The sequence below is a fragment of the Campylobacter concisus genome, from assembly GCF_003048445.1.
GTDB lineage: Bacteria > Campylobacterota > Campylobacteria > Campylobacterales > Campylobacteraceae > Campylobacter_A > Campylobacter_A concisus_BF.
Map to the genome: position 1 here is coordinate 1 of NZ_PIQW01000012.1, position 57,199 is coordinate 57,199.

The 57,199-nt window shown below is 40.1% G+C and carries 59 protein-coding genes and 1 tRNA gene (1 of these 60 cut by a window edge); 21 read left to right on the top strand and 39 right to left on the bottom strand.

The genetic code is table 11. The features are described from left to right. Nucleotides 1–192: 192 nt before the first annotated feature. Genes CVT14_RS08030 through CVT14_RS08060 form a run of 7 tightly spaced genes read right to left on the bottom strand, consistent with a single transcriptional unit; the run spans nucleotide 193 to nucleotide 6,701 of the window. On the bottom strand, nucleotides 193–1,470 hold the full coding sequence (locus CVT14_RS08030) for a dihydroorotase (protein WP_107850085.1): 1,278 nt from the start codon (nucleotides 1,468–1,470) through the stop codon (nucleotides 193–195). Nucleotides 1,471–1,472: 2 nt separating this feature from the next. Continuing rightward, entirely contained in the window at nucleotides 1,473–2,402 is a 930-nt protein-coding gene (locus CVT14_RS08035) for an aspartate carbamoyltransferase catalytic subunit (protein ID WP_002942659.1), read from the bottom strand. A gap of 17 nt (nucleotides 2,403–2,419) precedes the next feature. Beyond that, on the bottom strand, nucleotides 2,420–2,830 hold the full coding sequence (locus CVT14_RS08040; protein WP_002942627.1) for a tetratricopeptide repeat protein: 411 nt from the start codon (nucleotides 2,828–2,830) through the stop codon (nucleotides 2,420–2,422). Nucleotides 2,831–2,839: 9 nt separating this feature from the next. Next, complete coding sequence (locus CVT14_RS08045) at nucleotides 2,840–3,067, bottom strand: hypothetical protein (RefSeq protein WP_021089755.1); 228 nt, start codon at nucleotides 3,065–3,067, stop codon at nucleotides 2,840–2,842. Continuing rightward, on the bottom strand, nucleotides 3,064–4,089 hold the full coding sequence (locus CVT14_RS08050) for a DHH family phosphoesterase (RefSeq protein ID WP_107850086.1): 1,026 nt from the start codon (nucleotides 4,087–4,089) through the stop codon (nucleotides 3,064–3,066). The genes CVT14_RS08045 and CVT14_RS08050 overlap by 4 nt, the downstream gene beginning before the upstream one ends. A gap of 9 nt (nucleotides 4,090–4,098) precedes the next feature. Beyond that, entirely contained in the window at nucleotides 4,099–6,294 is a 2,196-nt protein-coding gene (flhA, locus tag CVT14_RS08055) for a flagellar biosynthesis protein FlhA (protein WP_107850087.1), read from the bottom strand. Nucleotides 6,295–6,296: 2 nt separating this feature from the next. Next, on the bottom strand, nucleotides 6,297–6,701 hold the full coding sequence (locus CVT14_RS08060; protein WP_004317794.1) for an Rrf2 family transcriptional regulator: 405 nt from the start codon (nucleotides 6,699–6,701) through the stop codon (nucleotides 6,297–6,299). Nucleotides 6,702–6,847: 146 nt separating this feature from the next. Here CVT14_RS08060 and rpsO point away from each other — a divergent pair, with 146 nt between their 5' ends. Both rpsO and fdhF read left to right on the top strand, forming a co-directional pair. Continuing rightward, nucleotides 6,848–7,120 (top strand): 30S ribosomal protein S15, encoded by a 273-nt coding sequence (gene rpsO / locus CVT14_RS08065; protein ID WP_004317763.1) that lies wholly within the window; start codon nucleotides 6,848–6,850, stop codon nucleotides 7,118–7,120. 356 nt (nucleotides 7,121–7,476) lie between these two features. Beyond that, complete coding sequence (gene fdhF / locus CVT14_RS11080) at nucleotides 7,477–9,753, top strand: formate dehydrogenase subunit alpha (protein WP_080658382.1); 2,277 nt, start codon at nucleotides 7,477–7,479, stop codon at nucleotides 9,751–9,753. A 147-nt stretch (nucleotides 9,754–9,900) separates the two neighbouring features. Here the strand turns inward: fdhF and cmoA are convergent, their stop codons facing one another. The 12 genes from cmoA to CVT14_RS08135 all read right to left on the bottom strand — a co-directional run bounded on the left by cmoA (nucleotide 9,901) and on the right by CVT14_RS08135 (nucleotide 22,109). Beyond that, nucleotides 9,901–10,605, bottom strand: coding sequence for a carboxy-S-adenosyl-L-methionine synthase CmoA (gene cmoA / locus CVT14_RS08080; protein WP_103612046.1), 705 nt, complete (start codon nucleotides 10,603–10,605; stop codon nucleotides 9,901–9,903). After that, nucleotides 10,602–11,495: a bifunctional riboflavin kinase/FAD synthetase gene (locus CVT14_RS08085; RefSeq protein WP_002939474.1), complete on the bottom strand. Its 894-nt coding sequence runs from the start codon at nucleotides 11,493–11,495 to the stop codon at nucleotides 10,602–10,604. Before CVT14_RS08085 ends, cmoA begins: the two co-directional genes overlap by 4 nt. Then, complete coding sequence (locus tag CVT14_RS08090; protein ID WP_107850088.1) at nucleotides 11,461–12,174, bottom strand: TlyA family RNA methyltransferase; 714 nt, start codon at nucleotides 12,172–12,174, stop codon at nucleotides 11,461–11,463. Before CVT14_RS08090 ends, CVT14_RS08085 begins: the two co-directional genes overlap by 35 nt. Then, nucleotides 12,164–14,107, bottom strand: a complete 1,944-nt coding sequence (gene ligA, locus CVT14_RS08095; RefSeq protein ID WP_107850089.1) for an NAD-dependent DNA ligase LigA — start codon at nucleotides 14,105–14,107, stop codon at nucleotides 12,164–12,166. The genes CVT14_RS08090 and ligA overlap by 11 nt, the downstream gene beginning before the upstream one ends. 41 nt (nucleotides 14,108–14,148) lie before the next feature. Then, nucleotides 14,149–15,009, bottom strand: a complete 861-nt coding sequence (locus CVT14_RS08100) for an NADAR family protein (protein WP_107850090.1) — start codon at nucleotides 15,007–15,009, stop codon at nucleotides 14,149–14,151. Nucleotides 15,010–15,033: 24 nt separating this feature from the next. Then, on the bottom strand, nucleotides 15,034–16,173 hold the full coding sequence (folP, locus tag CVT14_RS08105; RefSeq protein WP_107850091.1) for a dihydropteroate synthase: 1,140 nt from the start codon (nucleotides 16,171–16,173) through the stop codon (nucleotides 15,034–15,036). After that, nucleotides 16,170–16,790, bottom strand: a complete 621-nt coding sequence (locus CVT14_RS08110; RefSeq protein ID WP_107850092.1) for a DNA polymerase III subunit delta' — start codon at nucleotides 16,788–16,790, stop codon at nucleotides 16,170–16,172. The genes folP and CVT14_RS08110 overlap by 4 nt, the downstream gene beginning before the upstream one ends. Then, nucleotides 16,791–17,330, bottom strand: a complete 540-nt coding sequence (locus CVT14_RS08115) for a HobA family DNA replication regulator (protein ID WP_009294158.1) — start codon at nucleotides 17,328–17,330, stop codon at nucleotides 16,791–16,793. Then, entirely contained in the window at nucleotides 17,330–18,529 is a 1,200-nt protein-coding gene (locus tag CVT14_RS08120; protein ID WP_103646560.1) for an aspartate kinase, read from the bottom strand. The genes CVT14_RS08115 and CVT14_RS08120 overlap by 1 nt, the downstream gene beginning before the upstream one ends. Next, the gene (locus CVT14_RS08125; protein WP_012140061.1) at nucleotides 18,529–18,993 is read right to left on the bottom strand and encodes an RNA pyrophosphohydrolase; all 465 of its coding nucleotides are present in this window, start codon (nucleotides 18,991–18,993) and stop codon (nucleotides 18,529–18,531) included. The genes CVT14_RS08120 and CVT14_RS08125 overlap by 1 nt, the downstream gene beginning before the upstream one ends. A gap of 64 nt (nucleotides 18,994–19,057) precedes the next feature. Next, on the bottom strand, nucleotides 19,058–20,149 hold the full coding sequence (locus CVT14_RS08130; protein ID WP_021089746.1) for a PepSY-associated TM helix domain-containing protein: 1,092 nt from the start codon (nucleotides 20,147–20,149) through the stop codon (nucleotides 19,058–19,060). A 1-nt stretch (nucleotide 20,150) separates the two neighbouring features. Next, the gene (locus CVT14_RS08135) at nucleotides 20,151–22,109 is read right to left on the bottom strand and encodes a TonB-dependent receptor domain-containing protein (protein WP_021089739.1); all 1,959 of its coding nucleotides are present in this window, start codon (nucleotides 22,107–22,109) and stop codon (nucleotides 20,151–20,153) included. Nucleotides 22,110–22,216: 107 nt separating this feature from the next. Here CVT14_RS08135 and CVT14_RS08140 point away from each other — a divergent pair, with 107 nt between their 5' ends. The 6 genes from CVT14_RS08140 to CVT14_RS08170 all read left to right on the top strand — a co-directional run bounded on the left by CVT14_RS08140 (nucleotide 22,217) and on the right by CVT14_RS08170 (nucleotide 27,248). Beyond that, complete coding sequence (locus tag CVT14_RS08140; RefSeq protein ID WP_107850093.1) at nucleotides 22,217–23,101, top strand: helix-turn-helix domain-containing protein; 885 nt, start codon at nucleotides 22,217–22,219, stop codon at nucleotides 23,099–23,101. A 55-nt stretch (nucleotides 23,102–23,156) separates the two neighbouring features. After that, nucleotides 23,157–24,203, top strand: coding sequence for a radical SAM family heme chaperone HemW (gene hemW, locus CVT14_RS08145; RefSeq protein ID WP_021089751.1), 1,047 nt, complete (start codon nucleotides 23,157–23,159; stop codon nucleotides 24,201–24,203). Between the two features lie 67 nt (nucleotides 24,204–24,270). After that, the gene (gene tatB, locus CVT14_RS08155; protein WP_035170139.1) at nucleotides 24,271–24,669 is read left to right on the top strand and encodes a Sec-independent protein translocase protein TatB; all 399 of its coding nucleotides are present in this window, start codon (nucleotides 24,271–24,273) and stop codon (nucleotides 24,667–24,669) included. Next, the gene (gene tatC, locus CVT14_RS08160; protein ID WP_021089728.1) at nucleotides 24,669–25,442 is read left to right on the top strand and encodes a twin-arginine translocase subunit TatC; all 774 of its coding nucleotides are present in this window, start codon (nucleotides 24,669–24,671) and stop codon (nucleotides 25,440–25,442) included. Before tatB ends, tatC begins: the two co-directional genes overlap by 1 nt. Beyond that, nucleotides 25,435–26,457, top strand: coding sequence for a tRNA preQ1(34) S-adenosylmethionine ribosyltransferase-isomerase QueA (gene queA / locus CVT14_RS08165; RefSeq protein WP_199907333.1), 1,023 nt, complete (start codon nucleotides 25,435–25,437; stop codon nucleotides 26,455–26,457). Before tatC ends, queA begins: the two co-directional genes overlap by 8 nt. Further along, nucleotides 26,454–27,248 (top strand): hypothetical protein, encoded by a 795-nt coding sequence (locus CVT14_RS08170; protein ID WP_021089729.1) that lies wholly within the window; start codon nucleotides 26,454–26,456, stop codon nucleotides 27,246–27,248. The genes queA and CVT14_RS08170 overlap by 4 nt, the downstream gene beginning before the upstream one ends. Here CVT14_RS08170 and ruvX read toward each other — a convergent pair. The 4 genes from ruvX to ilvC are packed head-to-tail and all read right to left on the bottom strand — an operon-like array spanning nucleotide 27,243 to nucleotide 30,864. Further along, complete coding sequence (gene ruvX, locus CVT14_RS08175) at nucleotides 27,243–27,626, bottom strand: Holliday junction resolvase RuvX (RefSeq protein ID WP_004317765.1); 384 nt, start codon at nucleotides 27,624–27,626, stop codon at nucleotides 27,243–27,245. The two genes, CVT14_RS08170 and ruvX, sit on opposite strands and share 6 nt — an antisense overlap. Then, entirely contained in the window at nucleotides 27,623–28,393 is a 771-nt protein-coding gene (locus tag CVT14_RS08180; RefSeq protein ID WP_107850094.1) for a DNA-processing protein DprA, read from the bottom strand. Before CVT14_RS08180 ends, ruvX begins: the two co-directional genes overlap by 4 nt. Then, the gene (locus CVT14_RS08185; protein WP_107850095.1) at nucleotides 28,390–29,838 is read right to left on the bottom strand and encodes a divergent polysaccharide deacetylase family protein; all 1,449 of its coding nucleotides are present in this window, start codon (nucleotides 29,836–29,838) and stop codon (nucleotides 28,390–28,392) included. Before CVT14_RS08185 ends, CVT14_RS08180 begins: the two co-directional genes overlap by 4 nt. 3 nt (nucleotides 29,839–29,841) lie before the next feature. Next, the gene (gene ilvC / locus CVT14_RS08190) at nucleotides 29,842–30,864 is read right to left on the bottom strand and encodes a ketol-acid reductoisomerase (protein WP_107850096.1); all 1,023 of its coding nucleotides are present in this window, start codon (nucleotides 30,862–30,864) and stop codon (nucleotides 29,842–29,844) included. Nucleotides 30,865–31,011: 147 nt separating this feature from the next. On the opposite strand from ilvC, the gene CVT14_RS08195 reads away from it, so the two are divergent. From CVT14_RS08195 to rpsR, 6 genes are all read left to right on the top strand, one after another. Further along, complete coding sequence (locus CVT14_RS08195) at nucleotides 31,012–31,830, top strand: HDOD domain-containing protein (protein WP_012140069.1); 819 nt, start codon at nucleotides 31,012–31,014, stop codon at nucleotides 31,828–31,830. Next, a complete protein-coding gene (locus CVT14_RS08200) occupies nucleotides 31,827–33,746 on the top strand; it encodes an RNB domain-containing ribonuclease (RefSeq protein WP_021089720.1) in 1,920 nt (639 codons plus the stop codon). The genes CVT14_RS08195 and CVT14_RS08200 overlap by 4 nt, the downstream gene beginning before the upstream one ends. After that, entirely contained in the window at nucleotides 33,739–34,737 is a 999-nt protein-coding gene (gene holA, locus CVT14_RS08205) for a DNA polymerase III subunit delta (RefSeq protein WP_021089760.1), read from the top strand. The genes CVT14_RS08200 and holA overlap by 8 nt, the downstream gene beginning before the upstream one ends. 77 nt (nucleotides 34,738–34,814) lie before the next feature. Further along, nucleotides 34,815–35,234 carry a 30S ribosomal protein S6 gene (gene rpsF / locus CVT14_RS08210; RefSeq protein ID WP_004317779.1) on the top strand — a complete coding sequence of 140 codons (420 nt, stop codon included), beginning with the start codon at nucleotides 34,815–34,817 and terminating at the stop codon, nucleotides 35,232–35,234. A 13-nt stretch (nucleotides 35,235–35,247) separates the two neighbouring features. Then, a complete protein-coding gene (locus CVT14_RS08215) occupies nucleotides 35,248–35,775 on the top strand; it encodes a single-stranded DNA-binding protein (RefSeq protein WP_021087759.1) in 528 nt (175 codons plus the stop codon). A gap of 16 nt (nucleotides 35,776–35,791) precedes the next feature. After that, nucleotides 35,792–36,052: a 30S ribosomal protein S18 gene (gene rpsR / locus CVT14_RS08220; protein WP_021089765.1), complete on the top strand. Its 261-nt coding sequence runs from the start codon at nucleotides 35,792–35,794 to the stop codon at nucleotides 36,050–36,052. Nucleotides 36,053–36,276: 224 nt separating this feature from the next. On the opposite strand, the gene mrdA is transcribed toward rpsR, so the two are convergent. The 13 genes from mrdA to CVT14_RS08285 form a co-directional block, all read right to left on the bottom strand. Then, the gene (gene mrdA / locus CVT14_RS08225) at nucleotides 36,277–38,100 is read right to left on the bottom strand and encodes a penicillin-binding protein 2 (protein WP_021089770.1); all 1,824 of its coding nucleotides are present in this window, start codon (nucleotides 38,098–38,100) and stop codon (nucleotides 36,277–36,279) included. Further along, entirely contained in the window at nucleotides 38,097–38,588 is a 492-nt protein-coding gene (locus CVT14_RS08230) for a hypothetical protein (RefSeq protein ID WP_021089735.1), read from the bottom strand. Before CVT14_RS08230 ends, mrdA begins: the two co-directional genes overlap by 4 nt. 1 nt (nucleotide 38,589) lies before the next feature. After that, the gene (gene yihA, locus CVT14_RS08235) at nucleotides 38,590–39,201 is read right to left on the bottom strand and encodes a ribosome biogenesis GTP-binding protein YihA/YsxC (protein ID WP_021089754.1); all 612 of its coding nucleotides are present in this window, start codon (nucleotides 39,199–39,201) and stop codon (nucleotides 38,590–38,592) included. Continuing rightward, complete coding sequence (lptA, locus tag CVT14_RS08240) at nucleotides 39,198–39,674, bottom strand: lipopolysaccharide transport periplasmic protein LptA (protein WP_107850097.1); 477 nt, start codon at nucleotides 39,672–39,674, stop codon at nucleotides 39,198–39,200. Before lptA ends, yihA begins: the two co-directional genes overlap by 4 nt. Then, nucleotides 39,647–40,174: an LPS export ABC transporter periplasmic protein LptC gene (gene lptC, locus CVT14_RS08245; protein ID WP_021086384.1), complete on the bottom strand. Its 528-nt coding sequence runs from the start codon at nucleotides 40,172–40,174 to the stop codon at nucleotides 39,647–39,649. The genes lptA and lptC overlap by 28 nt, the downstream gene beginning before the upstream one ends. Then, nucleotides 40,165–40,653, bottom strand: a complete 489-nt coding sequence (locus CVT14_RS08250; protein WP_103594641.1) for a KdsC family phosphatase — start codon at nucleotides 40,651–40,653, stop codon at nucleotides 40,165–40,167. Before CVT14_RS08250 ends, lptC begins: the two co-directional genes overlap by 10 nt. Next, nucleotides 40,650–41,225: an imidazoleglycerol-phosphate dehydratase HisB gene (gene hisB, locus CVT14_RS08255; protein ID WP_035170145.1), complete on the bottom strand. Its 576-nt coding sequence runs from the start codon at nucleotides 41,223–41,225 to the stop codon at nucleotides 40,650–40,652. The genes CVT14_RS08250 and hisB overlap by 4 nt, the downstream gene beginning before the upstream one ends. Before the next feature lie 15 nt (nucleotides 41,226–41,240). After that, nucleotides 41,241–42,101, bottom strand: coding sequence for a septal ring lytic transglycosylase RlpA family protein (locus tag CVT14_RS08260; RefSeq protein WP_021089716.1), 861 nt, complete (start codon nucleotides 42,099–42,101; stop codon nucleotides 41,241–41,243). Next, on the bottom strand, nucleotides 42,088–43,299 hold the full coding sequence (locus tag CVT14_RS08265; protein WP_107850098.1) for a lytic transglycosylase domain-containing protein: 1,212 nt from the start codon (nucleotides 43,297–43,299) through the stop codon (nucleotides 42,088–42,090). Before CVT14_RS08265 ends, CVT14_RS08260 begins: the two co-directional genes overlap by 14 nt. A gap of 65 nt (nucleotides 43,300–43,364) precedes the next feature. Then, nucleotides 43,365–44,150, bottom strand: a complete 786-nt coding sequence (locus tag CVT14_RS08270) for a TatD family hydrolase (protein WP_035170137.1) — start codon at nucleotides 44,148–44,150, stop codon at nucleotides 43,365–43,367. After that, the gene (locus CVT14_RS08275) at nucleotides 44,147–45,403 is read right to left on the bottom strand and encodes a diguanylate cyclase (protein WP_107850099.1); all 1,257 of its coding nucleotides are present in this window, start codon (nucleotides 45,401–45,403) and stop codon (nucleotides 44,147–44,149) included. The genes CVT14_RS08270 and CVT14_RS08275 overlap by 4 nt, the downstream gene beginning before the upstream one ends. Before the next feature lie 88 nt (nucleotides 45,404–45,491). Next, a complete protein-coding gene (locus tag CVT14_RS08280; protein WP_199907331.1) occupies nucleotides 45,492–47,012 on the bottom strand; it encodes an AAA family ATPase in 1,521 nt (506 codons plus the stop codon). Then, the gene (locus CVT14_RS08285; protein WP_107850100.1) at nucleotides 47,005–47,880 is read right to left on the bottom strand and encodes an NAD(+) kinase; all 876 of its coding nucleotides are present in this window, start codon (nucleotides 47,878–47,880) and stop codon (nucleotides 47,005–47,007) included. Before CVT14_RS08285 ends, CVT14_RS08280 begins: the two co-directional genes overlap by 8 nt. 92 nt (nucleotides 47,881–47,972) lie before the next feature. Here CVT14_RS08285 and aspS point away from each other — a divergent pair, with 92 nt between their 5' ends. From aspS to CVT14_RS08315, 7 genes are all read left to right on the top strand, one after another. After that, the gene (gene aspS / locus CVT14_RS08290; RefSeq protein ID WP_087582554.1) at nucleotides 47,973–49,730 is read left to right on the top strand and encodes an aspartate--tRNA ligase; all 1,758 of its coding nucleotides are present in this window, start codon (nucleotides 47,973–47,975) and stop codon (nucleotides 49,728–49,730) included. A 184-nt stretch (nucleotides 49,731–49,914) separates the two neighbouring features. Then, nucleotides 49,915–50,484, top strand: a complete 570-nt coding sequence (locus CVT14_RS08295) for an adenylate kinase (RefSeq protein ID WP_004317610.1) — start codon at nucleotides 49,915–49,917, stop codon at nucleotides 50,482–50,484. Nucleotides 50,485–50,598: 114 nt separating this feature from the next. Continuing rightward, the gene (locus CVT14_RS10975) at nucleotides 50,599–50,733 is read left to right on the top strand and encodes a hypothetical protein (RefSeq protein WP_265094441.1); all 135 of its coding nucleotides are present in this window, start codon (nucleotides 50,599–50,601) and stop codon (nucleotides 50,731–50,733) included. Nucleotides 50,734–50,739: 6 nt separating this feature from the next. Continuing rightward, a complete protein-coding gene (locus tag CVT14_RS10865; RefSeq protein ID WP_265094442.1) occupies nucleotides 50,740–50,934 on the top strand; it encodes a NirD/YgiW/YdeI family stress tolerance protein in 195 nt (64 codons plus the stop codon). Nucleotides 50,935–51,027: 93 nt separating this feature from the next. After that, nucleotides 51,028–51,498 carry a DUF4410 domain-containing protein gene (locus CVT14_RS08305; protein ID WP_021089725.1) on the top strand — a complete coding sequence of 157 codons (471 nt, stop codon included), beginning with the start codon at nucleotides 51,028–51,030 and terminating at the stop codon, nucleotides 51,496–51,498. A 26-nt stretch (nucleotides 51,499–51,524) separates the two neighbouring features. Then, the gene (gene ppa / locus CVT14_RS08310; RefSeq protein WP_009294194.1) at nucleotides 51,525–52,043 is read left to right on the top strand and encodes an inorganic diphosphatase; all 519 of its coding nucleotides are present in this window, start codon (nucleotides 51,525–51,527) and stop codon (nucleotides 52,041–52,043) included. A gap of 123 nt (nucleotides 52,044–52,166) precedes the next feature. Next, a tRNA-Ile gene (locus CVT14_RS08315) sits at nucleotides 52,167–52,243 on the top strand. Nucleotides 52,244–52,355: 112 nt separating this feature from the next. On the opposite strand, the gene CVT14_RS08320 is transcribed toward CVT14_RS08315, so the two are convergent. The 3 genes in view from CVT14_RS08320 to CVT14_RS08330 are tightly spaced (at most 17 nt apart) and all read right to left on the bottom strand, a layout consistent with a single transcriptional unit that may run on beyond the window. Beyond that, a complete protein-coding gene (locus tag CVT14_RS08320) occupies nucleotides 52,356–53,015 on the bottom strand; it encodes a M48 family metallopeptidase (RefSeq protein WP_021089731.1) in 660 nt (219 codons plus the stop codon). Continuing rightward, nucleotides 53,005–56,082, bottom strand: a complete 3,078-nt coding sequence (locus CVT14_RS08325; RefSeq protein ID WP_107850101.1) for a type I restriction endonuclease subunit R — start codon at nucleotides 56,080–56,082, stop codon at nucleotides 53,005–53,007. Before CVT14_RS08325 ends, CVT14_RS08320 begins: the two co-directional genes overlap by 11 nt. Before the next feature lie 17 nt (nucleotides 56,083–56,099). Further along, a protein-coding gene (locus tag CVT14_RS08330; RefSeq protein ID WP_199907332.1) for a haloacid dehalogenase-like hydrolase crosses the window boundary here: on the bottom strand, nucleotides 56,100–57,199 show its 3' portion. Its footprint extends 142 nt past the window's final position; 1,100 of the gene's 1,242 nt are visible here — the last part of the coding sequence; its start codon lies beyond the right edge, outside the window; it ends in the stop codon at nucleotides 56,100–56,102.

Here is a 57,199-nt window from a genome sequence, read left to right on the forward strand (position 1 = left end):
CCAAACATCTACTCACCGCACTCTACAAGAGAGCACTGTGAAGTAGCTTCTGCACTTTTTATAGAAAAAGTCGTTCGCGGTATCGTTAAAAAATATAACTCATGAAAAGTAAAATTTGCTAGAAATTTCTAGCAAATTTTATATCTCAAAGCATCTAAAGCAAATTTGCCCGCAAGTGCGAGCAAATTTGGCTTATTTTCCAAACTCATAAACTATCTTGCCACTTTTTATCGTGGTGGTCGCTGCGCCTTTTAGCTTTTTGCCAAAGAGTGGAGAATTTACCGATTTTGAGCGGTTTATCTTTTCATCATAAATATACTCAATCTCAGGATCTATCACCGCGATGTCAGCTAGCATGCCCTCAGCAAGCCTGCCCTTATCTTTTAAATTTAGCATCTTAGCTGCATTTGTAGATGTTAGCTCCACCATGCGCTCTAAGCTTATAACGCCCTCATTTATGAGCTTAAGAGTGAGTGGCACAAGGGTTTGAAGTCCGATGATGCCAAATGGCGCCTTGTCAAATTCCACTATCTTTTCGTCCGTGTGGTGTGGGGCATGGTCGGTGGCGATAACGTCTATTAGTCCGCTTTTTAGTGCCTCTCTCACCGCTTTTACGTCGTTTATCTCACGAAGTGGCGGCGACATTTTGAAATTTGTATCGTAGGCATTTTTCAAAATTTCATCGTCGCTAAAGCTAAAGTGGTGAGGTGTGGCTTCGCAAGTGATGTTTATGCCCTCTTTTTTGCCCATTTCGATGATCTTTAGCGAGTACTCTGAGCTTACGTGAGCGATGTGAATGTGCGCTTTGGTGAGCTTTGCGAGCAACATATCACGGCTCACTGCGATCTCCTCTTTCTCTCTCGCCATGCCGCGAAGTCCAAGTATGGCCGAGACCTTACCCTCGTGCATGACGCCCTGTCTGCAAAGCGAGCAGTCCTCTGAGTGGCTTATACAAAAGCTACCAAACATGCTTGAGTACTCAAGTGCCGCTCTCATCACGCTTGAGCTAGTCACTGGTAGGCCGTCATCGCTAAATGCAACTGCGCCAGCCTCTATAAGATCGCCCATTTCGACGATCTCGTTGCCACCAAGCCCTTTGCTGATAGCAGCGATCGGCAAAAGATCGATTAGCCCGCAGTTTTTAGCCTTTTCTATCATCGCTCTTGTGATTGAGGCGTTGTCATTTACTGGGTTTGTGTTAGCCATGCAAAGGCAGGTGGTCACTCCTCCAGCCACGGCGGCCTGCGAGCCTGAGATGATGTCATCTTTATACTCTTGACCAGGATCGCGAAAATGCACGTGCATGTCGATAAGTCCTGGCATGACGAGCTTATTTGTAGCGTCTATGACCTTATCAGCCTCAAATTTCTCACCTCCGATTTTGGCTATTTTGCCGTTTTCTATTAGGATATTTGCCTTAAATTTCTCGTCGCTATTTACGATAGTGCCGTTAATTATTGCTATTTTCATCGTTAGCCCCTATTTTTTGCAAGCGTATTTAGTATCGCCATTCTTATAGCAACGCCGTTTTCAACTTGATTTAGTATGACTGAGTGCGTGCCATCAGCCACGTCTGAGTTTAGCTCCACGCCCCTATTTATCGGTCCTGGGTGCAGCACGATCGCATCAGGCTTTGCTAGCTTTATCCTATTTTTATTTAGTCCAAAGAATTTCGAGTACTCTCTCGAGCTTGGAAATGCCACGTCCGCACCGCCACGCTCTAGCTGGATGCGAAGCATGATGATGACGTCGCTGCCCTCGCAAGCCTCCTCCATATTTTTGCAAATTTGAGACTCAAAGACCTCAGCGTCTTTTGGCATCATCATTCTTGGCGCAAAGAGCTTTAAATTTATGCCAAATTTCTTCATCGCCCAGATGTCAGACCTTGCCACGCGGCTTCTAGCGATGTCACCGATGATCGCCACGTTTAAATTTTTATCCAAAATTTTACCATGCTCTCTTAGTGTGAAAAGATCAAGCAGAGCTTGGCTTGGGTGCTCATTTGTGCCGTCCCCTGCATTTACGACGCTAGCCTCTGTTCTATCAGCTGCAAATTTTGCCGCACCAGAGCTTGGGTGACGAAGCACGATGATATCAGTTCTCATAGCAGCCATGTTATTCATCGTGTCATTTAGGCTCTCGCCTTTTGTCACGCTAGAGCTTGATGAGCTAAAATTTATTGTATCAGCTCCAAGCCTCTTTGCTGCGATCTCAAAGGATGTTCTAGTTCTTGTCGAGTTTTCATAAAATGCGTTGATCGTGGTCTTTCCACGAAGGTAGTCATTTTTTTTCACTTGGCTTAAATTTAGCTCCTTAAACTCTTTTGCCGCCTCTAGAAAATATAAAATTTCTTCCTTGCTAAGCTCTCTAGTTCCTATCAAATCTTTATGTTTGTAGCCCATTTTAAGCCCTTTTTGATCTATTTTGTTACAAAGTCGCAAGCTGGTTTATAGCCGTTATCGCAAGCTTTTTTAAACAAAGCTTTTGCCTTCTCTTCGCTTTTTGCTTCATTATCATCTTTGTCTTTTATGAGGCCATAAGCTGTCATTTCGCCTAGTTTTTCGCAGGCCATGCCCTCATTTTCGTCGCACATTTTTGTAAAAATTTTCTCAGCCTGAGCTTTATCTTTTGCCACGCCATCGCCGTTAAATAGCATGATCGCATTCATAGTGCAAGCTTTTTTTTCACCCTCGCCGCATGCTTTATTAAAAGCAAGATAGGCCTCGTTAAAATTTTTCTTTGCATAAAGCTCATTTGCCTTGTCTAAATTTTCATTTGCCATAGCATTTAACGCAAAAAGTGCCGCCGCTAAAACTAAAATTTTCTTCATATTTTCTCCTTATTTAAATAACTTTGAATGGTGTTTTTTCATATATTCAACTATCTCTATGACCTCGTCGCTACCGCTAGCATCAGAGTTTTCTAGCGCATCGTCGATGCACTCGACATAGAGATTTGCCGCCTCTTCAAGCTTATCTTTTTTCACGCCAGCATAGTAAAACATCGCTTCAAGCACCATGCTAAGCTCGTAGCTAAGCTCCTCTACGCTTACCTCTTCTTCTTTCATATCTCCTCCTGTGTTTTTTTAGTTATTAGATCAACTATCTGGGCTTTAATCGGCTCATAGCTAAAGCCATCTTTGAAATTTGCAAATAGCCCGCCGCTTGCATTGACGTGTCCGCCGCCGCCAACTAGGTGTTTTGCCATGACACTAACGTCTAGCTTGCCATTTGCGCGAAAGCTTAGCGTTTTTTTATTTGTCACGTCAATAAAGAAGTCAAATTCAGGATTTGCCACCAAAAAGTCGTTGCCGATAACAGAAACATTGCCGACATTGTAGGTTAAAATTCCTTTATGATCTTTATAGCTTATGCTAAATTTCTCTTTATTTTCACTAAGTTTTTTTACGACGTAGTTTGAGATTAGATTGCTTAGCGTATCGTCTTTATCCTCTTTGAAAAATGACTTTTTAATAGCATGTACCTGCATATCAAGGCCTATGTAGTCGTTTTTCTCGTTAAAAAATTTGCTCGCTTCTTTTAAGATATGATCCATATAGAGGTTGTTTTCAGCTTCAAACATCACCTTATTTATCTCTTTAGCGTTTGCCACAAGCCCCAAACAAACCTTGCCCATCTCGAAATTTTTATCATCTTTTAGCCAGATATCCACGGCATTTACGACGTCACTAAAAATTTCAAGCTCCTTGTTTTGACCAAAGATGCCCGCAAAAAAGTCGTAAGTGATCTTTGTAGCGCACCTTGAGCTATCTAAAAAATACCATGAGTAAGCGCTCGCGCACTCGGTACCACTTTGGTGATGATCTAGCAAAAATAGCTTGATATTTTTACCCTCTATCATCTCCTCAAAGCTCTCACACTGAGCTGGGGTTAAATTTAGATCGGTGATTAAGATGACGTTTTTACCATCATTTGAGGCATCTATCTCATCTAAAATTTGATAAAATTTATCATCTATCTCTCTGCCGTAGTTTGAGTTTAGAAATTTCACATCTTTGAAGTAAAAATTTGTTATGTATTGCGCTCCGTATCCGTCAAGATCGGTGTGTGAGAGGTGATAAATTTTCATCTTTTTCCTTTATAAATTTTCTATTTCTATGACGCCAACCGTTTCAAATGGCGTATTTGCCGAGATCTCAGCAAAGCTTAGCACCACTATGTCGATGGCAAAATTTGCGCAGATATTTGCTATAAATTTACGCAAGCTTGGCTCCACGCAAAGCACCATTTCTCCATGCTGGCTCATAGGTCGTTTCTCTTTTTCACGCCTTAGCGCCTGCACGATCGATGATGTCTGCGCTACGTTTATCATTAGGTGATATGCGCCGTCTTTATACTGCACCGCATCCATCAGCTTTTGCTGTGCAGCTGTGTCTAGGATATAAAAATTTAGCTGCCCCTTTTCATCTACATAAAGCGAAGTAATGACACGCGAAAGCGCTGCACGCACATGCTCGATGATCATATCTAAATTTTTACTAACCTCGGCGATGTCACTGATGGCTTCAAGTATGCTAAGTAGGTCTTTGATCGGGATATTGTCTTTAAGCAGCGTTTTTAAGACTTTTTGGATCAAATTTATAGGTGCGATCCTTAGCGTATCCTCGACCACGACTGGGTAGTCGATCTTTAGTTTGTCTAGTAAATTTTGCGTCTCTTGGCGAGTTAGAAGCTCGGCTGCGTTTTGCTTGATAAGCTCGCTCATGTGCGTTGAGATGACGCTTGCAGGATCAACTATCGTGTAGCCGCTAAGTATGGCGTCCTCTTTGACACTAGCATCGATCCAAAGAGCGTCTAGCCCAAAAGCTGGCTCTTTTGTCGGAATCCCCTCGATATCTTCGCTAACTAGACCACTATCCATCGCTAGAAATTTATCCGCGTAAATTTCGCCCTGACCGATCACGATGCCTTTTAGCTTAAAGCGGTACTCGTTTGGCGGTAGCTGGAGGTTGTCGCGGATCCTTATCTTTGGCATCAAAAAGCCAAGACTTGAAGCGATGTTTCGCCTCATAGCGCGAATTCTCTCTATTAGATCCACATCAGCTAGCTTTAGCAGGCCATATCCCAGATCAAGCTCTAAAATTTCAAGCTTTAAGATGTCATTTATCTTTGTCTCTTCTTCTCTTGCGATCTCTTCGTCGCTCTTCTTTGGTGCCTTAGCAGCCCCACCACTCGCAGCTGCCGCCCCTGCCCCACTTGGCGCAGCGCCGCCAGCCTTTTTAGAAGCAGTTTTCTCTTTTGGTGCAAGGTTTAAATTTAGCCCACCATCTTTGGTCTGCTTAATGATGTAGCCAAGCCCTAAAAATAGCAGTGCTATAAAGCCAAGAGATAGGGTTGGAAGTCCTGGCACAAGAGCAAACATAAATAGTATGAAGCCCACTATCAGTAAGGTTTTATAGTCGCCTAATAGCTGATTTAGCGTGCCCTCTGCAAAGTCCTCGTCGTCTTTGCTAGCCCTTGTGATGATGATAGCAGTCGCTGTTGAAGTGATAAGTCCTGGGATCTGGCTAACTAGGCCATCGCCGATAGTTAGGATCGTGTAATACTGAGCAGATGTCGCCATATCAAGGCCGTGCTGAAACGAGCCGATAGCAAAGCCGCCGATGATGTTAATTATAGTGATGATGATGCCAGCGACGGCGTCACCTTTTATAAATTTAGACGAACCATCCATCGCGCCATAAAAATTTGCCTCGCCGATGATAGCTTGACGTCTTTCGCGCGCCGTTTTTTCGTCTATTAAACCTGCGTTTAGATCCGCATCTATCGCCATTTGCTTACCTGGCATCGCATCAAGTGTAAAACGCGCTTGCACCTCACTCACGCGAGTTGAACCCTTTGTTACGACCATGAAATTTATGAGCACCAAGATACAAAAGACGATGGTACCGATGACAAAGTTGCCACCAACGACGAAATTTCCAAAGCTTGAGATGATCTCGCTGACCGCTTCTGGGCCGTTGTGACCTTCGCTTAATATCATACGCGTAGTTGCTATGTTTAGCGAAAGACGAAAAAGCGTGATGATGAGAATGAGTGTTGGAAACGTGCTAAGATCAGTCGGCTTTGGTACGTAAATAGATATCAAAATAATAAGCACTGAAATCGAGATCGAAAGTGCTAAGAAAAAGTCAAGCACCGCGCTTGGAAGCGGCACGATGATGATAGCAAGGATGGCAACGATGATGCCAACGATGCTAAGACTTTTAAATTTGACAATTGGCGCAAGAAACGGTGCGACAAGAGTCAAGATATTATTTTTTTGCTTTGCCAACTTTACTTCTTAACGATGTCACTTAGTTTTATCGCGTCAAGCATCTCGTCGATCTTGCCTTGAAGGCCACTAAACATCGACCAAATTTGACAGCTTGAGGCTTTATTTGATGGGCAACCAAGCGCTGAAGACGAGCACTCAAAGACGCTTAGTTCGCGCTTTTCGGCGCATTCGATTATCTTTTTTATGCTTAAATTTTCAGGTTCGCCGTTTAGTGCAAAACCGCCATTTGCTCCTTTAAATGACTTTAAAACTCCATCTTTTGCTAAATTTTGTAAAATTTTTGCCAGAAAACTTTTTGAAATTTTAAGCTCATTTGAGATCGTATCAACATCGACTGGCGATGATTTTTGAGATATTAAAATAAGCGAAAGTAGAGCGTATTCGCTTGCCTTTGTAAAAAGCATTTATCTTCCTTAACTCTTTAAATAACCCTAATTTTATTAAATTTTTACTGCATTTTTCATTAATTTTTAAAAAGCGTAATTTTATCTAACTTTATGTTTTAAATGCTATAATCGCTCTTCCAAAATTCACCAATCAGGAGGTCATCATGGCTTTGGATTCGGCTAAAAAAGCTCAAATAGTTGCGAAATTCGCTAGAAAAGAGGGAGATACAGGCTCTCCAGAAGTTCAAATAGCTCTTTTAACAGCTAGAATAACTGAACTTACAGAACACCTTAAAATTTTCAAAAAAGACTTTTCATCACGTTTAGGTCTTTTGAAACTAGTTGGTCAAAGAAAAAGACTTTTAAAGTATCTTAAAAACAAAGACTACACTACATATTCAAAACTAATCTCTGAGCTTGGCTTAAGAGATAAATAATCCCACGGAGAGCGATCTGCTCTCCCTTTAAATTTCACTTTTTTCTTTCAAAATTTCTCTTTATTATTGTTTAAACATCTTGCCTCAAACTAAATTTAAATTTAATTTTTCATCTTTCAGCTTCTGTGTCAAATTTACACAATTTATTTCTTATTTGATAAATTTTAGAAATTTCTGCAAATTTAGCATATTTTTTAAATTCCTATATATTCGGCTTTTTAATTTTTATATAAAATATAACTTAAAATTAAAATTTATTTTTTAAATAAAGAATTTTTCATAAAAGATTAAGTTTCGCGCTAGTAATATTACTCAAAATAAATATGCAAAAAATGCATAATTAGAAGGAGAAAGTAATGAAAGAAGGCAAAGTCATCTGTCCTTATTGCGGGACAGGCTGTCAAGTAACCTTGCACGTGGAAAATAACGTCGTTCGTGCCGCTACTGGCGTCGAAGACAATCCAGTCAATCAAGGAAATTTATGTTTAAAGGGCTTTTATGGCTGGGATTACGTTGCAAGTCCAGACAGACTTACAAAGCCGCTTATTAGAAAGAAAAACGGAGTCTTTTCAAAGGATGGTGAATTTGAAGAGGCCAGCTGGGACGAGGCGCTTGACCTTGTCGTAGAAAAGATGAAAGAGGCAAAAGAGAAATACGGCCCTGACTCACTAGCAGGAAACTTCTCAGCACGCTGTACGCTTGAAGACAACTACGTCGCTCAAAAGCTAATGCGCGCTGTAATTGGCACAAACAACGTCGATCACTGCGCCAGAATTTGACACGCTCCGACAGTAGCAGGACTTGCTAAAACAATCGGAAACGGAGCTGCCACAAATAGCTTTACAGAGATTGGCACCTATAGTAACTGTATATTAATGATAGGTTCAAACCCAGAAAATGGCCACCCAATAGCAGCTATGCACATCCAAAGAGCGCTAAACCGCGGTGCAAAACTGATCGTTATCGACCCTATCAAGACTGAGTTTGCAAGTAGAGCCGACATCCACTTGCAGCTAGAGCCTGAGCACAACATCCCAGTTATCAACGCACTTCTTTACACTATCATCGAAGAAGGCCTTGTAAATGAGGAATTTGTAAGAGATCACACAATAGGCATCGAGTACGTCAAAGAAGCTGTAAAAGACTATGCTCCAGAGGTTGTAGCAAAATACACAAGGCTAAATCCAGAGGACATAAGAGCAGCTGCTAGAATGTATGCCACTACAAAACCAGCCGTCATCACTCACGGCATGGGCGTAACTCACTTCAACCACGGCGTTGGCGGAGTTTGTGATGTATCAAATTTATTCTTGATCACTGGTAATATCTGCGAGCTTGGCACAGGCGACTTGCCGCTTAGAGGTCAAGAGAACGTTCAAGGCTGCTGCGACATGGGCGTTTTACCAAATATCTTCCCAAATCTTGGCTCAGTCACCGACCCAGAGCAAAGAGCTTGGTTTGAGAAAATGTGGCACCTTGAGCCTGGATTTTTAAACTCAAAGATAGGCATCCACAAGACTGAAGTACCTGATGCGATACTTGATGGCAGAGTGCATTTCTTCTGGACTATCGGCGAAAACCCGGTCATCTCTGAGCCAAATACAAACCACTTCTTAAAAGGCATCGCAAATGTCGATTTCTACGTGGTTCAAGACCTATTTTTAACTGAGACTTCACTAAAAGCTGACGTCGTTCTCCCTGGCGTTGCAAGTAGTGAAAAAGAGGGTCTTTACACAAACGCAGAGCGCCGTGTCCAGCACAACGAAGCTGTCATCACACCTCCAGGAGATGCTAGACAAGACTGGTGGATCGTTTGCGAGATCGCACGTCGTTTGGGCGCAACTGAGGGCTTTAACTTCAACTCACCAGAAGAAATTTGGGAAGAAGTTAGAAAATGCGACCCTAGACGCTACGGCGGCATGAGCTATTATAGACTTAAAAAATATCACGGACTTCACTGGCCATGCCCAACTGAAGATGATATGGGTGGTCAAAGCCTCTATCTTGATAAAAAATTCTTTACACCTGATGGCAAAGGTCGCTTTGTGCCTTGCTTATTTGTGGATAAGGCTGATGAGATCGAGAGCGCAAAACTTGAGTTTGCTAAGAAGATGAATATGTCGCCTGAGTATCCTATCATGGCTGGTTCAGTCGATGAGAAGACTGACGCTGAGTATCCGATACAGCTTTTAACTACAAGAAAAGTTTATCAATACACAGTTGGCACCATGACAAGACGCTCACGTGCCATCGAGGAGGGCGGAGATAGCATCGGACCTATCGCTGAGATGAGCCCAGCACTTGCAGAAAGATACGGACTAAAACAAGGCGACTTTATCAAAGCTTGGAGTAGATACGGCTACATCGTCGTAAAAACTGAAGTGACTGACATCGTGCCTGATGGCATCATCCAGATGACTTTCCACTACTGGGAGAGCTCTTGCAACGAGTTAACAAGTAGCGGTTGGGACTACATCAGCAAGACTCCGACATTTAAAGCAGCTATCCAGATCAAAAAGATCGATGAAGAGGAATTTTTACGAGTTCGCGAGCTAAAACGCGAGAAATTCCAAACTTCTAAGATCATCTACGATGACTTCCACCACCACGGAAACGCAGCGATAAATGAGTAAATTTAGCGGGAGCTATCCCGCTAAATTTCTTTATTATTAAATTTCATTATCCAAAAATGCTGACATTGCGAAGCAAAATCTAAATTTTAAATTCAATGTTTATGATTAAATTTTATATTTAAATACAAAAGCAGATATTTTTAAATTTTACTTAAACGCCAAAAAGCTCATAAAATTTCCCCATTTAAATGTGCTCTCGACACGCTTAAAGCCAGCATTTAGGGCTAAGTTTCTATTTTCTTCTTCGGTGTATGGCACCAGCACATTTTCAAGCGCCTCTCTTTTTTGGGCGATCTCGTAGCGTGAGTAGCCTTGCGCTTGCTTGTAGTTCTCGTAAATTTCTATGACGCTTTTAGTAAGCTTTTTATCTTCAAAGATGATCTTTTCGCTAAACAAAAATACGCCATTTTCATTTAGTCCGTTATAAATTTTTTGCACCAGATCAGCTCTTTTTGGCGGTCTGATAAACTGCAAAGTATAGTTTGCCAAAACAGCGTCAAAGCCCTCTAGCTCGCACTCTAAAATGTCATCCAAGATAAACTCTATATCAGCCCCATAAGCCTTTGCCTTGTTTTTTGCATTTGCAAGCATCGCCTCAGAGTTATCCACACCGCTTAACACGAGGTCGTTTCTAAGGTTATTTAGCAAAAGCAGGCTATTTGCCGTAGAGCAGCCAAGGTCGCACACTTTTGCTGATTTTGGCAAAATTTTAGCAAGTAGCTTTGCATTTAAATTTGAGCTCACGTCATAAAATGGCACCGAGCGCGAGATCATATCATCAAAAACGCTCGCCACAAAGTCATCAAATTCAAACTGCTTGCTTATAGGCTCTTTAAAAATTTCATCTCTCATATACCAGCTCCATATCCGTCAAAGTATCTCATCGTCTCTCCAAAAAAGAGATCGCACACGCCCACGCACTGCCTAGCCTCGTTTATATCGCGTTTTATCTGCTCTTTTAGCTCGCTTAGATTATTAAATTTTTTATTATCGCGCAAACGTTTTATGAAGCAAACAGCAACGTGCTTTGTCACTTTTGGCGCGACCTCGTCTAAGATGTGCGTCTCGACGCTAAAATTTCCATCCGTGCTAAGCCTGTTGCCTATAAAAGTGACCGAGCCATAGGTGTATGAGCCCATCCTCGTTCTTGTCGCATAGACGCCTTCGCGCGGCAAAAGATAGCTTTTTATATCTAAATTTAGCGTAGCAACCAGCTCTTTTGCGCCGATGCCCTGCCCTTTTATCACGTTGCCCTCAATCGAGTACTCCCTGCCTATTAGCCTGTTTGCCTCATCGATGTTGCCTTGGCGTATCAGCTCTCTGATGGAGGAGCTATGCACGCCCATGCCGTCATAGCAAACCTCATCAACGACGACCACTTCTCCATCAAAAATCCTCTTCAGATCGTGCTTGTCCCACGCTCTGTTTCTGCCAAATCTAAAATCAAACCCAACAACGATCTTTTTTAAATTTTTAAAATCCCTCTTTAAAAGTGCGATAAATTCCTCGCCGCTAAGCCCTTTTATACTCTCAAAATCATACAAGAAGCAAGGATAGTTTGAGTACTCGGCTCGCTTTAGCTTTGGCGTGATGTTTGCCTTGTTTTTATCAATGACAACAAGTCCGCCAAACTCGCCAAGCTGTTTTAAAAGCTGCTTGTGCCCCCTGTGCACGCCGTCAAAGTGCCCGATCGCAACGGCAGTGATGTTATCTTTTGTTAAAAGCGTAGAAAAATTCGGCATTTCCTTCCTTTCCCTTGACCTCGCACTCTTTGCAAGCTATCAGTTCAAATTTCAAGCTACTTGCTAGCACTTCAAAGCGCTTCATCGCTAAATTTACAGCCTTAGTGTCGGTGACAACGCCTTTTTTGTTGCGTTTTACGCCAACGCCCACTTCAAACTGCGGTTTAAAAAGCGTGATGATGAGCGAATTCTCGCTTGCTAGCTCGCAAATAGCTGGCAAAATTTCAGCCAAAGAGATAAAGCTCACGTCGCAGGTTATGAGGTTAAATTCATTTTTGTGCGTTTTAGCAAACACCCTGACATCAGTTTTTTCATAAATTTTCACCCGCTCATCGCCTCTTAGGCTAGCATCTAGCTGATCAGTGCCCACATCGACGCCAGTCACGCCCTTTACGCCACGCTCAAGCAAAATTTGCATAAAGCCGCCAGTTGAGCTGCCTATATCAAGTGCGTTTTTGCCAGCTAGGTCAAATTTCATAGCCTCTAAAAAGCTTTTTAGCTTCAAAGCGCCTCGTCCAACGTAAATTTCATCAAGTAGCGAAATTTTAGCCTCACTAACCTCGCTTGAAACCTTGGTGCAAATCTGCCCATCTGCAAGCACCTTGCCAGATTTTATAAGCTCGCTCGCCTTGTTTCTACTTGTATTTAAAACGCTTGCGACGTAGTTATCAAACCTCAAGTTTTAGCCTCTCATATTCGCTCTCATCGATCACCAGCACGCCTAGCTCATTTGCTTTGTCAAGCTTGCTGCCAGCCTCCTCACCAGCTAGGACGAAGTCTGTTTTTTTAGAAACTGAGCCAGAAACCTTTGCGCCAAAGCTCTCAAGCTCGGCCTTTATCTCATCTCTTGGGCGACTTAGCGTGCCAGTTATAACGACCGTTTTGCCACTTAGCGCGTTTGAGATGCTCTGCACTTGCGTTACGCTTGGTTGCACGATCTGGCTAAGAGCTAAAATTTCGTCCCTATTTACCTCGGCAAAGTCGGTTAAACTATTTGCCATCTCCGCGCCAAAGCCCTCAAGCGAGACAAGCTCCTCAAAGCTAGCATCAAGCCAGCCTAGTCCAAAACTGCTTGCTAGCTTTTTAGCCGCCACCTCGCCGATGTGCTCGCAGCCAAGACCCGTGATAAAGCGCGATAGCTCCGCACCTTTGCTAGCCTCTATCGCATTTAAAAGGTTATTTACCTTTTTCTCTTTAAAGCCCTCAAGCGCCATGAGATCATCAAATTTAAGGCTGTAGATATCTTTTATGCAAGCAATCAGCCCCTTGTCAAATAGCAAATTTACGATCGCATCGCCAAGGCCGTCTATATTTAGGCATTTTTTCGATGCGTAGTGAATTATTGAGCCCACCACTCTTGCCCTGCAGCTTAAATTTTGACACTTTACAAAGACCCCTTCATCAAGCAGGTGCGAGCCACAAACTGGGCAAAATTTAGGCCTATCAATCGCTTGCTCGCTGCCATCTCGCCTATCTTTAAAAACCTTTGTGATCTTTGGTATCACATCGCCTGAGCGGATGATGCCGATGTAGTCGTTTTTCATAACGCCAAGGCGCTCGATCTCATCAAAGTTATGAAGGGTGGCGGATTTTACATTAGCACCATCTATATTTACCTCATCAAGCACGCCAACAGGCGTTACTACGCCGCTTCTGCCAACTTGAAGTGCTACATCTCTTAGCCTAGTCACCTTTTCAATGGCTGGGAATTTAAACGCCACCATAAATTTTGGAAATTTGACTGTGTAGCCCAGCTCTTCACAGCGTGCAAGGTCATTTACTCGTATCACCATGCCATCCATCATCACGCTCTTTGCCTCACGGCTGGCTAGTAGCTCATTATACGCAGCCTCAAGCTCATCTTTTTTTAAAATTTTGAAAAATTCATCCCTCTCAAAACCAAGATCTCGCACAAATTTCATCACCTCGCTGTGATCTTTTAGTCCAAGGCTCTGTTCGCCCACGCCCCAAGGTATGAAAAGTAGCTTTCTTTTTGCAGTGACTGCACTATCAAGCTGTCTGAGACTTCCTGCAGCTGCATTTCTAGGGTTTGAAAGTGGCGCCTCGCCCTCTTTTGCGCGCTCTATATTTAGTAGCTCAAAGTCATCTTTTCTTATGACGACTTCGCCTCTGATTTCAATAAGCCCTTTGTAGCTAATGCTCTTTAAAACAGAATTTATCGTCCTTGCATTTTGCGTCACATCTTCGCCTATAACGCCGTCGCCTCTGGTTATCGCCCTAACTAAAACGCCATTTTCATATAGTAAATTTAGGCTCGCTCCGTCAAATTTTGGCTCAGCAACAAAGGTCAAATTCTCTTTATCGCCACGCTTTAGCCACGCATCAAGTTCGCCAAGGCTAAAGATATCCTCCATGCTCCACATGCGCTTTATGTGGCTTGCCTTGCTAAAGCCCTCTTTTACGCCACCACCCACTCGCTTAGTCGGCGAAAATAGTGAAATTTCACTGGGATTTGCCTGCTCGAAGGCTAAAACCGCGTGATATAGTGCATCATACTCCTCGTCGCTTGCAAGTGGCTCGTCCTCGTCGTAGTAGGCCTTTGCCCACGCATTTAGCGTATCTATCGCTCGTTCGTACTCTTGTTTTGTCATTTTTGCTCCAAATTTACACCGCATTTTATCTTAAACATACTTTATAAATGATCCAAATTTAGCTCTCTTGCGTCGCATAAATGGACATTTTTATAGACCTTTGCTATCTCGTCCCTCGCTCTCATCAGCGCAAAGCCAAGCAAATTTTGCCCTCGCCACCTCATAGGATTTTGCGCATTTTCATCGCTTGCGCCCAAGCCTATACCCCAAATTTTATCAACCGGGCTTGCCTCGACTAAAATTTTACTCCCAGTTTGGAGTAAAAATTCACGTAAATGGGCATTTTGGCTAAATTTTAGATAGCTCGCATTTAGCACGACGCCAAATTTGACCTCGTCCCAGACCTTAGCGTCAAAGCCGCACACCTGCCTGCCAAGCGCCTTCATCTGCGCTGGATCTTTGGCGGATAAAATTTGCTCCAAAGCCTCTTTATCGCCAAAACACTGAGCCTTTTTAGCCATCATATATTGCTCAGCGCAAATGTATTTAGTTTCATCTTCACAAAAACTAGAGCTATACCACTGACTAAGGCAGCTTGCGCTTAAATTTGCACTTTTTTGATGACCCCAAAATAGTAAAAATTTATCCGCCTTGCCAGCGTTGTAGCGCTTTTTAAGCCACTTTAGATCATATCTAGGCTCACGCTCCCAAAGGTCGGTAACAAAATCATCCTTGATAAAAAGCGTGCTCTTATCCTTGCCTAGCCTCTCGTCCCAGTATCCACGCCACGTCGCAGGCTCAGCAAAGAGCTGTTCGTATTCGCGCTGCTCGTCTTGACTTAGCGTTTTTAGCCACTCTTTAAATTTAAACTTATAATCCTCGCCGCAGCCCATCCTCCAGCCGATAGAAAATGGAGCAATCTGGGGAAATTTGATCCAAGGTGGCGGCAATAAATTTTTCATCTAGCCTCTTTTTAGCCAAGCGCCCTACCAAAGCGTGGCTTGGCTCATCGCCTCGTGCATATTAAAAAGCTGCTTGTGCTCGGCCACATCGTGTGTGCGAATGATCTGCGCGCCGTTTTCGAAGGCTTTTAAATGCAGATAAAGCGAGCCTGGCAAGCGGTCCTTAACCTCGCTTTTATAGTAGTGATTTATGACTGATTTGCGACTAGCACCGACTAGCAGCGGACAGCCAAATTTCAAAAAATGCTCCAAATGCTTAATAAGCAGTAAATTTTGCTCAGCCGTCTTGCCAAAGCCGATACCCACATCAAGCACTATCTTTTTAGCGCCAAGCTCCCTAGCTAGGACAATCTTTTGCTCAAAAAAGTCTGAAATTTCACCGATTAAGTCGTTGTATTTTGGCGCAATCTGCATGGTAGCTGGGTCTCCTTGCATATGCATCATGCAAAACTGGGCATCGTATCTTGCAGCAAGCGAGGCTAAATTTGCATTTGCCGTGATATCATTTATCATCTTAAAGCCGTGATTTAGCGCAAATTCTAAGCAATAAGGATCAAAGCTATCAAGGCTAAATTTTGCCTTTTCATGTAAATTTAGCCTATAAATTTCTTCAATGATATCTTTTATGCGCCCAAACTCCTCCTCGCGTCCGCAATACTCGCTCCCTGGCCTTGAGCTAACGCCGCCAAGGTCGATGTAGTCAGCACCTGCTTCTATCATCGCTTCTATTTTAGCTATGCCATTTTGCGTATTTATGCGGCTTTGCTCGTTAAAACTATCCGAATTTATATTTGCAACGCCCATTATAAGAGGCTTTGCCGGCTTTGTAAATTTAGTCTCTAAAAAGGTGGCGAGCTTTTTAAGCCCAAAGTCTTGTAGCTTCTCTTTTTTAGCTAGCTGTTTAAGCTGCGCGTTTGTCGCCATTAGCAAGGCTTTGTTTAGGCTCTGCTTACCCAAGATCGTATCACTATGTGTCACCAGCTCGGCACCGACACTTAGGGCGTCTTGCTTTAGGATATTTGCCGCTGGGGTCTTTATCTCGTCAATGAAGATAAAATTTATCTCGCTCTTTTCGCGCATGAGCTTCGCGCCAGCCGGACTTGGCGAGACGGCCTTGCAAATTTGATCAAAGTCGCTTTTGTTATTTATCTTATAAAATTTCAACGTCGTCCTTTCTCAAAGATAGTAAGCAAGAGTGGCGTCAAAACGGCGTGAGACTTGGCGTTTAGATCGGCAAGCTTTATGAGTGAGAAAAAATATTCCATCTCCTCGCCGCTAAATTTATACCCGCTATCAACCGCCTTTGTCACGATGGCTCCGACAAGCTCTTTTAGCTCGTTTTTGCCAAATTTTTGCGCCTGCTCCTCTGCTATTTTTTGATCGATAAAGCTTGTTAGCTCTTTTAGGCTGAGCGATTTTAAATTTAGCTCCACACTCATTTTTGGCTTTTTGGTAAGCTTATTTTCTATGAGCATCCTCGATCTTATCGTTGGTAGAAGTAAATTTTTACTCTGCGTTACTATTATAAATTTGATATTTCTTGGGGGCTCTTCGATGATCTTTAAAAGTGCGTTTTGAGCCTCGGTGCGAAAAGATTTTGCTTCGATGACTAAAATTTTCTCATCTTTTTCGGCGATGTAGGCTTCTGCGATGACCTCTTTTGCATTTTCTAGTAAAAAATCATCGCTTATAAAAAATCTTAGATTATTTATGCCAAACTCGACTTCAAGCTTGGCTTTTAAATTTTCAAAATCGCTTGTTATGACGATTTTATTAAGCATTTAGAGCATCACCTTTGCAAAGAGCACGGCGTCTATGCTCTTGTCGAAAAGTTTATATAAATTTAGAAGTTTGATGTCTAAGTTTTCATCGCTCGAGCTTAGCGTGAAGCTGTTTTGCGCCTGCTCGTCAAAGAGCCACATATAGCTGTTTTCATCAGTCTTAGCTAAATTTGCGCGCTTGTCTATGCTCTTACCGATGTAAAAAAAGATGTAGCCATTTGGAAAGGCAAGACTTAGCATATCTTTTAAAAGCTGCTTTTGCTCGTTTGTCTCGATGCTATCAAAGGCTGGATAGAGCGATCTTAGACTAAAAAATGGCAAAAACGGACGCTCGCTTTTTGTGCGGTTGATATTTCTTAAAAGATAGTTTTCAAACCACTCTCGCTCATCGTCGCAGATGACTATAAAAGCCTTGCTATCAAGTAAAAATTTAAGCCTAGATGCGAGCAAAGGCGTCCATTCGACGCGCTTTTCCTCCATCCAGCTCATATATCTTTCGCTTCTTATAGTCTCAAGCGTCCATTGGATAAAATCTTGCATTATTTATCTAACTTATACGCATCGTGAAGTACGCGAACCGCGAGCTCGCCATATTTTTGATCGACGATCATTGAAATTTTTATCTCACTTGTTGAGATCATCTGGATGTTTATCCCCTCTTTTGCAAGTGTCTCAAATGCTAGACATGCTACGCCGCTGTGGCTCTTCATACCTACGCCGATGACTGAGACTTTCACGATCGCATCGTCATACTCGACATGTTTTGCAGCTGAGAGCTTTTGCATAGTCTCTTTTGCTAGGTCAAGCTCGTTTTGTGGCACTGTAAAGCCTAAATTTGTCGTGCCGTCGTGTCCTACGTTTTGGATGATCATATCTACATTTATATTTTGATGAGCTAGAGCTGTGAAAATTTCAGCTGCGATGCCAGGCTTATCGACTACGCCTCTTAAAGTTACTCTTGCTTGATTTTTATCTAGTGCTATACCGCTTACTAAAACCGCTTCCATATTATCTTCCTTTGCTATTAATGTACCTTCGTTGTGGTTAAAACTGCTTCTTGTGATTAGTTTGACATTTAGTTTTTTTGCTAGCTCGACTGAGCGATTTTGCAGTACCTTTGCACCAGCAGAGGCAAGCTCCAGCATCTCATCGTAGCTTATTTGCTCTAGTTTTTTTGCCTTTTTCTCTATCCTTGGATCGGTCGTATAAACGCCATCAACGTCGGTAAAAATTTCACACAGATCAGCTTCAAGCGCCCCTGCTAATGCAACCGCACTAAGGTCGCTTCCGCCCCTACCAAGAGTGGTGATATCGCCTTTGTCGTCTATGCCTTGAAAGCCTGCTACGACTACGATCCTGCCAGCTTTTAGCTCAGCTTTTAGCCTAGTGGTGTCTATCTTTTCTATCCTAGCTTTTGTGTGAATTTCATCTGTTATTATCCCAGCCATTGCGCCAGTTAGTCCTACGCACGCATAGCCTTTTGCATTAAGTGCAATCGTCAAAAGTGCGGTGGTTACTTGCTCTCCAGAGCTTAAAAGCATATCAGTAGCAACGCCGTCTGGGTGCTTTGAGAAATACTCACTATATTCAACCAATTGATTTGTAACTCCACTCATCGCAGAAACTACCACAACCACGTCAGCGCCGCTGTTTTTAGTCTCGATGACCCTATTTGCCACAGCTTCGATGCGCTCAAGCGTGCCTACGCTAGTTCCGCCAAATTTTTGAACGATTAACATCAAAAATATCCTTTCTCTTTAAAATAACTCAAAACTTTGTCATAAATAGGCTTTTTGAAGTGATTTATCCCCTCTAAAGCCTTGTTAATATCTACAAATTTATACTCGCTAAACTCTGGATGCTCGGTCTTTAAATTTATGCTCGCACCATTTTTAAGCCTAACTAAAAAGTACTTTTGCGTCTGCCCATCATATGGATAAAATCTCTTTGACGCATTTGCTGGAAAGTCGTAGCTAAGCCAGTCAGGATACTCTTCCAAGAAGTCAAATTTATCAGTTCCGATCTCCTCTTTGAGCTCCCTTTTTAGCGCTTGTTTTGGACTTTCGCCTTCATCTATGCCACCTTGAGGAAACTGCCAGATATCGTCCATATCAACCCTTTTTGCGACTAAAATTTCGCATTTAAAAGGGTAAGAGCTAGACAAAATGACAGCTGCTACATTTGGTCTATATTTTTTTTGCATGTTTTTTCCAAAAAATTTATTTGAGATGATAACGAAAAAGAGTTAAGAGATAGATAAATAAGAGTTAGTTTTTACGCCGTTTGTAATAAATCACACCTCCGCTAAAAAACAGCAAAACCACACCGCACGATGCTAGGCAAAATATAAATTTACCAAGCTCACCAAAGATATATCCAGCGTGCAGATCAAGCATAAATTTATAAATTTCAAATGACTTTGGCATGGCATTTTTTGAAATTTGCTCGCTTTTAGTATCTACTAAAAGCCTAACGCCATCTCTCTCATTAGCTCCCTTTGGCAGGTAAAAGAGCATAAATTTGACGCCGCCGCTATTTGCTATAAAATTTAAAGCATCAAACTCGTCTCCAAATTTAGAGATGAAAATTTCATAAGCTTTTTTAAGGTTTGCCACCTTTTGCTCATCGCTTAAGCTAAAGCCATTTTTGTTTGTAAAATTTGGCTTTTTAAAGACCCTCTCTTCGCCATAAATTTGATTTATAACCTTAGCAAAGCTCTCATAAGAAAAGTAAAGCCCACTAATGCAAATCACGCTTAAAACAGCGCCAAGATAGATACCTAAAAAGCCGTGTAGCGAATACAAAAACGCAAATTTCTTTGCTTTTAAATTTAGCTTAAAAGCCTTCCCTACCCTGCTTCTAAACCTCCAAAAATATATCACCGCCCCGCTTATCAAGATAAAAAGCAGCACAAGCGTAGAGAGTGCGACCAGCTCGCTTGCAAATTTACTCAAATTTTCATTTTTAAAAAGAGAAAGGGCTAAGTTTTTATGCAGATTTAAAACCAGCCCTATAAATTTCTCCGCGCTGTTAATGCCAGAAATTTCTCCAGTGTAAGGATCAACAAAAAACGACTCAAACTCGCCATTTTCATTAGTTCCGCTTATGACGTAAGCTTTGTTTGCCTCTGCTCTTATCTTTAGGTAGCTAAGATTAAAATTTGGCTCGCTTTTGCTAAAAATTTTTAAAATTTCATCTATCTCTAAAGGCTTTTTGCCAGCCACAACCTCATCTTTGCTAAAGATATCAATTATCTCATCGTGATACGAGATGATCGCCCCACTAATGCTAAGCACAAGAAGCGGCAAGGCAAAGATGAAAGCCAAGATAAGATGAAATTTTTTCAAAATTTTTATCATTTTAAAACTTTAGATTAAAACCAAGTTCGATCTTTTGTCCGTCAGCTATCAAGATGTCGTATCTGCCTGATCTTGTCGTAAAGTACTCATTAAAGAGGTTATAAACGCTTAGATTTAGACTGAAATTTTTAGTTACGTTGTAGTTTATGCCAAGATCAGCGATCACGTAAGGTCTGATGTCATCAGCATAGCTAAATGAGTTTTTAGTCCTACCATAATAATTTATCTGAGACCAGAAATTTAGCCATCTGTTTAGCTCGTAGTTCGCTCCAAATTTAAATGTATGAAGCGGGTAGTTGTTTAAACTTTTGCCGATCTCGGCTCCATCTTTTTGCTTTGATCTTGTATAAACATAGCTTTGATTTAGCCTAAGAGCGTTTGTAACCTGCCACTCATTTGTTAGTTCAACTCCGTAAATTTCAGCCTTGCCGACATTTACACTCTCCCAAATCCCACGGCGATAAATTTTGCCTTTATGCGTGCAAGGGTTGCCAGATCTTGGAGTGCAGATGAGCTTGGTGCCTAGCATATCTTTAAAGCTTGTGTAAAAGCCAGTTAGTGACGCTTCAAAGCCTTCATTGTCATTATAAACGCCGCCAAATTCATAGCTCACGCTTGTCTCTGGCTTAAGGTCACTTCTGCCAAGCTGTGCTCCAAGCCCTCCAGCAAACGGCATAGCAAGATCTTGCGTGCGTTGCTTGATGTCAGGTGTCGCGTATCCTGTGCTAACTCCGCCTTTTAGGGCAAAAAAGTCATTTAAGTTATAGATACCATAAACTCTTGGCGAAACGTGCGAGCCATAGTTCTCATCGTAGTTGTAACGAACTCCAGCGCTTAAGATGAAGTCTTTTGTAAGGTGATAGTCATCCTCTCCGTAAAGCGAAACGTCATATCTTTTTACATTTGCAGCATCTGCGGTGGTTGCCTTTTCATCAAGCTTCTCTTTTTTAGCATTCAGCCCTAAAGTAAAGGCGTTATTATCGGTAAAATATGAGCCTTTTGTGTCAAAATTTAGTGTTTTTAGCGTTAAATTTTGTTGTGCGATCTCTTTTATCTTGCCGTAAGAGAGGTAGCTTTGAAGCAAGATATCATCAAGCCTTGCTTCGTGGCTTAAATTTATCATATCACCTTTTATGCGCTCAAGATCGACTGAGCTATTATTTGTGCCAGAGGCTAAAGTTTTACCCTTGCTTCTTTTATACTTCACATCGCTTCTTGCAAGCTCAAGCGTGATGTCGTTGTTTTCATTTGGTCTAAAAAAGAGCTTCGTGCCAAAATTTCTATCTTTTTGCTCTCTGTTTGCATATGAGATTTTATCCTCTGACTTGTTTAAATTTTTGCCATAAACTGAGATGCTTAAAATATCGTCTATTAGCCCAGAGTGCAAATAGAGGCTGTTGTAAAACTCGCCGCTTATATTTTTATTTCTAGCAAATTTATAGCTTGAGCCAAGATTTGCATGAAAGTCGTTGCTAAACTCATCTGTTATGATGTTTATCACGCCACCCAGTGCGTCACTGCCATAAAGCGAGCTCATAGGGCCGCGTATCACTTCGATGCGGCTTATCGCACTTGCTGGCGGGATGAAGCTATATGAGCCTCCAACGCTTCTTAGCCCCTTATAAGCGTTATCTCCTGGCACTGGTATGCCATTTACTAAGATCTTAGTATATCTTTGCGAAAGACCCCTTATGGAGATGCCTCGTCTATTTGCTGCACCAAGTGTGGCTCCAAAAAGACTTGGCACGTCTTTTACCATACTCTCAACGTCCTTGTGATTTCTCTTTTCTAGCGCATCTTGAGTGATGACGCTAAGCGTTGCAGGGGCGTCTTTTATATTTTGCTCAAAGCCAGTTGCACTCACTACTTTAACCTCTGGCAAGAGCTTATCTTCATTTGCAAAAAGCGGTAAATTTATAAAAACTGCCGCACAAATAGAAATTTTTAATAGACTTTTCACAAAAAACTCCTTATTAAAATTTAAATCACATTTTACTAAAATTAAATAATCGTTATCAATATCAGATATAACGCTAGAGGGATTAAATTTAACGCTCAAGGGATAAAATGATAAATTTAGATAAAAGATATGGCATAAGTAAAATCTCACAAAACAACAAGCGGATAAATGTAGAATTTTTCAAACAAAATAATGGCATCAGCTACCTAAAAAGCGAGATTTTATGCAACGAAACCATCAAAAGAGAGAGCGATGGAGATAAAAAATATCTTTTTTTGATGTTTAACGAAGCAAAAGATAATCTTTGCTTCAAGCTTGATAAAAAAGAGTATCTTTTAAGCAGGGATGAGTTTTGCATAGGGCTAGTAAATGATAGCTTAAAAGGCGTTTTTGAATATCAAAATAAATTTTATAAAACCAAAACCTTGCTTTTTGAAGAAAACTACGCAAATAAGCTTGAAATTTTTAGCGAGCTTAGGCTTGAAGAGAAATTTGATCTTATAAAATACAAAAAAGATAAGGCTCAAATTTGCGTTTTAAACGAGCTTGAGACGACAAATTTATATGATGGTATGATGAGAGAGATCTTTATAGAGTCAAAAATTTTAGAGCTTATCTATAAGAGCAAAGCTTTAAAAGATGAGAAAATTTGCTTTAGTAGCGACGAAGAAAAAGTGCTTTTAAAGGCTAAGAAAATTTTGCTTACTCGCATGCAAAATCCCCAAAGTATCAAGGAGTTAGCGCACCTTTGCGGCACTAATGACTTTTGGCTTAAGAAAAATTTTAAACTCTTTTTCAAAGATACGATCTATCAGCTTTTAGCAAAAGAGCGGCTAAAAATTGCATTTGCCCTTTTGAAGCAAAATGATATCAGCATAAAAGAGGCTGCCAGCATCGTTGGCTACACAAATGCAGCGCACTTTGCAAAAATTTTTAAAGGCACTTTTGGCTTTTTACCAAGCGAGCTAATAAGGCAAAAAAGCTACTTTTAAACTGCGCTAAATGCCAAATTTCTTATAATCGCCAAAATTTAAAAAAGAGAGAAATTTGCAAGTTTATATCCACGTGCCATTTTGCGAGAGCAAGTGTCCATACTGCGCCTTTGGCTCAAGCGATGACGAATTTAAGAAGGTTAGCGCATATTTTAAAGCGCTTTGCCTTGATCTAAATTTCCAGCTAAAAAGCCAAAATGTAAAAGAAATTTCTACTATTTTTTTTGGTGGCGGCACACCAAGCGCGGTAAATGCCAAATTTTATGATGAAATTTTTAGCATTTTGGCTCCACTTTGCACGCCTAAAACCGAGATCACACTTGAAGCAAATCCAAATTCTGCAAATTTAGCCTGGCTAAAGCATGTAAAAAATTTAGGTGCAAACCGCATAAGCTTTGGCGCTCAAAGCTTTTTTGAAGATAAGCTTAAATTTCTAGGACGCATCCACAGCAGGGAGCAAATTTTTAAAGCAGTTGAAAATGCCCATGCAGCTGGCTTTAAGAGCATAAATTTAGACCTCATCTATGACACTAAATTTGATACCAAAAAGCGCCTTTTGGCTGAGGTTGAAAATCTAAAAAGCCTTGCTATCACACATCTAAGCGCCTACTCGCTCACACTTGAAGAAAACACCCCATTTGCTGGCAAAAAAAGCTATAAAAAGGATAGCGACACTTTGGCTAAATTTATGATAGAGCAGATCCAGAGGGCTGGCTTTAGGCAGTATGAAATTTCAAATTTTGGAGAAATTTGCAAGCACAATCTTGGCTACTGGCATGGCAAAAACTACCTTGGCGTGGGGGCTTTTAGCGTGGGTTTTGTGGATGACACCAGATACTACGCCAAAAACAGCATAGATGCCTACATCGCGCAGCCAACGCATAGAGAAAGAGAAATTTTAAGCCTAAGCGAGCTAGCAAGAGAGCATATATTTTTAGGGCTTAGAAGCGTCGTAGGCGTAGAGGCTGGACGCTTAAATGAAGCTCAGAAAAAAAGAGCAAATTTGCTTGTAGAAAATGAAAAACTGCTCTTTAAAAATGGCAAATTTTACAACCCAAATTTCTTGTTAAGCGACGAGATCGCACTCTTTATCGAGGGCTAAATTTATAAAAATTTGAGCAAAGTCAAGATAAAATACAAAGCTTAAATAAAATTTAACAGAGGCAAAAATGTTTGGAATGAGTTTTTCTGAGATCTTGGTCATCGCCGTGATCGCTGTGCTAGTTTTGGGCCCTGACAAGCTGCCAAGCGCTATGGTGCAGATCGCCAAATTTCTAAAGATGTTTAAAAAAGGCATAAACGACGCAAAATCAACTTTTGATCAAGAGATGAAGATAGCCGAGCTCAAAGAAGACGCTCAAAAATATAAAGAGAGCATAACCCAAAGCGCTCAAAACGTGCGTAAAAAACTCACTTTTGAAGAGCTTGACGAGATCAAGAAAAGCACAAACGACGTCACTGAGAGCATTCAAAACGTCGTAAGCGACACCAAAAAAACGGTAGAAAATATACAAAATCCAACAAATTTAGTTAAAGATGCGATCTTAAACGATAAAAAAGAGGCGTGATGTTTGAAGAGCTAAGACCCCATTTGATCGAACTTAGAAAGAGGCTTTTTATAAGCATAGTAAGCGTTTTTGTCTGTTTTGGCATCTGTTTTACATTTTGGAATCCACTGCTTGCATGGATGAGCGAGCCGCTAAAGCAGGTCTTGCCAGCTGGCTCAAACATCATCTTTACACAGATCCAAGAGCCATTTTTCACTGCGATGAAGGTCGCCTTTTTTGCTGGTTTGGTGCTTGCTTTGCCTATCATTTTTTGGCAGTTTTGGCTATTTGTCGCACCTGGACTTTATGACAATGAAAAAAAATATGTGATCCCATTTGTCCTCTCTGCTTCATTTATGTTTGCGTGCGGGGCGGCGTTTTGCTACTACGTGGTCATTCCGCTTGGCTTTACATTTTTGGTAAATTTTGGCGGTCAGCTCTTTACGGCACTGCCGAGCATAGGCGAGTACGTGGGCTTTTTCACGAAACTACTGATCGGCTTTGGAATTTCATTTGAGCTGCCAGTCATTACATTTTTCTTAGCAAAGATCGGCCTTGTCGATGACAAGATGCTAAAAGACTACTTCAGATACGCAGTAGTCGTCATCTTCATCTTCGCAGCCATCGTCACACCGCCAGATGTTATAAGTCAAATTTTAATGGCACTGCCACTCATCGGACTTTATGGAATTTCTATCATCGTAGCCAAAAGAGCTGGCAAAAGCGATGAAGACGAAGATGAGAAAAAAGAGGACGTCAAAGAGCAAATTGACGCCGATAGCGACGATGAGTGATATAAACGACATCTCAAGCTACGACTACTTTTTGCCTAACGAGCTCATCGCAAAAGAGCCAGTTTTACCCAAAGAAGAGGCGAGACTGCTCGTTTATCTTAAAAAAACAAAAGAGATAAAGCACTATAAATTTAAAGATCTAGCCAGCCTCATCCCAGAGGACGCGGCAGTCATTTTTAACAATACAAAGGTAGTTAAAGCGCGCATTTTAGGAAATAAACAAAGTGGCGGAGCCTGCGAAGTGATGCTAAATCAGCCAGTTGGCGATAATAAATTTAGCGTCTATATAAGAGGCAAAGTAAGTGTTGGTAGCGTTTTAAATTTCGCTGATAGCACAAAGGTAAATGTGCTTGAGCTAAATGATGATGGCTCAAGGGTGGTAAATTTCACCAAAGATGGCGTCATTTTAGATACGGCGCGACTTTTTAGCGAGCTTGAAAAGATCGGTCATGTCCCACTCCCTCCATATATAAAAAGGGCTGATACAAAAGACGATGAGAGCTGGTATCAAAGTATATTTGCTAAAAATAGTGGCGCAGTCGCAGCTCCGACAGCCAGTCTGCACTTTAGCGAGCAGATGCTAGAGAGAATAAAGGCAAAGCACGAGGTCGCCTACATCACGCTTCACGTGGGCGCTGGGACATTTAAAGGCGTGGAGTGCCAAAACATAAATGACCACAAAATGCACTCTGAGTTTTATGAGCTAAGCGAAAAAGCCCAAGAGATCACAAACTCAAATAAGCCCATACTTGGCGTTGGCACGACGGTTACTAGATGCGTTGAAGAGTTTGCTAGAAGCAAGCAGCCAAGCGGCTTTTGCAAGCTATTTTTAAACCTAAATAATAGACCGATCAGGCAAAACTACCTTTTAACAAATTTTCACCTGCCAAAATCAACGTTGATCATGCTAGTTACTAGCTTCATAGGGCTTGAAGAGACGATGAGGATTTACGAAACGGCAGTTAGCGAAAAGTATAGATTTTACTCTTATGGCGATGGGATGCTTGTGATATGAAAAACGTCGATTTTGTAGCACAAATGGAGCTTTTTTTAGAGGCACTTTTTAAGGACGCAACAGCTAGAAACAACGCCATCGTCTTTAACTACAACCCGAACTACCCACGCTATCTAAGCTTTGAAGCACACAAGCTAATAGGCGCGATCAAAAATTTAAGCAAATTTTACCTAAATGACGTAAGCAGCTCAAAACTACTGATCTCCTTTACTCTAGTAAGCTACAGCCTAAGTTTAGTGCATTTTGACATACATATAAAATGCACTTCATGCCCGCAAAAGCCAAATGAGAGACTAGTAAAAGAAGCTGGCGAGCTACTAAAAGAGCTAAATGCCAAGATGAGCAAAGCAGAGGACGGCTTTAATATAAGCATAAGCGTGCCGCTGCCAAAAAGCGGGACATTTAAAAGACAAAGCGTCGAGATAGCAAGCCTCTTAGGCAAAAATGCTATAATAGCTTGCGATGATGAAAATTTATTTTTAACGCTCAGTCATGAGCTAAGCTTTACAGGGCTGAAGCTTAGCAAACAAAAGAGCTTTGAGAGTTTAAATTTACACATAAAAGATGCCATTTTTAAGCCAGACATCATCTTCGTGCAAAAGGAGTATCTAAGCGACAAAGCAAGGCTTAATGAGATGCTGACTTATCAAAAGCTTAAGAATTTTTACATCGTCATCATCAGCAAGGATGAAGCCAAAAGCATCAAAAACGAGAAGATGACTACGCTTAGACAGCCATTTACTAGCGATAGCTTGCACGAGACTTTAGGGGTGGTGGCTAGAAATTTATAAAATTTTTAGGTATCTCTTCAATATGATAGTGGCTGAGACGCTATCAAGCCTGCCATCTCGCTTTGTGTTTGTATAAATTTCACTTGCCTCGCTGCTGCTAAAGGCTTCATCTTGATAGACGATATTAGCCTGCACATCAAGAAGCGATACGAAGTGCTCTATGCGCCTTCTCATCTCATCCTCGCTACTGCCACCGATTGGCACGCCCACTACTAGCGTATTTGGAGCGTATTCATTTACTTTTTGGCTTACGTCTCTTGCGGCTTGATTTCTATTTTTTCTAAGAACTGGCTCAAGGGGCGTCACGACCTCACCAAAGCCAAAAGCAAGCCCTATGCGCTTTAGTCCAACATCGATCGCCATAAATTTCTCTCTCATAGCGCGCTTTTTACTCTTAAATTTGAAATTTCAACTAGCCCGTCAAGCTCGTACTCATAGATGATCTCGCCAAATTTAGCCAATGCTTCATCAAGGCTAACGCCATTTTTGCAAAATTTCAAGATCTCATCATCAGCTTTTTCTTGCTCTTTTACCTCGCCAAAAAGTGAGGCAAATTTAACGTAATCATCGATAAGTTCGGCCTTTTTGCTAGCCAGCAAGGCATTTGTCCCACTACTCTCATTTATGCGCTGCGGCAGGACAAAGAGAGGGATTTTAAGCTCATTTGCAAGCCTCGCACTTTGCATCGAGCCACTTCTTAGATCAGCTTGTGCGACAACCAGAGCTTGTGCAAGCCCCACAACTATGCGGTTTCTCTCTAAAAATCTATACGCAATCGGCGGCTCGCCCTCGTCATACTCACTTAGAGCCAAGCCTTTTTCATAAATTTCTCTTATCGCTGCTTTGTTTTGTGCTGGATAGATGATGTCAAGTCCATTTGCAAAAACGCCGATAGTTCGTGGCATAGCAGCCTTGTGCGCCGTGATATCCACACCGATAGCCCCACCACTCACCACGCAGACATTTGCATTTTTTAGCGCTGCACAAAGCGCTGTGACACACTCTTTTGTATAGACACTTGCCTTTCTTGAGCCAACGACTGCTACTTTTGGCATGCTAAGAAGCGAAGTGTCGCCTATGAAATTTAGCTCTTTTGGGGGATTTTTTAGCCTATTTAGCACCTCAGGGATGATTTCAAGCTTCATAAAATATCTTTTAGATAAACAACTTCTACATCTTTTAAGATGTTGTTTTTGCTAGCTTTTATCACTGCGATCGTATTTTTCTTTGGATGTCCGATGGCGATCGCGTAGCCTCTTTTTTTGGCTAAATTTACAGCAGCTACAAGCTCACGTCTGACAGCTGCGGCAGATGGATCATCATCTAAAAATATATCTCTTGAAATGTAAGGCTGATTATACTTTTTAGCGGCCCTTGCCACCGCAGTTTGTGCGATAGTTTTGCTATCAACGAAGATAAAACCCTGCTCTATCAGCGCTCTATAAGCCTTGTCCATCGCGTCATAATCACTCGTGAAACGCGATCCTGTGTGGTTGTTTGTATATTTTGCGCGCGGGAAGTCTCTTCGTATCTTTTTTATCTTCTCAAGCATGCTCTCAAAGCTCTCATTTACTGTGAGAGTGCCTATCTCTGGGCTATCAAAGTGCTTTGCCTGCATCGGCAGATGTATCATATAAAACTCAAACGTTCTAGCGATATTTGGCGTATCTGGGTGGGTTTTTGTCGCTGGGAAAATGGACGGCGTTATCTTTAGACCGATTGACTTTACCATGCTAGCGTGCTCAAATGTCGCCACATCATCGATTATTAGCACCAGCTTAGCACGCCCTTTTACGCTGCTATTTGGAGTAAATGGCACAACTGCAAAGTCATCTTTTTTCGCACTCTCTTTTTGCGGTTTTTCGCTGTAAATTTGCTTTTTATCTTTTTTACTAGGCTCAATCCCGCTTTTTTTAGTAGGTTCTGGTTTTAAAATTTCACTATGCTTTAAATTTTCTTTTATGCTTAAATTTGCTTCAGCGCTTTTGTTTTGCTCTATCTTTGTCTCTGTTTTTGCCTCATTTTTGCCTGCGTAAAATGGCTCGATAACCTGCTCGACCTTTTGCCCAGGCTTTTCTTCACTCTTTGCTTCAGAGCTTGCATCTACGCTACTTTGCATATTTTTATATAAATTTGCAAGTAGATTTTTCGTATCGTTTTGCTCTTTTTTTGGCTCTTCTTTTTTAGTTTCTTCTTTTACTTCAGGTTTTATCTCAGGAGTTATCTTTTTTTGCTCTTTTGGCTCAGTTTTTGGCTTTAGAGCAAGCTCACTTTTATGTTTAGGGTCGGTAAAAATTTTACTTAAATTTTCATCTTCATCAAATTTTAGAGGGTATTTTCTCTTCTCGTACTCTTGTTTTTTATCTTTGCTAGCAACTTTTTGCTCAGCTTTTTTTGAAATTTGCTTCTCGCTCTTTGGCTCATTTACTTTACTTATCTGCTCAACATCTTTGTTTTTGATGCTAAGAGCTGCGATGAGTGCCACTATCAAAATAGCAGCGATAACACCGATACCAAGGAAAATTTTATTATGAGAGCGACCTGCACTCTTTTTTGCAGGACGCTTCTTTGTAGTCTTTTTTTCGCTCAAGGCTTAGTTTTTGCTTTGATCTATAAGTTTGCCGTTAGTTATCCAAGGCATCATTGCGCGAAGTTTTTTACCAGTTTTATTTAGCAAGCTTCTCTCGGCTATACCGCGTTCAGCGTTCATTCTAACATATCCTGCTTTTCTCTCTAGGATGAAGTCTTTTGCAAATTTACCATTTTGAATTTCTTTTAAAACTTCTTTCATAGCTTTTCTGCTCTCTTCGCCAACTACTCTTACGCCGCTTACGTAGTCGCCGTATTCAGCTGTGTTTGAGATAGAGTAGCGCATATCAGCCATGCCACCTTGATACATTAGATCAACGATTAGTTTTAGCTCGTGTAAGCACTCAAAATACGCCATCTCAGGCTCATATCCAGCCTCTACAAGTGTATCAAAGCCAGCATTTACAAGCGCGCAAAGACCACCGCAAAGCACAGCTTGCTCACCAAATAAATCTGTTTCAGTTTCATCTTTAAATGTTGTCTCAATGATGCCAGTTCTACCGCCACCTATGCCGCAAGCATAGCTTAGAGCGATCTCTTTAGCCTTTCCACTTGCATTTTGCTCAACAGCGATAAGATCAGGTATGCCGCCACCTTTTACAAATTCACTTCTAACTGTGTGTCCTGGAGCTTTTGGAGCGATCATGATGACATCTATGTTTGCTGGAGCTTTGATCTGTCCAAAATGCACGTTAAATCCATGTCCAAATGCGATAGCAGCATGATCTTTCAAATTTGGCTCGATCTCATTTTTATAAATTTCAGCTTGAAGCTCGTCTGGTGTTAGGATCATAACTACATCAGCGCCTTTTGTAGCTTCACTTACAGTTTTTACTTCAAAGCCCTTTGCCTCAGCTTTTGCCCAGCTTTTACCGCCTTTTGCAAGACCGATTACGACACTTACACCATTATCTCTTAAATTTTCAGCGTGTGCGTGACCTTGTGAGCCAAAGCCGATGATTGCTACTTTTCTACTCTGAATAAGGCTTAAATCGCAGTCTTTATCATAATAAACATTTATAGCCATTGTTTCTCCTATTATTAAGATTTGGCGAAATTATACATTTTAGCAACAAAAACGTTGCTGAAAAAGAGCAAAAAAGTATCTTTAAGTTTTATGCTGCAGCTTTTTGCTATAATGTGAAAAAATTTTTAACCAAAAGAGTCACTTTACATGAATGAATCAATCTTTAAAAAAATCAAAGCGCTTCCGCCACTAGACGACACTGTCATACAGATCCAGCGCCTACATGCTGACGAAAATAGCTCGATAAATGACCTCACAAAAGTGGTCGAGAAAGACCCTATGCTAACAGCAAATATCTTGCGTTCAGCAAACTCACCACTTTACGGTTTTTCTCAAGAGATCACAACTATCGCAAGAGCCATTTCACTTTTTGGCATGGCTACTATCCGCGGTTTTGCGCTATCAAGTGCTATTAAAAAGACCTTTTCTATAAATTTAGAGCCATACGACATTACCGCACAAGATTTTTTAAATATCTCAATCATGCAAAATGCTTTGATGTATCACTGGTACTCAAAGATAAAACCTAAAAATCTAGAAATTCTCTCTCCTGCTTCATTTATGCTTGAAGTTGGCAAGATCGTTTTAGCACATGAGCTCACAGAAAACAACCAAGTTGCTGAGTTTAAAACAAAGTTAAAACAAATCTCATCTACCTATGATCTTGCGCTTTTAGAGTCAGAAATTTTGGACATCACAAACGAAGAGGTCACAGCTAAAATTTTTGAGCAGTGGAATTTAGAGATCGAGCTTGGAAATTCTATCCTCTACTCAAACACTCCAGAAGAGGCACCTGATCATATAAAAGAGTACGCAAGAGCGCTAAAAGTAGTAAAAACAGCGGTTAATATCTTTAACCAGCTTGATGACGTGAGCGTAAATAACGCAACGCTTCTTATAAACGAATATGGCTTTGAGAGAGATACATTTTTAATGGCTGTTAGCAAAGTCAAAGACAATTTGTGAAAGAATTTTTAACATCACTTCTCGTTGGCATCAAAGAAAAAGAGATATCAAACGAAGATAAAGAGGTCTTACGTAATCTCCTAAACCTTGGTGCCGTAAGCTTACATAAAGATAAATTTTACCTAAACAACGGCTATGTCTGCGGCAAGCTAGACATCAGCCAAAACGCAACTGGCTTTATCATGCCATTTGACAAGCGCTTCAAGCAAGATATCATCGTCGAAAATAAAAATTTAAACAACTCTCACCTTGGCGATATTGTGCTAGCAAAGCTTTTGCCGCTTAAGAAAAAACGCCAAAGCGCTAAGATAGTGATGAGCCTAAAGCTTGCAAATGAGACAAGCGTGGTCTATACAAAACGCTTTGGGACGGCCATTTTAGGGGTAAATTTAAAAACAGGGCTAAGCACAACCCTAAAGGCAACTCAAAAAAGCCTAAAGATGCTCCCGCTTGGGACGCTACTAAAGATAAACAACCTAAACAACGAAATAGTCGAGGTTTTAGGAAATTTAGAAGATCCGTTAAGCGATGAGAAAATTTCGCTTGCTATTTATAATAAAAATGATAAATTTAGCGAAGCATGCGAGCTTGAGGCAAAGGCATTTGGCGATGAAGTCGATGCCAGCATGTATCCAAACAGGGTTGATCTAAGAAATTTAGAGTTTTGCACGATCGATCCAGTCGATGCCAAAGACTTTGACGATGCCATATATTTTGATGAGAAAAAGCGCGAAATTTACGTAGCAATCGCCGATGTAAGCGAGTATGTGACCGCGTATAGCGCCATTGATAGCGAGGCTAAAAAAAGAGGCTTTTCTATCTACTTTCCGCACATCTCAGTGCCGATGTTACCGCGCGCGCTTAGTGAAAATATCTGCTCGCTAAAGCCAGATGTGCCGCGCCTTGCATTTTGTTTTAAAATTTCACTCGATGCAAACAACGAGGTAAAAAAAGAAGAGCTTTTTGAAGCGATCATCCTTTCAAAAAGGCGCTTTAACTACGACGAGATCGATGAAATTTTAGAAGGCAAAAGAGAGTGTGAAATTTCATGGATCAAGCCACTTTTTAAACTCACCACAAAACTTCGCAAAAAAAGGCTTTTGCACGCGTTTGACTTCAGGACAAAAGAGCTTAGAATGAGCCTTGATGAAGAGGGTCAAATTTCGCAAACTAGGTTTGAAAGCGACTCTGATTCACATAGACTTGTTGAGGACTGCATGCTTTTAGCAAATAAGGCTGCTGCAAAGCTCATCACAAAGGGCGTTTTTAGAAACCACGCTTCGCCTGATTTTAAAAAGATAGATACCTTGCTTGAGGACCTGCAGCTTTTGGGGCTTGACTTTACCTACGAGAGCGACCTTGCAAATTTAATAAGAAAGATCCAAGCAAAGGCCGATGAACTAGGCAACCGCGAAGAGATAGATAAGCTCATCATCAAGTCTCAAAAAAAGGCTGAATACTCAAGCGAAAATTTGGGCCACTTTGGGCTTGGATTTGATAGATATACGCACTTTACAAGCCCTATTAGACGCTATTCTGACCTTATTTTACACAGACTTTTAAAGGCTAAAATTTCAAAAGATGATAAGCTTTACAACTTCTTACTTTTAAACATCCAAAGCACCTGTGCAACCTTAAGCGAGCTTGAAAGAGAGGCCGACAAGGTGGCCTACGACTTTATGGATAGGAAATTTGCACGCTGGGCAGCTGCAAATATCGGCAAAGAGGTGCGTTGCTACGTGAGCGAAAACCAAAATGTCTTGGTTGGCAAGCTTGATGATTACTTTGTTGGAGCTAGGATTTTCATCACTGGATACAGTGCAAATTTACTTCAAAAGCTTGTCGTAAAGATCACAGAGGCCGACATCGCAAGTGCTAAAATTTTTGCAAAAGTGGTAAGAAAGATCGATGTATAGAAAAGATTTGGAGCTAAATTTAGCAAATGCAAATTTAAGCAACTACTTCTTGCTTTTTGGGGCGGACGAGTTTCAGATCGAGCTTTTTGGCAAGGAAATCTTGAGCTTTTATACAAGCGAAGATGCAAATTTATTAAGCCTTTATTTTGACGAGTATAACTACGCGCAAGCAAGCTCTCACCTAAGCGAGCAGTCGCTTTTTGGCGGCAAAAATATCCTCTATGTAAAAAGCGACAAAAAGATCCCAGCAAAAGAGCTAAAAGAGCTCATCTCGCTTTGCTCAAAGAGCCATGACAACTACTTTTTGTTTGAGCTTTATGAGGCCGATATGAAGCTAGTTTTTGATACGCAAAAGGCTTTTGGGGAAAATTTTGCTAGATTTTTCAAGCCCTCAAACCCAGATGAAGCGATAAATTTACTAGCCAAAAGCTCGGCTAAAATAGGCTTAAACATAACCAAAAACGCACTTTATGAGCTTTATTTTACACATAATGAAAATTTATACCTTGCAGCAAGCGAGCTGACAAAACTAAAGAGCCTAAACACCCACATCGAACAAGACGATGTAAAAAGGCTGGTTTTTGGACTTGGCGGGATAAATTTTGATGACTTTTTCAATAAATTTATGGCTCTAAAAGATATAAAAAACGACTTTTTTACCTACCTAGAAGATCCAAATTTTAATGAAATTTTACTTCTAAACTCACTTTATAAAGCGTTTTTTAGGCTGTTTAAAATTTACTCTTACATCAAGATAAATGGCCGCTTAAATTTAGACGAAGCGATCGGCTATCAGCCGCCTGTAAATGTGGCAAATTTACTAAAAGCAAATAGCTTAAAGCTAAGTTTAAATGCCTATTTGGAGATATTTAAAACGCTAAATTTAGCCGAGCTAGAGCTAAAAACAAATACAAAAATGGATAAAGAAATTTTCATTTTATCGACCATTTTAAATCTGCAGCACTTCATATCAACAGCAAATATTAAGTAAATTTAAGCTAAAATCCACCCTTGCTTAATGCAAAATCCTTGCTCACAAAGTGAGCTAAATATCCATAAGGAGAAAAAATGAAACATTACGAGCTTTTATTTATTCTTAAGCCGACATTGACGGAAGAGGAAGTTAAAGCTAAGGTTGATTTCGTAAAAGAAGTCATAACAAAAAACGGCGGCGAGATCGCTACTGTCGTTGAGATGGGCACTAGAAAACTAGCTTATACCATCAAAAAATATGAGCGTGGAACATATTTTGTTATCTACTACAAAGCTCCACCAGCACTTCTTGCAGAGCTTACAAGAAATGTAAGGATCACAGAAGATATCATAAGATTTTTAAGCGTTAAATATGAAAACAAACGCGAAATCGCAGCTTGGGAAAGACTTTGCAAAGGTATCAAGCAAACTATAAAAAAAGAACCTCGCGAGCCAAGAGCACCACGCGAGCCAAGAGCTGAAAAAGTAGACGAGCAAACATTTACAGAAGAATAATCAAGGATAAAAAATGTTCAATAAAGTAGTATTAGTTGGAAATTTAACCAGAGATATAGAGCTTAGATATACTACTAGCGGCGTTGCCATAGGAAATTCTAGTATAGCTGTGACACGCAAAATCACCTCAAATGGGGAAAGAAGAGATGAGACTTGCTTTATTGATATATCATTTTTTGGCAAGAGTGCAGAGATAGCAAACCAATATCTCAACAAGGGATCAAAGCTGCTTATCGAAGGAAGACTCAAATTTGATCAGTGGACCGACAATAACGGACAAAATCGCTCAAAACACTCTATCGCCGTTGAAAGCATGGAGATGCTTGGCTCAAATAACCAAACGCAACAAGGCGGATACTCTATGAATAGCCAAAATAGCGGTGGCTACGGACAACAAGGCGGATATCAAAATAACCAATATAACCGCCAACAAGAGGCTAGACCACAAGCTGCGCCGCAAAGAAAGCAAGAGAGTTATTCAGAAGTTCCTGATATAGACGTTGATGCTGATAGTTTCAACAATGAAGAAATACCGTTTTAATTTTAAAGGATAAAAAATGGCAGAAAAAAGAAAATATTCACGCAAATATTGCAAATTTACAGAAGCAAAGATTGATTTTATAGACTACAAAGACACTTCACTTTTGAAGTATTGCTTGTCAGAGAGATTTAAAATCATGCCAAGACGCCTAACTGGCACATCAAAAAGATACCAAGAGATGGTAGAAAAAGCGATCAAGAGAGCTCGCCACGCAGCTATCATACCTTATATAGTTGATCGCAAAGACGTAGCTACAAACCCTTTTGAAGGTCTATAATCCATAATTTTTAGCCCTTTCTTGGGCTAAAATTTCAAAAACTATTTTTAATCACTTCATTACAAATTTAAATATTTATTTTAATTAATATCAAAATTAAGAATACATGTCACCCATAAGGTAGCTAATCATTAATTATATTTTTTATCTTTCAAGAACTATTTCACGTTTTGCGAGCAAACAAATACACACAGACATATTTAGTAATTTTTTAGAGATAGAATTTATTGTTTTTTATCTTTATCAGCCTGGACTTTATCTAGCTTTATATATCCCATTTCAACTAGTTTGTTATAAATTTGAGAGATTTTTGGTCCAGCAGCGCTACCGCCGTGACCGCCGTGTTCGACAACCATCGTGATGACGTATTGTGGATCCTCAAAAGGAGCATAGGTCGTCATCCACGCGTGAGATCTTTGCAGATACGCCATATCTTCTTCTTTTATACGTTTCTTTTCAGTTTGCGAGATGCCGACGACTTGAGCTGTTCCAGTCTTTGCCGCAACCTTTACGAGGCTTCCCACAAAGTGCCTATTTGCCGTACCTCTTGGGTGGTTTGCCACCTCATACATCGCATGTCTAATGGCAGGTAGCTGCGACTTTTCAAACGGCGTAAAAGCATCATCTGTTGGCGTAAAATCAACATCCTTACCATCTATGCTCTTTAAAAAATGCGGCGTCACATTTAGCCCAGTTGCAAGGCCTGCTGTGTATTTAGCTACCTGCATAGGCGTTACTAGAAAATTTCCCTGTCCGATAGAGGTGATGAGCGTCTCGCCTTGAAACCACGCCTTGCCATACTTCCTCATCTTCCACTCCCTGCTTGGCAAGGTCCCCACAAATTCATTTGGCAAATCAACCTCTGTTTTTCTACCAAAGCCCATGCGCTCAAGTATCGGTACAATGGCATCTATACCGATCTTTTGACTACCCTTGTAAAAATAGTCATCACAGCTCTCTCTAATGGCTGTGTTCATATTGACCGTACCGTGACCATGCGAGTTCCAGCAGCGAAATTTACGCCCTCCAAGCTCATACGATCCACTGCAAAAAAAGCTATCATATTTGCTCATGCCATTGTCTAAAAAGGCAAGTGCCATACCCATTTTTACGACAGATCCTGGCGGATAGAGGCCGTTTATCAGCTTATTTGTAAATGGGTGATCGACGTTTTTTACAAGCTCCTCCCACTCAGCCTGAGAAATTCCAAGCACAAAAGGATTTAGATCATACTCAGGAAAGCTTCCTGCTGCGATGATGGCGCCATCTTTTAAGCTCATAACTATAACGCTTCCTGCATCCTTACCAAAGACGTCAGCGACGAATTGCTGAAGCTCAAGATCGACGGCGAGCTTTATGTTTTGACTTTGTGGCGCTTGATAGCTCACCTGCTCGATCTCCTCATTTAGTGCATTTACCTTGATCTTTTTAAAGCCCTGAATTCCTTGCAAGATCGGGTTATAAAAGCGCTCTACTCCGCTTCTGCCAATATAGTTTGTAAGCTTTGTCAAGTGGTCATTTTCCATATCTTTTTGGTTTGCCCTGCCAACGTAGCCGATGATGTGAGAAGCTAGGTCATTGTATGGATAGTGGCGTTTTGATGCGGGTCTTATCTCTAAATTTTCACGCAGAGAAAGGGGTGCAAAAAATGGCAAAAATTTATCATAATCAACAAATTCGACCACGTTTATGAAGTCTTGGTTATAAGCTGAGTCGTTTTTGATATATTCATTTTTAAGCTTGGTGACGTTTAGATCGCCAAATAGCGAGCCGATATAGGCTAGCTCATCGTCTAAAATTTTCACCTTTTTGTTTGCGCTAAGGTGCGGCTTTACATAGATAGAAAAGCCAAGACGATTGACCGCCATAGGCTTGTCGTGCGCATCAAAGATGATGCCTCTAACTGGCGGGATGTAGATAGTTTTTATCGCATTTTGCTCGGCGATCTCGTTGTAGTAGGTGTTTGAATTGACACTTAGGTGGTAAATCCGCCCCAAAAGCATGATCCAAAAAAGAGCGATCACGCCAAAAACGATACGCATCCTCATAGCACTTTGTCCCTAAAAAGCACGATAGCAAGCACACTTTCAAGCGCTATAAAAAATAGATACTCTGCACTAAAAGTCAAATTTGGCTCATTTAAGACGTATGCAAAAAGATTATTTACAAGAAAAGTTAGCACATAGCCAGAGGCGACAAAGATGATGAGCAGGCAGTTTCGCCACTTCATCGTCGTATAGAGCCAGTCTAGCACGAAGTTGTAAAATAGCAAAAACGCAATGATCGTTGAGAAGAGATAAAAGCCATGAATTTGCTCGGAAAAGACCAAGAAAATGAGCGAAAAATACCATGAGGGCTTAAACTCATCATACTGCTTTTGCTTTCTTGAATACTCTAAAATCATATATGTAAAAAAAATGCCAATAAGTGGCGGCAAGAAGCCAAACTGCGTAGTTGCGATCTCGTAAGAGAGCAAAAAAATGACCCACCAAAAGCCTTTAAAAATTTTAATGTCTAAGCTGCTTATGGTTTGCATTTTACCTACCAAGAGCGTGGTTTATGATAGCTTCCCGTGCCTTGTCGATGCCGCTTTTGCTGAGTGTCGAGACCAAAATGCCGCTTGGGTCAAATTTCATTATCGCACTCTTTTGGCTTTGATTTAGCTTGTCGCTTTTTGTGTATAAATTTAAGATTTTCTGATCAGCTCTTAAAAAGCTTTTTAGGTAAGAATCCACATTTACGTCGATGTCTAGGTCAAAATGTCTAGCATCGATTAGATGTATAAAAAGTCTGATGTCGCTTCTAAATTTCAAAAACTCATCTAAATTTTTACGCCACTCATCGTGTTTTGACTTTGCCACTTTTGCGTAGCCAAAGCCTGGTAAATCGACCAAGATGAGCTTAAATTTCTCTTTTTCGCCCTCTTCTTTTTCCTCACAAAACTCAGCCTCAAAGAAATTTATAAGCTGCGTTTTGCCAGGAGTTGATGAGCTTTTGGCTAAATTTTTTTGATTTACAAGTGCATTTATGAGGCTGCTTTTGCCCACATTTGACCTACCCAAAAAGACCACCTCGCTTGTCACAAAGCTTGGAGCCTCTTTTATGCTTGGGCTTGAAGTGATAAATTTAGCGCTCAAGGCTCTTATCACTTGGTTTTATCCTCTATTTGAAAGATAAATTTAACCGGCTTTTTCTCGTCGCTATTTACGCTATATGTGCCATCTTTTTGATTGACCACGATCTTATCACCATAGACATTTTTATCAGTCTCTACCTCGTGCAAGTAGCCATTGCCAGTTACTGTATATGTCTGCTTTGCTGGCTCGTATGTAAGCGTATCACCCTTGCCGTCATAGTGCTTATCTTTCATAAAAATTTTAGCCCTAGCGTTACCTGTGGCTACATATTTTACTGGCTGGCGCTTTTTATCAAAATGCACAACGACTTTGTTTGCCTTTAGCTCGTCGTATGAGCCTTTTTTGATATTTACGTTGCCTACAAATTCGCTGATTTGTTTGTTTTCATCTGCAAAAAAATCATTTGATGTGATCTCAACCTGCTCTGCTTTTAAAAATGTAAAGCCTAAAATCATCGCTAAAATCGCTGTTTCTCTTCTACCCATGCCCTTAACCCTTTTATCTGCGTTTGTTTTTTACCAAGATCATAGCTTCCGCTATCGCCTAGTGCTTTGTCGCCATTTCTAGTGATGGTGAAATTTGCTTCTGATCTTACTATTTTTGTCTTTGTGTTATATATAACTTCATCGCTTTTAAATTTCAAACTATCATTGTTCTCATAGTTTGCATTTTTTTGAAAGATTATCTCATCATTTTGCGAGATAGCCTTGTCTGAGCTTAGAAAATGTCTTAAATTTCCCCTTAAAATTCTCGCTTTAAAGTCTAAAAATTCATCCCTGTCACTATATCTGTTTAGCTCGTCACTCTCATAAACTCCGCTTATCTTAGTTGAGTTTATCTCGTAATCAACCACATCATTTACCTGCATATTTGATATCTTTGTATCAACCTTTAGCACGTTTGCTAGGTATGGGTCTTGTGCAGCTAAAAATATCATCACAGCACTAAAAATAGCCACGACGAAGTAGAAAATTTTTACAACCAACGCTTAGACCACTCGTCATATAAATTTTCTGATTTTATGATCATCTCGATCATCTCTCTAACAGCGCCATTGCCGCCTTTGTGCTTTAGCTTTGTCTTTACGTCAAGCTCTTTAATGGCATCTTTTGGCTTAAAGCTCCAAGCAACTGCGTCTAAAATTTTATAGTCATTATAGTCATCGCCGATAGCTGCTGCGTTTTTGAAGCTAAGCCCTTCAAATTTTAATATCTCGCTTGCTACTTCAAATTTATCGCCAATGCCTTGATAGACGTGATTTATCTTTAGATCCTCAGCCCTTCGCTCAACGATAGCTGACTTTCTGCCAGTGATGATAGCTACCTTTTTGCCAAGCTTTAGCCAGCTCTCTATCGCGTATCCATCTTTTACATCAAAAAATTTAAGCTCTTCGCCGTTTGCATTGTAGATAATTTTGCCATCAGTGAGGCACCCATCAACGTCTAAAAATATAATCTCTATCATAAAACGCCCTTAGTGCTTGGAGTGCCGATCCTTGCGTTTTTAGCAAGCGCTCTGCGGAGTGCTACGGCAAATGATTTAAACGTTGCTTCGATGATGTGATGAGTGTTTTTGCCACGAATTTGATTTAGATGAAGAGTTATGGCTGAATTTATGGCAACTGCTCTAAAAAACTCCTCCACAAGCTCAGTGTCAAACTCACCAACTTTGGCATTTTCATTAAAATTTTCATATACAAGGTAGGCTCTGTTGCTAAGATCTAGCGCGCAAAAAACAGCCGCCTCATCCATAACAACGCTCGCCTCGCCAAACCTCTCAACACCACTTAATGGATATAAAGCCTCTTTTAAAAGCTGCCCCAAAACTATGCCTACATCCTCGACGCTGTGGTGAAAATCCACATGCGTATCGCCCTTGCATAAAATTTCAAGATCGAGCAAAGAGTGCTTGGTAAAAGCTTCAAGCATGTGGTCGAAAAAGCCAATGCCTGTGCTTATCTTTGCAACCCCAGAGCCGTAAATTTTAAGCTTCATTGAAATTTGCGTCTCTTTTGTATTTCTAGTTAGTTCTAAAATTTCCTCTCTCACGTCCTAACCTCTTACTATAAATGCACCTTGGAATTTACCGCTCCTTGCGTAATCCCTAGCCTCGTCCTCGCTTCTAAAGCCATTTAAAAATACCCTATAAATAGTTGAGCCATCTATCGTAAATGTCTTAACGACTGATCTATAGCCATCTATGCTTTTATGCTCTCTTTGGTATCTATTTGCGCCTTCAAGGTTTTTAAACGAGCCAATTTGTACCATAAAATCTCCACCCACAACGCGCTGCTCTGATGAGATCACGATGCCGCCAACTGGGGCCGTTGGAGAGACTGGATTTGGCACTTTTATGCCAGTGCTTGTTGGTTTTGTTGGTTGCGTGCTAGCAGTTGTAACAGCGTTAATGTCTTCATTAAAGCCGATAACCTCCATACTAACTGGAGCTGTACCAGTGCCGATGACATCAAGCTTCATCGCAGCTGCTTTTGAAAGGTCAAGCACCCTGTCAGCCACAAAAGGTCCTCTGTCATTTACACGCACGATGACGCTTTTTTGATTTCTTAAATTTGTTACTTTAAGTATTGTATTCATCGGCAAAGTTTTATGCGCCGCAGTCATATTGTACATATTATAAACTTCGCCATTTGAGGTCGTTTTGCCGTGAAAATTTGGACCATACCAGCTTGCCGTTCCGCTAGCTTTATCGCCGACACTTACGACGGTTGGATAGTATGTTTTGCCATTTATGGTGTATGGTCTCATTGTTGCTTTTTGAACTGAGGCAGAGTTGTTGCCTCTTACATTAGTTGGGCCACTTGGAGTAAATGGAGCCCCACTCCAAGAACAGCCAGTGATTAGAAGTGTAAAACTTAGTCCTAAGTAGAAATTTAGGCTCTTACGGTATGACAATATTTGCTCCGACATTTAAATTTGAACTAGCCAAAGAATTTGCATCTTTTATATCTTTTTCACTTACATTAAATTTCTTTGATAAAGATGCGATTGTATCGCCTGTTTGAACTACGTAGTTGTGAGATTTATTTTGAGTAGAAAAAGGGATTATTAGTTTTTGATTATAGCTTACTGCATTTGTGCTAAGCTCGTTGTAGTCCTTGATCGCTCTGTGGCTAACGCCTGTTTTTCTAGAGATAGAAAGCAAGGTCTCGCCTTTTTTTACAGTGTATGCGTAGAAGTTATTTTTGCCATTAAATGGTTTGAAATTATCTGAGAAAAGCTGTTTTTTATTTTCAGGGATATAAACGTAATAATCTTTTAAAGTTGGAGGAGTAAATACAAATTTTAAATGCGGGTTGTTGCTTTTCATCTTTTTTGTGCTAAGACCGATGCTATCGCCTATCTGAGCTAAATTTGTACCGCCTGGCACTTTTACTTTAGTAAGTCTTAATCCACCATTTATGTTTAGCAAAGATGACTCTTTAGATATCAAAAAGTCCGCATCTTTTGCTATATATGCTGCTCTTAAAATTTTAATGATGAAATTTCTAGTCTCAGCTGGGAGGTATTTTTTCTCAGCATCAAGAAGTGTTACAAGATCGTCTGTACCAGCTTTTTGTATAGCTTTTTTTAATGCACCATCGCCGCAGTTATATGCCATTGCCGCCAAGTACCACTTGCCAAATTGATTTTTAAGTGATCTTAGATAGTTTGTAGCTGCGACAGTTGATTCAACCGGATCTTTTCTCTCATCGGTGTATTGCCCTACTTTCAGACCGTGAATTCTTGCTGTTTGCTCCATAAACTGCCACATACCAGTAGCTTTAGAATTTGAAACAGTGTGATTTGAAAAGCCTGACTCTATCATCGCTAGATAAAAAAACGACTCAGGGACGCCCGATTTTTTGATCTGCTCTTTTATCATTGGTATATACATATAGCCATTTTTCAAGGCATCTGTAAATGTTCTTACCTGTGAGTTTTGTATGCCTTGTCTCATCTTTGCATAGTGAGAAGTTTTCATAAAGCTAGCATCGATGTCTAGCTCTTTTAAAATTTTAACCTGAGTGTCGTAAGAGCTCTTCTCAGGGGCGTTTGCTAGTAGCAAGGTACTACATGCAAATAATAAAAATATCTTAAGCATTGCTTTCATTTCTATCCTTTTTCGTGTCAAAGCTTAATGATGCTAGCATCTTAAGCAAGCACAATGCCCAAAATTTAGGCAAAGCACTTAAATAACCTTTTGGCATTATCTGAAGTCGTTTTACAAACTACTTCAAATTCAAGGTTTAAAATTTCAGCTATCTTTTTAGCAACAAATGTCGTAAACGCCGGCTCATTTCTCTTACCACGATTTGGTTCTGGTGTGAGATAAGGGGCGTCAGTCTCTATCAATACCCTATCAAAAGGAATTTTTGGCAGAATTTCAACTAAATTCTTAGCGTTTTTAAATGTCAAAACGCCACCTATGCCAAAGTAAAAATTCCCAAATTTACAAAGCTCCAAAAGAAGTGGCGAAGCATTATAACAATGCAAAACCGCTCCAGCTTCAAGCTTTAGCGCATACTCTTTTAATATGTTAAAAGAGTCCTCATTAGCCTCTCTGATGTGGAGGATAACGGGTTTTTTTAACTCAACTGCCAAATCAAGTTGAGCTAGAAAAACACGTTTTTGATCGGCTTTTTCTCTTATCTTTTCACCTTCATCTTTTGGCAAGCGGTAGTAGTCAAGCCCACATTCACCGATAGCCACGCACTTTTTGTCTTTGGCAAATTCTCTCAAAGTCTCTATATTAAAATTCTCTTTATCATAGGGATGAACTCCAACGGCAAAGAAAATATCACTTTTTTCGTGCGCTATTTTAGCCGCTTTTGGTAAATCATTAATATCAGCTCCAGGGATAATAAAGCCTTTTAGCCCTAAATTTCTGGCTTCAGATAAAATTTGCTCTAGGTCAAAATCATAAACTTTACTATCCAAATGACAATGCGTATCTATAATCATAAAGCTATTTCTACCCTATTTCTGCCATTTTCTTTTGCGACATAAAGCGCTGAGTCGCAAGCTTCAAGCATATCATCTATCTCGCAGTGACCTTTTCCAAAAGATATGCCGATAGAGACGGTCACTCTTACGATCTTATCTTTTATAATTACCTCATTTTCAGCCACTTTTGCTCTTAAATTTACAAAAAATTTAATCGCCTCTTCTTTTGCTATCTTTTTAAGAACGACACAAAACTCCTCGCCGCCAAACCTAGCGACCACATCGCTTCCTTTTGTGTTATCAGTTAGTATTTTTGCGAGTGATTTTAGTATCTTATCGCCACCATCATGCCCGTATGTATCGTTTATCTTTTTAAAGTGATCTATATCAAGCATAGCAAACGCATAAGGTTCATCAAGCTCTTCAGCTGTTTGAACGTACTCTTCTATATCTTGGTAGAAATATCTTCTATTATAAGCGCCAGTTAAAAAGTCGCGGTTAGCAAAATTTGCTATCTTATTTATATTCTCCATCGCCTCGATAGTGTTATTTATACGACAAATAAGCTCTTCTTTAGAAAATGGCTTTGCTATAAAGTCACTAGCTCCATTTTTTAAAAATATCGCAGCATCTGTTTTTTCGCTAGGCGAGGTCATCACGATCACGCCAAGGTGGTTTTTATCTTTCTCTTTTCTCACCTCTTTTAAGACTTCTAAACCATCTTTGACAGGCATTCTATAGTCAGTTATGATTAAATTTATATCAGGATTATCAGCAAAATAGCTCATCGCCTCTTCGCCGTGGGCTGCTGCTAGGACCTTAAACTGAAGGCTAGTTAAGATCTTTTTTATCATATTTCTAAAAGGCAGCGAGTCCTCAACGACTAGGACTTTGTATTGTCTATTTTTACTTAGTCTATTTATCATTTGAAAGATGTAGTTGATATCATCCATGTTGCCCTTATAGACGTAATCAACTATATCTTTGTTTATAAAAAATTCTTTCGTCTTATCATCAATGCTGCCAGTTAAAACGATAGCACAGAGCCCTTGTGCAAGGACGTAATCAACGATCTCACCATTTGGTGCGTCGGGCAAATTTAGATCCAAGATAGTCATAAAATAATCTTTGCCGTGCTCGCTAATAAGCATCTTGGCTTCGGCAAAATCATACGCAACGTCGATCGCCATATCCTCAATGCTCTTTTCCATCTGTATGACGATTAGCTTAGCAAGTGCCTTATTATCATCAACTACTAGAATTCTTTCCATATTATTCCTGTGTTTTTTTATTAAACTAGCTCGGATTTTAACAAATAAACCTAATCACAAAGCTTAAATTTAAAACTTAAATTTCAAGCTATTTTAAAAGTCCTTTTGCAAAATTTATCGCCTCTTCGCTGATATGCTCGCCACTTATCATACGTGCAAGCTCATTTACACGCTCCTCTTTGTCAAGCTCTCTTACGACTGAGCTCTCACCGTGACGCTCTACTAAGAAGTGCGAATTTGCCTTTGAGCTAAGCTGTGGCTGGTGAGAAATGGCAAAAATTTGATAGAAATTTGCAAGCTTGAGCAAGACATTTGCGATGCTCATCGCCTCTTTTCCGCTTAAATTTGCATCTATTTCGTCTAAAATGATGACATCACCGCCCGTTTTTGTTATCTCGCTAGAGGCAGCTATGAAGGCCAGCCTTAAGCGGTTTAGCTCGCCTGAGCTTAAATTTTTAAGCGAGGTCTCATTTAAATTTAGACAAATTTCATCAGCGCCTAAAATATCAAGCTTTTTGCCCTCGATCCTTAGCGTGATATCTGGCATATAAAGCTCTTTTAGGTATAAATTTATCATCGCCTCAAGCTCTTTTAAATTTACGCACCTTGCTTTGCTTAAAGTGCTGGCTAGCTCATTTGCCTTTTTGCTTAAAATTTCAAATTTCTTCTCAAGCTCGCTCTTTTCAAAGCTTAAATTTTCATATCTAGCAAGCTCTTTTTCTTTTTTATCAAGCGCTTCTAACGCCTCTTCTTCGCTGCCATAGCGCCTGATGATAGCATTAAGAGCTTCTATCCTATCAAGCACGCTCTCCACGTCGATATCGTCAAGCTCCTCCATATTTAGGCTATCTCTTGCCACCCTTAGCTCATTCATCGCATCTTCAAAAAAGCCACTATCAAGGTCACTGATACTTAACGCCTCATTTACGCTGTGCTCTAGCTCAAATATCCGCTCAGCTCTAGCCCACGCCTCATTTATCTTATCCTTTTTACTAAGCCTCTTTTTAGTCTCCATAAGCTCTTCAAACTCGCCTTTTTTAGGCCCGACACTTCTTATCTTCTCGATCTCAAAGCTAGCAAGCTCCTTTAGCTCCTCGACCTTTTTCTCTTCCTCTTTTATAGTGGCTAACTCTCGTGAAATTTTAGAAAATTCCAAAAACGCCTCTTCAAATTCTTGTTTTATCTCTTTAAATTTCTCATTTTTTGAAATTTCAAGCCTGTCAAGCAAATTTAGAAATTTCTCATTTTCAAATTCATTTGCCTCTTTTGCCGAGAGATATTTGATGTGCTCGCGCGCCACTTGGGCTAAATTTCTCTTTGAGATGGCTTGTTGGTTTATAAAATACCTCGTGCTCTTATCTTTTAAAAGCTTGAAAATATTGACCTCTTCGTTTTCTATGCCAAACTCATCAAGCTCAAATTTATGCTCCACGTCAGCTTCTATTAGCCTTGCCTCGCTATCTTTTAGCCCAAAAACAGCCATTATAGCGCCCATTAGCACCGACTTGCCAGCGCCGCTAACGCCCGTAAATACGCTAAGACCCTCTTTGAAATTTAGCTCGACATTTTTAAAATTTAGATAATCCTTAATCAAAATTCGATCAATCATTATAACCCCAGTGAAGTTTCTCTTTTAAAATTTGAAAATAATCCCTGCCGATGTGGCGTATCAACCTCGCTTTTTTGTCGCTCAGGCTCATACTGACGGCTGAAATTTTACTCATATCAAAGCGGTCTTGGCCGTCTATTACTAAAATGGCGTCGCTTTTTGTTCTAAATTTAACCGTGTGATTTTTGGTAAGCACGACTGGACGCTGCGTGAGCGAGTGCGAACAGATGGGAGTTAGCGCAAAGACCTCGCTTAGCGGATATATAATCGGGCCATTTGCACTCATGTTATAAGCCGTTGTACCTGCTGGAGTTGCCACTATGACGCCGTCTCCGTAATATGAGTTAAAATACTTTTCATTTAGAAGTGCCTCGATATGTGTCATCGAGCCGCCATTTTTACTAACGATGACCGCGTCGTTAAATGCTATCTTTTTCTCAGTTTTGCCATCATTTTTATGAAGCGTAACATTAAGCATAAAAGGCGTTTCTACCTCAAATTTATCATCAAAAAAGTCTTTAAAAAACTTCTCACTCTCATTTATCGTGATATCTGTCAAAAAGCCTAGCCTGCCAGCATGTATGCCAAGTATTAGTGGCGAGATGTGAGCTAGTTTTCTGCAAGTTGAAATGATCGTGCCGTCACCGCCAAGCGTGATAAGAAATTCGCACTCTTTGGCTAGCTTTACAAGCTCAAAGCCACTTTTTTCTACCTGCTTTGCACAGTTTTTTTCAAGCAAAATTTCTGCGTTATACTTTTTTAAAATTTTTTCTAGCTTTGCTAAATCCTGCTTAAATAATGGATAATCTTTCGCGACAAGTCCCACTTTTTTGGCGCTTGTGGTATTAAATTTTTGTTCATTTTTCATAGAAATGATTGTAACATATTTTATTTTAACAAAGCTTTTCAAAAGAAAAAAGCGATTATAATTGCCTAAAAAACATTGCAAAGGAGCATTTTATGCGAAGTCATTATTGCACCGATCTTAGCAAAGCTGATATCGGCAAAGAAGTAATACTTTGTGGCTGGGCAAACACATATAGAGACCACGGTGGCGTCGTTTTCATCGATTTAAGAGACGTTAGCGGGCTTATACAATTAGTTTGTGACCCTGCTGACAGCAAAGAAGCACACGACGTGGCTGCAAAAGTAAGAGATGAATATGTCTTAAAAGCAAAAGGTAAAGTAAGAGCTAGGGGCGAAGGGCTAACCAATCCAAAGCTAAAAACTGGCGAGATAGAGGTGATAGTAAGCGAGCTCATCATCGAAAATCCAAGCGAGCCACTACCATTTATGATAGGTGATGAGAGTGTAAATGAGGACATCAGGCTAAAATACCGCTTTTTAGATCTTAGAAGCGAGCGTTTGCAAAATATCTTTAAAATGCGTTCTCGCGCAGCGATCGCAGCTAGAAACAGCCTAGATAAAATGGGCTTTATCGAGTTTGAAACTCCAGTTTTAACACGCGCAACTCCAGAAGGTGCGAGAGACTACCTAGTGCCAAGCCGCGTGTATCCAGGCCAATTTTACGCGCTCCCGCAAAGCCCACAGCTATTTAAACAACTTTTGATGTGTTCTGGCTTTGATAAGTATTTTCAGATAGCAAAATGCTTCCGCGACGAGGACTTAAGGGCTGATCGCCAACCAGAATTTACTCAAATAGATATCGAAATGAGCTTTGTCGAGCAAGAAGATATCATAAATATGGCTGAGACGATGTTAAAAGATATCTTTAAAGCCTGCGGACACGACATCAAAACGCCATTTAGACGTATGAGCTACAAAGAGGCGACTGAGACTTACGGCTCGGATAAGCCTGATCTTAGATATGATCTAAAAATGATCGATGTGATCGATATTTTTGAGCGCTCAAGCAATGAAATTTTTAGCTCTATCGCAAAAGATAAGAAGAAAAACCGCATAAAAGCACTAAAAGTGCCAAATGGCGACAATATCTTTAGTAAGCGCGAGATGAATAGATTTGAAGAATTTGTACGTAAATTTGGCGCACAAGGTCTTGGCTACTTCCAGATGAAAGAAGATGGTTTAAAAGGTCCGCTTTGCAAATTTTTCGAGCAAAGCGATCTTGACGAGATCGTCTCAAGATGTGAGCTAAAAGTTGGCGATGTCGTATTCTTTGGTGCTGGCAAGAAAAAGATCGTGCTTGATTATATGGGACGATTTAGAATTTTCCTAGCTGAGCAAATGGGTATCATCGATCAAGATAGACTTGAGTTTTTATGGGTGCTTGACTTCCCGATGTTTGAGCAAAATGACGATGGCAGCTACTCTGCGATGCACCATCCATTTACAATGCCAAAAAATATAGACGAGCCTGATCTTGAAGATATCCTCTCTATCGCTCACGACGTCGTGCTAAACGGCTTTGAGCTTGGCGGCGGAAGTATAAGAATTCACAAAAACGACATCCAACAAAAAGTCTTTAAGCTTCTTGGCATAGATGAAGCCGAGCAGCGTGAGAAATTTGGCTTCTTGCTTGATGCCTTGACATTTGGTGCGCCTCCACACGGTGGTATCGCGATCGGCTTTGACAGACTAAATATGCTTGTAAATAAAGCAAGCTCGATCCGTGACGTCATAGCCTTCCCTAAAACACAGCGCGCTCAGTGCCCACTCACAAAGGCACCAAGCTACGCTAGTAACGAACAACTTAGGGAGCTAGGACTAAGGATAAGAGAAAAAGAGCAAAAGAATTAAGATTTTTGCAATAAATTTAGACTTTTAGATGTCTAAATTTGAGTTATTTTAAAAATTTAAATTTTTGAGATGAATTTGGATGTTGTGCAGAAAATTTCATCCCAAAGCTAGACATATAGTCTGCTGCAGGGTGAAATTTTCAAACTCATTCAAAGGCGCTCAAAAAATATAAAAAAGGGAAAAAATGAAGAATTTATTTTTAATCATCGGCGCTCCAGGCAGCGGCAAAACAACAGACGCATCGATCATCGCACAGCATGATGAGAAATTTGCACACTTTTCAACTGGCGATCTTTTAAGAGCTGAAGTCGCAAGTGGTAGCGAGCTTGGCAAACTGATAGACGGCTTTATCTCAAAAGGAAATTTAGTCCCACTTGACGTTGTTGTAAATGCGATCGTATCAGCTATCAAAAGCTCAAATAAATCAAATATCATAATCGACGGCTACCCAAGAAGCGTTGAGCAAATGACTGAGCTTGACAAAGTCTTAAGCGAGCAAGATGAAATTTCTCTAAAAGGCGTCATCGAAGTGGATGTTAGTGAAGATGTGGCAAGAGCTAGAGTGCTTGGCCGTGCAAGAGGCGCTGATGATAACAACGAAGTCTTTAACAACCGCATGAAAGTATATCTTGATCCGATCAAGCCTATCCGCAAGTTTTACAGCGAAAAAGAGCTACTTCACGTAGTAAATGGCGAACGCGGCATCGACGAGATCGTAGCTGACATCAAAAATTTACTAGCTAAACTTATATAACTCACAGACCTTGCATCAAAAGGTGCAAGGCTCTTTTTATAAAACTTACCTTTCATTAACATCAAAAATGTAATATCCTTTGAAAATTTCACAACCAATTTTAAAAGGATAAAAATGAAAAAAATCATCATCGCTTCACTAGCTGCTAGCATCGCAATGGCTGGAGGTTTCGCATCAAAACACTCAAGCGAGACGATAAGCGTAAAAGAGGCTTTTAAGCTTAATGATAACGCAAAAGTCATACTTTAGGGCAAGATAAAGTCACACATCAAATCAGACAAATATGAATTTGTTGATAAAAATGGCGACATTATCGTTATTGAGATAGGCGACAAAAAGTGGGGTAATGTAACAGCCAACGAGGATACACCTTTAAGGATAAGAGGCGAAGTGGATAAAGAGCTTACAAAAACAGAAATCGATGTCGATAGCGTAGAGGTTATAAAGTAAGTTAAGTCATTTTTTTGCATCTAAGTTTTATCCGTGTTTAATAGAAAAAGAATTAAAATCACATCATAAATTTGCTTAGACAAGGAGGCTTAAATGGCAAAAACAGCATATTTATCTTTACTGATCGGAGGACTTGCTGTGCTATGTTTTAGCGGTTGTGCTAGAGCTGGGCTAAATACACCTTTACACAACACGAGTGGTGTAAAATACGATAATGCGTATGCTTTGTGTAAAAATGGTCAAAATGATAAAACAATAGAAGCCAAGATAAATGAGTTGCTTGAAAAAAATATGAAAAAAGGCAACGATCTTGAAATTTATTGTGAGGTTACAGAGTATGTGGAAGGCAATCGTGCTTTGAGATACTTTGTAGGTTTTGGAGCAGGTCGTGGCAAAAGTATGACATTAGTAAAACTAGTAGACACAAATACAAAACAACAAGTAGCCGACTTTAAAGTTGAAGGAGGTTTGACAATGGGTGCATTTGGTGGAGATTCACAAGGCATGCTTAATGAAACTGGTGAAACCATCTTTAAGCAAGTAAAAGATAATTTTCTTAAATAAAAATTTTTAACATAAAGGACAAATATATGGATGTTTCAAAGATTAAATTTGGCTCAAACCCAGACAAAATCAATGCCGTAATCGAAATACCTTATGGCTCAAATATCAAATATGAGATCGACAAAGATAGCGGTGCGGTCGTAGTTGATCGTGTGCTTTACTCAGCGATGTTCTACCCAGCAAACTACGGCTTTGTGCCAAACACACTTGCAGCTGACGGCGATCCAGCTGATATTTTGGTGCTAAACGAGTATCCACTCCAAGCTGGTAGCGTCATCCCTTGCCGCTTGATAGGCGTTTTGGTGATGGAGGATGAAGCAGGTATGGATGAGAAGCTTTTGGCTGTGCCAGTTACAAAGATCGATCCAAGATATGAGGCGATAAAAAGCTACGAAGATTTGCCAACTGCGACACTAAATAAGATCAAAAATTTCTTTGAAACTTATAAAATTCTTGAGCCAAACAAATGGGTTAAAGTGAAAGAATTTAAAGACGCAAACGCTGCAAAAGAGATTTTAGACGCTGCGATAAAAAATTATAAATAATTTAAAGCCCTATTTTAGGGCTTTTTCTTTTTAAATTTTGTTCGTTTTATACGCCATATTAAAAAGGCTATTTTTATATTTAGATAAGCTTTTTCTTGTATAATACGATTTTCTTTCAACTGTGGGTTCATAGCTCAGTTGGTTAGAGCATCCGGCTCATAACCGGATGGTCCCAGGTTCGAGTCCTGGTGAACCCACCACCTACTTTATCAACATTAAAAAATTAAAAATTTTTCATCATTTTTCCTTAGATTTTAAAATATTTTTAAAATACAAAAAATGTTTAATAGCCCAAAATTTAAGCCAAAATTTCTAAGCTCTTTCTAAAATTTCCTTTCGTTTTTGCCAATCAGGCATATAAAGCGTTAGATAGTCATAAAATTTCTTTGAGTGATCAGGATAGAGAAGATGCACTAGCTCGTGGAATACAACATACTCGATGCACGCTCTTGGCTTTTTGATAAGCTCTATGTTTAAATTTATATATGATTTATATGGATTGCAACTCCCCCACCTCGTCTTCATCTGCCTTATTTTTACGCTTTTTATATCTTGTTTTACTATCTTGTTAAACCCTTGCAAGATATTAAAAAAACAGAGCATCGCCTTTTCATGATACCACTCATAAATCAAATTTTCTTTTCGCTTTATGTCGCTTTTATCTTTTACAAATAGCTCCAGGTAGCCCCTTTGAAGCTTTACGCGCTCCTCTTTAGACTGCACCACTTTTAGCCTATAACTTCGCCCAAGATACTTAAAATCCTCGCCGCTTACGTATTCTTTTTGGCTCGTCTTAAACGAGGCAAAAAACGTGCGCTTTTGTGCTATCCACTTGGCTCTTTTTTGCATGATAAATTTTATATGCTCATCGCTTGCCGTTTTTGGCGCGGTTAGGATAGCTTCGCCATTTGGTCTAACTTTTAAAGTGATATTTTTTACGTCTTTTCGGACGATTTTTACGTCACTTTGCATAAAAGCTTATCCCTATGCCTCGGATAGTTTGGTAAATTTTCTCTTTCTCATCGATAGAAACGTCGTATTCGTCCTCTATCTCCCAAAGTGCATCCTCCATCTGGCTTGTTATCTCGTTTTCCACGTCCATATTTTTGTGCCATTCTGGTTTCTTTGAGGCTTTTTCATAAATTTCATAAAATTTCATACTCAAATTTTTAGCGACCGTCTCTATATCCGCAAGCCCCACGTTGCCTAAAATATCAAGCAAGTTATCATAAATGGCAAACAAAATTTCCTTGCCGTTAAATTCTTTTGGATATCTATCTTCGTTTGGCTTTAAAGCACCAGTTATTAGGTCTTTTAGCAGTTTTGCTTTGGCAAGTTTTTCCTCTTCGCTTAGCCTTTTTGCTTTATACTCGTCGATGATATCTTGTATCTGCTGCGCTATTGATTTATAAAACGTCGGATTTGAGTCCATTTTCTCTTTTACCACCGCGCTTACGGCACTGATGATCGTATCAGCCTTTGCGTTTTTACCCTCGACCCTTTGCACCTCATCGTCAAATTCCGTCTCAAAGATATTTACGAGCTTCGTAAGCTCATTGACCCCTTGTGCATTTACGTAAGTATCAAGCAACTTTTGCATCTGTGCTTCGTATTTGCCAAAGTCGCAAGCCTCATGATATCTTAGTTGCACCGCCTTTCTTAGCTCGTTATAAAATTTAACCCTTTGTTTATAGGCTTTTATCTCCTCTTCGCCTAATATGTCATAAATTTTCTCGCTAGAAAGCGCTAGTTTAAACGTCCTAGCAAACTGCGATAGCCACTCTTTAAAGTCGTCTCGTTTTTGCGCGTCTTCTAAAACCGCCACGTAGCTTTCCAGATCATCTTTAAATTTCACGCCTCTAAAAAGATCGTCTAAATGGGTATAGTAGGTCTTTGCCTTTATGATCTCACTTCTTACGTCTATCACGGCTCCAGTTATATCTTCTGGGTCAAAACCGCTTAGCGACGCATAGCTAGTAAGCGCCTGATCAAGCTCACCTAAAAGCCCCCTATAATCAATAATATAGCCATAATCTTTTCCGTCATGAAGCCTATTTACTCTAGCTATGGCTTGGAGTAGATTATGCTCTTTTAGCTGTTTATCTATATAAAGTGTGCTTGCTCTTGGCGCGTCAAAGCCAGTTAAAAGCTTATCCACAACAATAAGCAAGTCTATCTCGTCGCCATAAATAAATTCATCCTTCACATGCTTTAGATACTCTTCCTCGCTACCATAACCCTTTATAGTCTCTTGCCACGCCTTTGCGACATACTCTTTATGCCCGCCCTCAAGCTCCTCGTGCTCGTTGCTGGATATTACATAAGCACTTTTTATCTCTCCAAATTCCTCAAATATCTCATGATATTTTATAGCGTCATATTTTCTTTGCGTTGCCAGCATCGCCTTAAAGCCACTTTTTTTCAAAGTATTTTTGATGTGCTCATTTATATCCACAGCTATTAGCTCCAGCCTTTGCTCGCTTGATGCCACACGCTCAAACCTCGCCCACTTTTGCTGCAAGTCCCTTTTTGCCTCATCGCCAAGCTCTCTTGATATGAGGTCAAATTTCCTAGTTAGCCCCTCAGGGTCTAGCACCTCTTGACCCACATATCGCCCTTCATAAAGTAGCGGCAACACAGCTCCGTCTTTTACCGCGTCATCTATCGTATATCTATGAATTTCTCCACCAAATTTCGCAAAGCTATTTTTCTCACGTTTTAAAATAGGAGTGCCCGTAAATCCTATATAACAAGCAAGAGGCAACGCCTTTTTCATAGCCTTATGCAGATCGCCGCCTTGCGTGCGGTGGCTCTCATCCACTAGCACGAATATATCGCCGTCTCTTATCACTACCTTTTGGTTTTTCACCTTTTCAAATTTATGCACGAGCGTAGTTATCACGCTAACGCCGCTTTGTAGCTTCTCTATCAGATCGCTTCCGCTACTTGCTCGCCCTGCTTTCACGTCCGTATTTTCAAAAGTCTCGTGTATCTGCCCATCTAGATCTATTCTGTCAGTTACGACGATGATCTTTGAGTTTATGTAAATTTGCTTTAAAAGCTTTGTTAGCATCACCATCGTGAGCGACTTGCCGCTTCCTTGCGTGTGCCAGACGAGTCCGCCCGCTCTTGCTCCGTCTTTTTTCGCCGATACCCTCTTTAGCGTCTCTTCGATAGCGAAAAACTGCTGATAGCGGCAAACCTTTTTCATTTTCTTATCAAACACTATATAGTGCCTAACTAGCCTTAGTAGCCTATCTTTAGATAGTAGCGCAAAGAGCGTCATATCAAGCGCACTTACCTCTCTACCATTTATCACGCTTTTTAAGCTCTCTTTTGCTTTTGCTTCGTCTTGTTCTTTCCACACGCTATAAAATTTAAACGGCGTGCCAGTTGTGCCATATCTTGCCCCACTTCCGTTTGCCGCGATAGTTAGCTGGATGTATTTAAAAAGGTGCGCTATCTCATCTTTGCCCTGCTCTTTTTCAAGCTGCTTTATGCCGTTTTCAAAGCTCACGCTTGATTTTTTAAGCTCGATCACGACTATTGGTATGCCGTTTATAAAAAGCACGAGATCGGGTCTTCTGTGTTTTTGCGCATCGCTCTGGCTTACTCTACTTACTTCAAATTCTTCAGTCACGTAAAAGTCGTTGTTTTGTAAATTTTCAAAGTCTATAAATTTAAAAGAGAAGCTTCTTCTCGTCCCATCTTCTAAATTTTCTTCTAAACTGGTGCCAAGCAAGAGTAAATTTGTGATCCTTTCGTTTGCGACCATTAGCCCTTCGTTTAAAGATACCTCAGCTAGCTCATCGACCGCTTTTAAAACGCTACTTTGGCTAAATTTATACCTCTTGCCCTTATACTCATAGCTATTTATCTCGCCAAGCTTTTGGGTCAAAATTTCCCTAAACAAAACCTCGCTAGTTTTACCGCCACGAAGCTTTAAATTTTCCTCCCTGCTTATAAATTTATAGCCCAAGCTTTGAAGTAAATTTATGCTGTTTTGCTGGATCTTATTTTCTGAAGTATCTGGGGTCATTTGGTATCCTTATTTGACTAACTTCTCTTTAAAGATTTTTTTACAATGTCATTATTATCGTATTTATTAGTATTACTAATATCATTCAATAAAAACCTCAATGTCTCTTTAGTCTCTTCATCTATCTCATCTTTTTTAAAGCGTATAACAGAGAAAAAATCATCATCTAACTTATCAAAATTTTTCTCCAGTAAATCCGCAGTGTGCTCATTTTTATTTTGATTTAGTTTCGCTATTTTAGCTGTTCCAATATAATTTCCATTATTCCATATATAAAACGAGGTTTGATATCTGTGGTCATCCCATGAATATTTTTTTAAATATATTTTATTTGTTTTGTTAGTGTCTTCTAATTTAAATCCTTCCGTTTTAAGAACACTTAAATAATATTGTTTATCTCTTACTTGATTATTGGATTTTTGTATGTTTATTTCTGCAGTATTTTGCTTATTATATATTTGCAATTTTCCATTTGTTAAATTTAAACTAATTCTATCTATCGTAGATTTTATAATAGCATCTATCTCCGATCCGTCAGTATAGTCAGCTTTAGCAATATAATTAACTCTATTTTGCTCCAAAAGCGTTTTGGCAGTCTCTTTATTTTCATCATAAACAGCAACTGAAGTTCCACCATTGGTTTTTAGCAACTTCATAGCTGGAACATCAGTTTCTCCATCACCTATATATATCATGTTCTCAAATAAAATACGTCTTTCATTCTCTGGTATATATTTATTAATTAGTTTATTGTCCCAAGCGTTAAGAATTCCTTTGCTTATCCTGTATAAATATTGAGTTTTTGTCGTATAGTTAATTGCCAAAGCTGGCCAAGTCGGTTTGCCGTATTCATCATACATAAATGATGACGCATAAATATTTTTAAATTTATTCGCTATAGTCGTTCCATCGATCATTTCTTTGGTACCTGATGATACTATATAATGCTCAATCGATATCCCCTTTTGTGCAGCATAATCATTAATCCTTTCAAAAAACTCTTCCACACCGTTAAAGTATTTAACAGTTTTACCGTGTTTGCTAAGCTCCTCTCTTGTAATTTTTGCACCAGCACCATCTGCTTTTTTCACAATCAAATACATATATGACAATATCT

Bases quoted from the DNA above. Each gene is read 5' to 3' on its own strand.
- CVT14_RS08280 (WP_199907331.1), bottom strand. From the start codon at position 47,012: ATGATTGATCGAATTTTGATTAAGGATTATCTAAATTTTAAAAATGTC.
- rpsR (WP_021089765.1), top strand. From the start codon at position 35,792: ATGGCAGAAAAAAGAAAATATTCACGCAAATATTGCAAATTTACAGAA.
- CVT14_RS08050 (WP_107850086.1), bottom strand. From the start codon at position 4,089: ATGAAAATTTATCACCTCTCACACACCGATCTTGACGGATACGGAGCG.
- CVT14_RS08045 (WP_021089755.1), bottom strand. From the start codon at position 3,067: ATGAAAGAAGAAGAGGTAAGCGTAGAGGAGCTTAGCTACGAGCTTAGC.
- CVT14_RS08140 (WP_107850093.1), top strand. From the start codon at position 22,217: ATGATAAATTTAGATAAAAGATATGGCATAAGTAAAATCTCACAAAAC.
- tatC (WP_021089728.1), top strand. From the start codon at position 24,669: ATGTTTGAAGAGCTAAGACCCCATTTGATCGAACTTAGAAAGAGGCTT.
- CVT14_RS08305 (WP_021089725.1), top strand. From the start codon at position 51,028: ATGGCAAAAACAGCATATTTATCTTTACTGATCGGAGGACTTGCTGTG.
- CVT14_RS08125 (WP_012140061.1), bottom strand. From the start codon at position 18,993: ATGCAAAAAAAATATAGACCAAATGTAGCAGCTGTCATTTTGTCTAGC.
- lptA (WP_107850097.1), bottom strand. From the start codon at position 39,674: ATGGGTAGAAGAGAAACAGCGATTTTAGCGATGATTTTAGGCTTTACA.
- CVT14_RS08030 (WP_107850085.1), bottom strand. From the start codon at position 1,470: ATGAAAATAGCAATAATTAACGGCACTATCGTAAATAGCGACGAGAAA.
- CVT14_RS08130 (WP_021089746.1), bottom strand. From the start codon at position 20,149: ATGATAAAAATTTTGAAAAAATTTCATCTTATCTTGGCTTTCATCTTT.
- CVT14_RS08265 (WP_107850098.1), bottom strand. From the start codon at position 43,299: ATGAAAGCAATGCTTAAGATATTTTTATTATTTGCATGTAGTACCTTG.
- ruvX (WP_004317765.1), bottom strand. From the start codon at position 27,626: ATGAGAGAGAAATTTATGGCGATCGATGTTGGACTAAAGCGCATAGGG.
- cmoA (WP_103612046.1), bottom strand. From the start codon at position 10,605: ATGAGAGATGAAATTTTTAAAGAGCCTATAAGCAAGCAGTTTGAATTT.
- ligA (WP_107850089.1), bottom strand. From the start codon at position 14,107: ATGACAAAACAAGAGTACGAACGAGCGATAGATACGCTAAATGCGTGG.
- CVT14_RS10975 (WP_265094441.1), top strand. From the start codon at position 50,599: ATGAAAAAAATCATCATCGCTTCACTAGCTGCTAGCATCGCAATGGCT.
- rpsF (WP_004317779.1), top strand. From the start codon at position 34,815: ATGAAACATTACGAGCTTTTATTTATTCTTAAGCCGACATTGACGGAA.
- CVT14_RS08180 (WP_107850094.1), bottom strand. From the start codon at position 28,393: ATGAAGCTTGAAATCATCCCTGAGGTGCTAAATAGGCTAAAAAATCCC.
- CVT14_RS08295 (WP_004317610.1), top strand. From the start codon at position 49,915: ATGAAGAATTTATTTTTAATCATCGGCGCTCCAGGCAGCGGCAAAACA.
- aspS (WP_087582554.1), top strand. From the start codon at position 47,973: ATGCGAAGTCATTATTGCACCGATCTTAGCAAAGCTGATATCGGCAAA.
- CVT14_RS08195 (WP_012140069.1), top strand. From the start codon at position 31,012: ATGAATGAATCAATCTTTAAAAAAATCAAAGCGCTTCCGCCACTAGAC.
- CVT14_RS08270 (WP_035170137.1), bottom strand. From the start codon at position 44,150: ATGATTATAGATACGCATTGTCATTTGGATAGTAAAGTTTATGATTTT.
- ilvC (WP_107850096.1), bottom strand. From the start codon at position 30,864: ATGGCTATAAATGTTTATTATGATAAAGACTGCGATTTAAGCCTTATT.
- holA (WP_021089760.1), top strand. From the start codon at position 33,739: ATGTATAGAAAAGATTTGGAGCTAAATTTAGCAAATGCAAATTTAAGC.
- CVT14_RS08275 (WP_107850099.1), bottom strand. From the start codon at position 45,403: ATGGAAAGAATTCTAGTAGTTGATGATAATAAGGCACTTGCTAAGCTA.
- queA (WP_199907333.1), top strand. From the start codon at position 25,435: ATGAGTGATATAAACGACATCTCAAGCTACGACTACTTTTTGCCTAAC.
- CVT14_RS08035 (WP_002942659.1), bottom strand. From the start codon at position 2,402: ATGGGCTACAAACATAAAGATTTGATAGGAACTAGAGAGCTTAGCAAG.
- CVT14_RS08100 (WP_107850090.1), bottom strand. From the start codon at position 15,009: ATGAAAAATTTATTGCCGCCACCTTGGATCAAATTTCCCCAGATTGCT.
- CVT14_RS08085 (WP_002939474.1), bottom strand. From the start codon at position 11,495: ATGCCGAATTTTTCTACGCTTTTAACAAAAGATAACATCACTGCCGTT.
- CVT14_RS08115 (WP_009294158.1), bottom strand. From the start codon at position 17,330: ATGCAAGATTTTATCCAATGGACGCTTGAGACTATAAGAAGCGAAAGA.
- CVT14_RS08285 (WP_107850100.1), bottom strand. From the start codon at position 47,880: ATGAAAAATGAACAAAAATTTAATACCACAAGCGCCAAAAAAGTGGGA.
- CVT14_RS08170 (WP_021089729.1), top strand. From the start codon at position 26,454: ATGAAAAACGTCGATTTTGTAGCACAAATGGAGCTTTTTTTAGAGGCA.
- rpsO (WP_004317763.1), top strand. From the start codon at position 6,848: ATGGCTTTGGATTCGGCTAAAAAAGCTCAAATAGTTGCGAAATTCGCT.
- CVT14_RS08250 (WP_103594641.1), bottom strand. From the start codon at position 40,653: ATGATAGAGATTATATTTTTAGACGTTGATGGGTGCCTCACTGATGGC.
- CVT14_RS08120 (WP_103646560.1), bottom strand. From the start codon at position 18,529: ATGTTAATCGTTCAAAAATTTGGCGGAACTAGCGTAGGCACGCTTGAG.
- CVT14_RS08230 (WP_021089735.1), bottom strand. From the start codon at position 38,588: ATGCAAACCATAAGCAGCTTAGACATTAAAATTTTTAAAGGCTTTTGG.
- ppa (WP_009294194.1), top strand. From the start codon at position 51,525: ATGGATGTTTCAAAGATTAAATTTGGCTCAAACCCAGACAAAATCAAT.
- CVT14_RS08325 (WP_107850101.1), bottom strand. From the start codon at position 56,082: ATGACCCCAGATACTTCAGAAAATAAGATCCAGCAAAACAGCATAAAT.
- CVT14_RS08040 (WP_002942627.1), bottom strand. From the start codon at position 2,830: ATGAAGAAAATTTTAGTTTTAGCGGCGGCACTTTTTGCGTTAAATGCT.
- tatB (WP_035170139.1), top strand. From the start codon at position 24,271: ATGTTTGGAATGAGTTTTTCTGAGATCTTGGTCATCGCCGTGATCGCT.
- CVT14_RS08060 (WP_004317794.1), bottom strand. From the start codon at position 6,701: ATGCTTTTTACAAAGGCAAGCGAATACGCTCTACTTTCGCTTATTTTA.
- mrdA (WP_021089770.1), bottom strand. From the start codon at position 38,100: ATGAGGATGCGTATCGTTTTTGGCGTGATCGCTCTTTTTTGGATCATG.
- CVT14_RS08320 (WP_021089731.1), bottom strand. From the start codon at position 53,015: ATGCAAAGTGACGTAAAAATCGTCCGAAAAGACGTAAAAAATATCACT.
- CVT14_RS08215 (WP_021087759.1), top strand. From the start codon at position 35,248: ATGTTCAATAAAGTAGTATTAGTTGGAAATTTAACCAGAGATATAGAG.
- CVT14_RS08110 (WP_107850092.1), bottom strand. From the start codon at position 16,790: ATGCTTAATAAAATCGTCATAACAAGCGATTTTGAAAATTTAAAAGCC.